The sequence below is a fragment of the uncultured Streptomyces sp. genome (assembly GCF_947488945.1).
GTDB lineage: Bacteria > Actinomycetota > Actinomycetes > Streptomycetales > Streptomycetaceae > Streptomyces.
The window spans coordinates 57,672-115,342 of record NZ_CANLBS010000016.1; the positions used below are offsets into that span (position 1 = coordinate 57,672).

Genomic DNA, 57,671 nt, shown 5'->3' on the forward strand with positions numbered 1-57,671 from the left:
AGATCGGCCACCCCGTGGTCAAGGCCTTCAACGGCACCTTCGCCCAGGACATCCTCGACAAGCCGCGCCCGGCCGGCGACCCCGCGCGGATCGCCCTGCCCCTCTCGGGCGACGACGCCGCGGCCAAGCGGACCGTGACGGAACTGCTCGACGAGATCGGCTTCGACGCGGTCGACAACGGCGGCCAGGACGAGTCCTGGCGCCAGCAGCCCGGCACCCCCGTCTACGGTCTGGCTGCTGACGCGGCCGCGGTCCGCAAGGCCCTGGAAGCGGCGTCCCCCGAGCGCACCGCCGAGTGGCGCGCCTGATCCCTCCGGGCCCGCGGCCGTCCTGCGGCGCCGGCCGGACGCGCGCCGGCGACGGCCGCCGGGTCATGTCCCGGCGCCGTCCGGGCCGACGCCCCGCACCGCCGCCTCGTACGCCTCCCGCACGGTGGGGTGCAGGCCCAGCACCTGATCGACGCCGGTGATGGTCAGGAGCCGCTCCACCTGACGGGAGGCCGCGGCCACCCGCAGGGGGGTGCGCAGGTTGATCCGGAGCAGCACCGTCAGGAACGTCGAGTCGGCGAACGTCACGCCGCTCGCCTCCAGGACGATCGCGTCATGCGCGGCCGCGGCCTCTTCGAGGCGCCGCCGCAACGGCACGGCGTTGTCGAGGTCGTACTCGCCCCGGACGGCGAGCACCGCGACGGTGAGAGGCATGGAAGGCGTCTCCCTCGGCAGGGCGGTCCCGCTCTCCCACCGCGGAACGGGTCTGCTCCGCTCATGCCCGTCCGGGGCCGCCCCGACCCGTCGCCCGCCGCCGGAACTTCTCCGCGTCGTTCAGGCAGCGGGCGGCGGGCGGCGGGTCGGTCGGTCCGTCCTCGCGGGCTCCTCGAACCCGGCCGGCGCGTCGAACGCCGCGCGCCGCGTCGCCCGGCGCAGCGCCCGCAGCAGCGCGGGACCCACGGTGAGCGTGAGCACCACGGTGAGCACGGCCCGGCCCAGGTCCCAGCCGAGGGAGGTGGCGGCGCAGTACGCGAGGAACCGGACCAGGTTCTCGTGCAGCGGGTCGCCCGCCACGAACGAGATCCCGGAGCCGAGCCCCTGGATCAGCGGCCAGCCGTACAGGTTCATCACCGTGCCGTAGGCGAACGCCGCCGCGCACCCGTACACCGCCAGCATCAGCACCTCGCCCCGGCCGCGCAGCCGCCCGGCGGCCGGCAGCAGACCGGCGAACATCGTGAACCAGCCCATCGCCAGCATCTGGAACGGCATCCACGGCCCGACCCCGCCCGTCAGCAGGGCCGACGCGAACATCGTCACCGAGCCGAGCACGAAGCCGAACCCCGGCCCCAGCACCCGGCCGCTCAGCACCATCAGGAAGAACATCGGCTCCAGCCCCGCCGTGCCCGCCCCCAGCGGCCGCAGCGCCGCGCCGACGGCGGCCAGCACCCCCAGCATCGCCACCGCTTTCGCGTCCAGCCCCGCGTCGCCGATGGCCGCGACCACCACCCCCACGAGCAGCACCAGCAGGACGGCGAAGAGCCATGGCGCGTCCTCGGCATGCGCCAGCCCCGAATCCGCCCCGGCCAGCAGCGGCCAGCCGAACGCCACCAGCCCGACCCCGCCGACCAGCACCAGCGCGACGACCGCCCGCGGCCCCAGCCGGACCGCGCGCACCGGCCGGGCCGTCATGCGCAACCCCCGAGGGCGTCGCGCACCTGGGCCACGGTCAGCCACCGCTGCGGCGCGAGGATCTTCGCGGTCTGCGGCGCGAAGGCGGGGGAGGAGACCACGACCTCCTCGGCCGGCCCGTCGGCGACCACCTCCCCGTCGGCGAGGATCACCACCCGGTGCGCCATGTCCGAGGCCAGCTCCACGTCGTGGGTGGCCAGCACGATGGCGTGCCCCTCCGCGGCCAGCCGCCGCAACACCCCCACCAGTCGTGCCTTGGCGGCGTAGTCGAGACCGCGCGTCGGCTCGTCCAGCAGGAGCAGCGGGGGCCGGGCCGTCAGCACCAGCGCGAGGGCCAGCGCCAGCCGCTGCCCCTCGGAGAGATCACGCGGATGCACGTCGTCCGGCACCCCCGGCAGCAGCTCGTGGACCAGTGCCCGGCAACTGCCCCCGGCCGCGCCCGCGTCCACGTCCGCCGCCGCGCACTCGGCCGCGACCGTGTCCGCGTACAGCAGGTCGCGCGGCTCCTGCGGCACCAGACCCACCCGGCGCACCATGGCGCGCGGGGCGGTGGACGACGGCCGCAGGCCGCCCACCAGGACCGAGCCCGACGTCGGCACGGTCATGCCGACCAGCGTGGTCAGCAGTGTCGACTTCCCGGCGCCGTTGCGGCCCATCAGGGCGACGGCCTCGCCCGGCGCGACCGTCAGGTTGACCCCGCGCAGCGCCTCGATCCGGCCGCGCCGCACGCCGAGCCCTTCGGCGCGGACCACGGGACCGTCCGCCGCGGGCGGGGCCAGCGGCTCCTCCGCCCGTCGCCCCAGCAGGCGGGCGAACAGGCCCGGCCGCGCGGGCTCGCGGGCGGCGAGCGGCGGCACGCGGACGCCCACCGGGATCGCCCTCGCCGGCGGTTCCACCCCGGCCAGCCGCTCCCGCAGGCCCGCCGCCCGGCGTCGCGCGTCACGGACCGACAGCGGCAGCGGGTCCCAGCCCGCGAGCCGGCCGAGGTCCACCACCGGCGGCCGGACGGGGGAGTGCGCCATGACGTCTGCGGGCGGGCCGAGCACCGGGGCGGCGCCGGGCGACGGCAGCAGCAGGACCTGGTCGGCGTACTGCACCACCCGTTCCAGCCGGTGTTCCGCCATCAGCACCGTAGTGCCCAGGTCGTGGACGAGACGTTGCAGCACCGCCAGGACGTCCTCCGCGGCGGCCGGGTCCAGGGCGGACGTCGGCTCGTCCAGCACCAGGACGCGCGGATGCGGGGTGAGGACCGAGCCGATCGCGACCCGCTGGCGCTGCCCCCCGGACAGCGTGGTGATCGGCCGGTCCCGGAACTCGGCGAGCCCCAGCAGGTCCAGCGTCTCCTCGACCCGCCGGCGCATCACGTCCGGGGCCAGCCCCAGCGACTCCATGCCGTAGGCCAGTTCGTCCTCGACCGTGTCCGTGACGAAGTGCGCGAGCGGATCCTGTCCCACCGTGCCGACCAGATCGGCCAGCTCACGCGGCTTGTGGGTCCGGGTGTCCCGGCCGCCGACCGTCACCCGGCCGGACAGCACGCCGCCCGTGAAATGCGGAACCAGACCCGACACCGCGCCCAGCAAGGTCGACTTGCCGACACCGGACGGGCCGACGACCAGCACCAGCTCGCCCTCGGGTACGTCGAGGTCGACCCCGGACAGGGTGGGACGCGCGGCGCCCTCGTACCGTACCGAGACCTGCTCGAACCGGATCATGTGCGCTCCTCGGAGTCCGACGGGGAAGGGGGCAGCGGGGCCACCGCGGCAGGCAACAGCCCGACCAGGACGGCCGCCGCCGGCCACAGCGGCAGTACGGGGGCGGTGAGCGGGACGACTCCCGGATGCAGCGCCTCCGGGGAGAGGGCCGCCGCCCAGAGCATCGCCGCCGCGACCGCCGCGCCCGACCCCGCGACGAGACACGCCCGCGCGCCCCACCGGTCGGGCCGGTAGCGGGTGCGGACCGTCCGGCGGCCGCCGAGCCTGAGCCCGGCCAGCGCCGCGACCAGCCCGGCGAGCAGCAGCGGCAGCCCGTAGACGGCGCCCTCCGCGGCGAGCAGCCCGTACGTCCCCGCGCACACGCCCAGCAGCCCGCCCAGGGTGAGCACCCGGGTGGTGCGGCGCACACCGCGCGGGACCCGCGCGGAACGCCCGTACCCGCGCGCGTCCATCGACGCCGCCACCGCCACCGACCGCTCCAGGGCGCCCTCCAGCACCGGCAGCCCGATCTGGAGCACCGCCCCGACGCCGCCGGTCGGCCGGCCGCGCAGCCGACGGGCCGTCCGCAGCCGCGCCACGTCCGCGACCAGGTTCGGCGCGAACGTCATCGCGACGACCGCCGCCACCCCCACCTCGTACAGCGCCCCCGGCAGCGACTTCAGCAACCGGGCCGGGCTGGCCAGCGAGTTCGCCGCGCCCACGCAGATCAGCAGGGCCGCCAGCTGCGCCCCGCCGTACAGCGCGAAGACCACCTGCTCGGCGGTGACCCGGCCGCCGACCCGGATGCCCTGCGCCCAGCCGGGCAACGGCACCTCGGGCAGGTCCGCCAAGGTGTGCGCGCCGGGGACGGGCGACCCGAGGACCACGGAGAAGACCAGCCGCACGGCCAGCACGAACAGCCCGAGCCGCAGGAACGTGCCGTACGACCGGGCCCACGGCGCGTCCGTGCGGCGGGCCGCCACGACGTACCCCGCGACCGCCACCAGCAGCCCCAGCAGCAGGGGATTGGAGGTGCGGGACGCGGCGACCGCAAGCCCCAGGGCCCACAGCCACCAGGCCCCGGCGGGCACGGCGTTGCTCCGCGTCGCACGCGGGGCGCGCAGGACGAGCGGGGCGGGGCGGGACCGGACGGAGCCGGGGGAGCCGGTCATCGGCGGCGGCGCGTCCGCGCCCGCAGCACCGCGGCGCCGCCCAGCACGACCACCAGCCCGACGCCGGTGAGCACACCGGCCGACGGCCCGCCGGAGCCCCCGCCGCCCGCCGGACCGCCCTCGGCCGTGCCCGTGGCCTCCTGGTCCGTACCCTCCTCGGTCGCACCGGGCGCCACCTGCTCGCCGCAGCCCGCCCGCGGGTAACCCGAGATCGCGCAGAGGATCGCCGCGCTGTCGTACCGCAGGGGCCTGGCCACCGACGCCAGCGCCTCCGCGGTGCTCGCGTCCGGGGACACCCGTGCGCAGGCGGTGCGCGCAGCGGGCGGACGTTCGCCCTCCGGCGCGTCCGCGGCGGTGCCGGGATCGATCACCAGGGCGACCCGCTTGCTGCCGTCCGCCGCGGGGGTGTCCGCGCACACCGCGGCGAAGTCCGGCGCGCGGCGCGGCTGCGCGGAGTCCTGCGAGTCCTCGCTCACCGAGAAGCGGAAACCCTGCACCGCCCCGTCCTGCGGCCGGACCGTCGACGGCCCCTGTGCGGCGTACGTCCAGCCCTTGCCGCCGTCGCCCTCCCAGAACGACCAGTAGCGGTACCCCGTCGCCGAGGCGCTGCCCGCGCCCAGCAGGCCGACCACCACGACGGACAGCACCAGCAGCACCGCCCCGCGCAGCGGCCTCACAGCTGCCGGCTCTTGCGGCCGCTGATCAGGAAGCCGATCCCGGCGCCGACCGCCAGCCCCACGCCGATGATCCACCACACGCCCGGCCCCGCACCGTCGTCATCGCCCGCTCCGGCCTGCGGATCGGCGGAGGGGGACGCGGTGGCCGCGTCGGCGGCGGGCGCCGGACCGGTCGCGTTGAGCTGCTTCACCAGATCGGTCCCGCCGAAGTCGCGGGGGTCGGTCCCGGTGGCGTGGGCCGCGAGCACCAACTGGGCGGTCGCGGCGGGGCCGCCCTCGCGGGCCCAGTCCAGGGCGTTCTTCTCCAGATGGGCGACCGCCTTCGTCGCCTCGGCGGTGTGACCGGAGGACGCCAGCGCCACGACCGCGTCGGCGGTGTTGCCGAAGTCGGGCTGCGGCGCCGAGTCTTCCGCACCCGGCATGGGCGGCAGGTCCAGATGGCCCGACCCGGCGAGCGCGGTGGCGAGGTAGTGGGCCCCGTTCTGCGCCGACTGCTCCGGGCTGAGACCGGAGCCGTCCGTGCAGGTCGTGGTCTTCACGGTCCGGGAGGGGCCGGCGGCCATGCCCTTGCCCATCGAGCCGATCACCGCGGCCGCCGTGGCGTCCGCGTTGGCGGTAAGGGCACCGTCCTTGTCCGGCTGGTAGGCGAACGCGCCGCCGTCCTCGCCCCCGCAGGGGAGCGCGAAGCTCTGCAGCGCGGTGTACGGGGTCTTCCCGCCGGTGGTCACCTCGGCGACCGGCACGCCCGCGCCGGCCAGCGCCCCGACGACCACGGCGGTGGAGTTGGCGTCACTGGGGCTGCCGGGGTCGTACCCCCAGCCGCCGTCGTCGTTCTGGACCGTTTTCAGCCAGCCGACGCCCTTGTCCACGACCGCGCGGTGCCCGCCCAGCTCGACCAGGGCCTGGACGGCGGCGGCCGTGGCGTTGGTGTCCGTCACGGTCTTCGCGTCACAGGGCCGGGAGGCGTCCCGGTAGGCGGGGAAGGCACCGGTGCCGCACTGCTGGCCCACCAGCCAGTCCACCGCCTTCGCGGCCGGCGTGACGCGCTCGGTCTTCTGGGCGATGAAGGCCAGCGACTGCCGCCACACGCCGTCGTACGTAGGGTCCCCGGTTCCGTAGAGACCGGCGGGGAGAGCCGGCCCGGAGGGGGAGGCGGACGGGCTCGGCGCGGCGAGCGCCGCCGGAGCGGTCGCTCCGCAGAGCAGGCCGGCTATGGCGAACACGGTTGCGTGACGGCGAACGGACATGACGGTCGGGCCTCTCGAACGGGGCGTCCCTGCTCGAGCGGAACCGGGCGAGCGCGGACGGGCGGCGCCGGCTGTGCACCGGCGCCCCCGTCACCTGCGGGAAGACGGGCCTTCCACTCTACCGGGGCGGCCGGCGCGCCCTCCGTCCGGTGGGCCGGACGCGGGCGTCGGGGCGGGGGCGGCCGCCCTCCGCCTCGACGCCCGCGTGTTCAGAAGGTGAGCTGCCAGCCGTTGATGTAGCCGGTGTCCTGGGCGGCCACGTCCTGCACCTTCAGCTTCCAGGTGCCGTTGGCGAGCTCGCTCGCGGCGTTGACCGTGTAGGTGGCGATGACGTTGTCGGCCGAGTCGCTGGAGCTGGAGTTCTTCAGCCGGTAGGCCGTGCCGTCGGGCGCCACGAGGTCCACGACCAGGTCGCCGCGGTAGGTGTGCTTGATGTCGACCCCGACCTGGAGGGCGGACGGCGCGTTGCCGGTGCGGCCGGAGACCGCGATCGACGAGGTCACCGCGGCTCCGTTGTCCGGCACGTTGACATCGGTGGTGCTGCTGAAGACGGTGCCCGTGGGCGGGGTGACCGTCCCGGCCGACAGCGTCCACACCGCGTACGCGACGGCGTCGCTGTTGCGGTCGAGCGCCGTGTCGTTGATGTTCGTCGTGGTGTCGCACGAGGAGTGGTAGCAGCGGTCGAACGCCTGCCCGGAGGTGCCGCCCCACTTCTGTGCCTGGGCGGCGGTCTTGACGTAGTCGGCGCCGGAGAACAACCCGCCGACCGGGACGCCCACGTTCTTGAAGGGGGCGTGGTCCGAGCGGCCGTCCCCCTCGGTCTCGATCTCCGTCGGCACGGAGAGACCCGCGTAGTAGTCCTTGAAGGTCTGCTCGATCACCGGGTCGTCGTCGTAGACGAAGTAGCCGGGGTTGGGCGAGCCGATCATGTCGAAGTTGAGGTAGCCCGCGATCTTCGCGCGTTCCGTCGTCGGCAGGTTGTTCACGTAGTACTTCGAGCCGACCAGCCCGAGCTCCTCGGCGCCCCACCAGGCGAAGCGGAGGTGCTTGGCCGGCTGCAACTGGGCCCGGGAGACGGCCAGCGCGGTCTCCAGCACGGCGGCGGAGCCGGACCCGTTGTCGTTGATGCCGGGTCCCGCGGTGACGGAGTCCAGGTGGGAGCCGGCCATCAGGACCTGGTTGGCGTCGCCGCCCGGCCAGTCGGCGATCAGGTTGTAGCCGGTGGCGCCGCCGGAGGTGAACTGCTGCAGGGAGGTGGTGAAGCCGGCCGCGTCGAGCTTCGCCTTCACGTAGTCGACGGAGGCCTTGTAACCGGTCCTGCCGTGCGCCCGGTTGCCGCCGTTGGCGGTGGCGATCGACTGGAGCTGGGTCAGGTGCGCCTTGACGTTGGCGAGCGGGATGTCGGGGGCCGCGGCCGCCGCCGGCAGGGCGGCCTGCGCGCTCGGAGCCACGGTCGCCAGGACGGCGGCGGCCGCCAGGGCCGTCGCCGTCGCGGCCGCCGCGAGGCGGGAGCGGCGCGCACGGCGCGGGGGAGTGGTCGGGGGTCTGCGTCGGGTGAGGCTCATCGAATGGCTCCGGATTCCGTTGGGGTCTGACGGAACGTGCGGGGGGTACCCGGCCGGGACCGTGCCCGGCGGGTCCTGGAGCTGCTGGTGCGATGTGCGTGACTGATGCTGAGCGATTGACCGAATACCGTCAAGGACGAATTCCGGACAGGGGTGTCCGTTCACCGGACGGGTGGTGACGATGTGTCCTGCGGGGCCCGGCGCGGGCCGCCGTCGAGCGGGTCGTCGCGCACCGCTTCCCGGGCCCCGGCCCCGGTCCCGGTGGCCGCCGGCCGGGCGAGGACCGGAACGTCGACGGCCGCGCGGAGCGGGTGGACCGCCGGACCCGCAGCCGGCGCGCTGCTCGCCTCGCGCACCCGCGTGCCGCACCCCGTCCCGCGTCGTGGCGGCGGGAGCTCCGTGCCCGCCGGTCCCGCCTCCACCGCCGCACCGGTGGCCCGCCACCCGGCCCGCCCGCGCCCGGTGGCGCGCCCCCCGACCAGGTGAAAGGTGCGGACGCAAGGTGACGAACCGGCCCTGGAGCGTGCCCCGGAGGGGCGGCGGGCGTTGTACGGATCATGAACGTACTTCGCACCCTCACGGCCGCCGCGGCCGGTTCCTTCCTGCTCGCCGCCGCAGCCTCCGCCGCCCAGGCCGACGAACTCGGCCCGGCCCTCACCCAGACCGCCGCGACCGCCGTCGACGCCGGACAGCAGGCCGGCGCCGTCACCCACGAGGTGGTGGAGCAGACCGGCGTCGGGGACAGGGTCGGCGCCGTCAGCGACCTGGCCCGGGCCGGCGCCGACGCGGTGAGCGCCGGCAACCGGCTCGTCAACGGCTGACTCCGAGGCCCCGCCACCCGGCGGGGACACGACGACGGCACCCGAGGGGCGCCCCGCACCGGGGCGCCCCTCCTTGCACCCGCCGCAGGCCGCGCATGCCACCCGCGCCCGCCACGGGAAGCGCGTCCGTGCGGACGCGGCCCGTACGAATGGGCCCGCGCGGCCGGGGCCGGCGCGGCCGGGGCGCACGGGGCGGCCCACCCGGACGGGGCCGTACGGCGTGGGCAGCGCACTCGGGGGCGTGAAGATACGGATCAACGCTCCCTGCGACTCCGCCCGCGCCCTGCCGCCGGTCGCACCGGTCCGCCGATGATGAAGAGGCATCGAAGGACCAGGGCGACTCCGCTCCTCCGCCCCTGCGGGCGGACCCGCGGTGGAAGGATTTCACCTTGCTGCTTCTCATCTCCCCGGACGGTGTCGAGGAAGCTCTCGACTGCGCGAAGGCGGCCGAACACCTCGACATCGTCGACGTCAAGAAGCCCGACGAGGGCTCGCTCGGCGCGAACTACCCTTGGGTCATCCGGGAGATCCGGGAGGCGGTGCCGGCCGACAAACCGGTCTCGGCCACCGTGGGAGACGTACCGTACAAGCCCGGAACGGTGGCCCAGGCGGCGCTCGGGGCCGCGGTCTCCGGAGCCAGCTACATCAAGGTCGGCCTCTACGGATGCACCACCCCCGAGCAGGCCGTGGAGGTCATGACCGGGGTCGTGCGGGCGGTGAAGGACTACCGGCCGGACGCCTTGGTCGTCGCCTCCGGATATGCCGACGCGCACCGCATCGGCTGCGTCAACCCGCTCGCCCTGCCGGACATCGCCCGCCGCTCCGGCTCGGACGGCGCCATGCTGGACACCGCGGTCAAGGACGGCAGCCGGCTGTTCGACCACGTGCCCCCGGACGCCTGCGCGGAGTTCGTGCGGCGTGCCCACGAGGCCGGCCTGCTCGCCGCCCTCGCGGGCAGCGTGAAGGCGGCCGACCTCGGCGTGCTGACCCGTATCGGCACCGACATCGTGGGGGTGCGCGGGGCGGTGTGCGAGGGCGGCGACCGCAATACCGGCCGGATCAAGCCGCTGCTGGTGGCCGCCTTCCGCGCGGAGATGGACCGGCACGCCCGCGAGAACGCGACCGTCGCCGCCCCCGCCGGCTGACGGCGGCGTGGAGACCCGACCGCCGGCCACCTCCCCCGTACCCGTCGGCGCGCGGTTCGGCGTCGTCGATCCGGCGACCGGCGAGGTGTTCGACGAGGCCCCCGAGCAGCACCCGGACGAACTGGACGCCGTCGTCGGCCGGGCCCACCACGCCTGGTTGAGCTGGCGCGCCGACCCGCCCGCCCGAGCCGCCGCGATGCTCGCCGCGGCCGACGCCGTGGAGGCGGCCGGGGACACCCTCGCACCGTTGCTCACCCGCGAACAGGGCAAACCCCTGGCCGAGTCGTACGCCGAGGTCGCCCGCACCGCGGCCCGGCTCCGCCACTTCGCCGACGCGTTCCCCGCTGCGGAGCCGCTCCGGGACGGCCGTCCGGTGCGCAGCGAGATCCGCTGGCGGCCGCTCGGGCCCGTCGCCGCGATCGTCCCGTGGAACTTCCCGCTCCAACTCGCGTCGGCCAAGTTCGCGCCCGCGCTCGCCGCGGGCAACACCGTGGTGCTCAAACCGTCCCCGTACACCCCCCTCGCCACCCGTCTCCTGGCGTCCGTCATGGCCGCCGCGCTCCCCGAAGGCGTCCTGACGGTGGTCACCGGGCGGGAACCGCTCGGCGCGCGCCTGGCCGCACATCCGGGGATCCGGCACGTCACCTTCACCGGCTCCCCGGCCACCGGGCGGGCCGTCGCACGGGGCGCTGCCACCTCACTCGCCCGGGTCACCCTGGAACTGGGCGGCAACGACGCGGCGATCCTGCTGGACGACGTGGACGTGGAACGGGTCGCCGAACGGCTGTTCTGGGCGGCCTTCCGCAACTGCGGGCAGGTCTGCATGGCGGTCAAACGCGTCTACGTCCCCGCCCGCCTCCACCACGACGTGGTCGAGGCGCTCGCCCACCGCGCCAGGACCACCGTCGTCGGCCCCGGGCTCGACCCCGGCACGGAACTCGGGCCGCTGAACAACGCGGCCCAGCTCGCCCGGATCGAACGCCGCACCGCCGATGCCCTGGCGGCCGGTGCGCGGGCCGCCGCCGGCGGCCGGCGGATCGACCGGCCCGGCTACTTCCACGCCCCGACGATCCTGACCGGTGTACCCGCCGACAGCGCCCTGGTGACGGAGGAACAGTTCGGGCCGGTGCTGCCGGTGCTGGCGTACGGGCACCTCGACGAGGCCGTCGAAGCGGCCAACGCCACCGGCTACGGGCTGGGCGGATCGGTCTGGGGAACCGATCCCGACCGGGCCGGGGCGGTGGCCGACCGGCTGGAGTGCGGCACCGCGTGGATCAACCACCACGCCGAACTCTCCCTCGCCCAGCCCTTCTCGGGCGTCAAGGAGAGCGGCGTCGGTGTGGCGGGCGGCCGTTGGGGCCTCTACGGCAACCTCCGGCCCTTCGTCGTGCACTGCCCCGAGGAGGAGGTGTGATCCGGCGCTTCGACGCGGCGGTACTCCGCTCGTACGACGGCCCGTTCGCGCTGGAGGAGGTGGTCCTGAACGCGGGCCCGGCACCCGGCGAGATCCTGGTCCGGATCGCCGGCTGCGGGATGTGCCGCACCGATCTCGCCGTCCGCCGCTCGGCCGGCCGGTCACCGCTCCCCGCGGTCCTCGGCCACGAGGGGGCCGGAGTGGTGGTGGAGACCGGCAGCCCCGGCACCGGCGGTCCCGACACCGGCCCGCGACCCGGCGACCACGTCGTCCTCAGCTACGACTCCTGCGCGCACTGCGCCGCCTGCCTGCGCGGAGCGCCCGCCTACTGCGACTCCTTCGCCGCGCTCAACCTCTTCGGCGGGCGCCCGGAGAACGCGGCCCGGTTCACCGACGCGGCCGGGGGCGCGCTGGCCCCGCGGTGGTTCGGCCAGTCCGCCTTCGCCGCCTACGCCGTCGTCCCAGCGCGCAACGCCGTCCGGGTCGACCCCGCGTTCCCCCTCGAACTGCTCGGACCGCTCGGCTGCGGCTTCCTCACCGGCGCCGGAGCCGTCCTCCATTCCTTCGGCGCCGGCCCCGGTGACACCGTCGCCGTCTTCGGGGCGGGGGCGGTGGGCCTCGCCGCCGTCATGGCCGCGACCGCCGCGGGCGCGGTCACGGTCGCCGTCGACCGGCACCCCGCACGTCTCGACCTCGCCGAGCGCTTCGGCGCCGTTCCCGTGCACGCGGACGCCGCCGGCCTGCCCGCCCTCGTGCGGCGCCGCACCGGCGGCGGCGCCCACTACGCCCTGGACACCACGGGTTCGGCGCCGGTCGTCAACGACGCGCTCCGGTCGCTGCGTCCGACCGGCAGACTCGGCCTGGTGGCACGGTTCCGCACCGCACTGCCCCTGGAGCCCGGGACGCTCGACCGGGGCCGGAGCATCGTCCACATCTGCGAGGGGGACGCCGTCCCCGGCCTGCTCGTCCCGAGGCTCCTCGGGCTCTGGCAGGCCGGCCGCTTCCCCTTCGACCAGCTCATCCGCACCTACCCCCTCGCCGCCGTCAACGAGGCCGAAGCGGACTGCGAGGTCGGCCGCGTGGTCAAACCCGTGCTGGTGCCCGACGGCGTCCTATGAGTGCGGCGCCTGCTGCGGGCGCGGCAGCGGCACCGGCTTCGTCGCGAACACCCACCGGTTCCCGCCCAGTCCGTCGTCCGGCACGGGCAGCGGACCGCGTCCGTGGTGGCGGGTGAACTCGAACGCGGTGTGCACCGCCGTGGTCCAGCCCCGGCCCGTCAGATCGCCCACGGAGTCGGGGCGCGGCTCCCGGTCGAACAGGCCGAGCAGGTCGATGCCCATCTGCGTGGTCGCCGAGGTGTAGAGCGGGTGCTCCCCGGCGTCCAGCAGCGCCTGGTCCAGCTTGATCTCGAAGGCCATGGCGCTGCCCGCCGTGCTCAACCGGTCCACCTGGCCGACGAGACGGCTCTCGGCCGCACTCGGCAGGTAGAACAGCAGCCCCTCGGCCAGCCAGACGCTCGGCTGCGCCGCGTCGAAGCCGGCGTCGGCGAGGGCTCCGGCCCAGTCGTCGCGCAGGTCGACCGGGACGGGCACCCGCACAGCCGTCGGGACCGCCGACAGCGAGCCGAGCACCTCCTGCTTGAACCCCAGCACCCCCTCCCGGTCGATCTCGAAGACCACGCAGCCGGCGGGCCAGTCGAGCCGGAACGCCCGCGCGTCCAGTCCCGCGCCGAGAATCACCACCTGCCGGGGACCCGAACGCACCGCGCCGAGCAGGAAGTCGTCGAGCACCCTGGTGCGCAGTCCGAAGTAGCGTGCCATGCGCCCCCACAGCGGGTTCGCGTCCCCGTCCGGGACCTCCTCCGCCCGGACCGGCCAACCCGCCGACGCCGGCGCCGCGCGCACGAAGTGCTCCGCGTAGACGTCACGGGCCAGGGCGTCGGGCCGGTGCGTCTCGATCGCCCGTGCCGCGGCGACCATCAGGGCGGTCCCCCCGACACCTCCCTCCACGCCGGTGTTCTCCGCTGCTGTGCTCACCACGTACTGCCTCCCTGGAACGAGCCGGGCCCCCGGATCGACGCGCGACGGCCGACCGCGACGGCCGACGCGGGGGAGCCCGGAATGACGGGTGCCGGCGTTCCCGGCCAGGACGAACCGGGGCGGACGCGGCCCGCCCACTGTCCGGCGTCTCTTGCGCGCCGCGCCCGGGAACGCCCGGAGGATGCCCCGACCGGATGAATCGGGACGTTCGGCCCCCGCCGCCCGACGGTATGTGCCGTCCCGGAGCCGGGCGGCTGCCGGGGCGGGCACGGATGTCCCTGTCGGGGCGGGCGGGGCGTGCCGACCGTGCGGTCGTGGCCTTCCCTGACGAGGGGGGCGCCCCGGCCGGGCCGTGCGGTGCGCGGACCGGTGGGCGCCTCCGCGTACCCCGTCCGCGCACAAGCGGAATCGCTGGAGCGCGCTCAGGGGGCGGGAAGCCCGGCGGACCGCGGGCCTCGCCGCCTCTCCACCGGGCCCGGTCGGTGGGGAGGTGGTGAGGCGGACCCGGGACGTCGGAGCCCCTCTCCTGCGGACTCCCGTACTCCCGCCCGGTACGCGCGACGGTGGCCGCCTCTGACCAGCGCCGTCGCACTCATGGGCGGCTGATGGAGGGCTGCGGCGGATCATGTGTGGAGTCGCACCGTGCGACCCGGGTCCCCGCATACAGCGGTGTCCTCCGGGAAGGTGCCGCCTCGGTCTGCGCCGCCCGAGGTGGCACCGGCCCTGTCGAGACATGGACGATTCGGGCGCGATGTCGGCCCGGCCGCACCAGAAAGTGGAATCAGCCGTGAGTGAAAACGCCGTCGATACGGCACAGGCCGAGGCTCCAGGGCGACATGCGGGCGGGACCCCCGCGGACGCGGGTGACGCCGACTACAGCAAGGGCCTCAAGGCCCGCCATGTGAACATGATCGCGATCGGCGGGGCGATCGGAACGGGGCTCTTCCTGGGCGCCGGCGGGCGCCTGCGTGACGCCGGCCCGGCCCTCGCGGTCGCCTACCTCGTCTGCGGCGTCTTCGCCTTCTTCGTCGTACGGGCGCTCGGCGAGCTCGTGCTCCACCGTCCCTCTTCCGGCTCGTTCGTGTCGTACGCGCGCGAGTTCCTCGGGGAGAAGGGGGCGTACGTCGCGGGGTGGATGTACTTCCTCAACTGGTCCACCACCGGGATCGCCGACATCACCGCGATCGCGCTGTACACGCATTACTGGAGCATGTTCACCAGCATCCCGCAGTGGGTGCTGGCCCTGGTCGCCCTCGCGGTGGTGCTGGTCGTGAACCTCATCTCGGTGAAGGTGTTCGGCGAGATGGAGTTCTGGTTCTCGATCGTCAAGGTCGCCACCCTGGTCGGGTTCATGCTGATCGGCGTCTTCCTGCTGGTCACCCGGCACGACGTCGGCGGCCACACGCCGGGTCCGGGCATGATCACCGAGCACGGCGGTGTGCTTCCGCACGGCGTGATGCCCGTGGTGCTCGTCATGCAGGGCGTGATCTTCGCCTACGCGGCCCTGGAACTGGTCGGCGTCGCCGCCGGCGAGACCGCCGAGCCGGAGAAGGTCGTGCCGCGCGCGGTGAACTCCATCATGTGGCGGGTGGCGCTCTTCTACGTCGGCTCCGTCGTACTGCTGGCCCTGCTGCTGCCCGGTTCGCTCTACTCGGGGGACCAGAGCCCCTTCGTCACCGTCTTGTCCAAGGTCGGCGTCCCGGCCGCCGACGACGTGATGAACCTCGTGGTGCTGACCGCGGCGATGTCGTCGCTGAACTCCGGCCTGTACTCCACCGGGCGCATCCTGCGCTCCATGGCGATGGCGGGCTCCGCGCCCCGCTTCACCCGCGTGATGAGCCGCAGCCAGGTCCCGTACGGCGGCATCCTGCTGACCTGTGCCGTCTGCGTGCTGGGCGTCGGCCTGAACTACGTGGTGCCCGGCAAGGCCTTCGAGATCGTGCTGAACGTGGCCTCCCTCGGCGTGATCAGCACCTGGGTGATCATCATGCTCTGCCACCTGGTCTTCGTCCGTCGCAGCCGCGCGGGTCTGGCCCCGCGCCCGGAGTTCCGCCTGCCGTGGAGCCCGGTCACCGAGATCGTCACGATCGCGTTCCTGCTGGGCGTGCTCGTCATGATGGGCAACGACCCCGACATCGGGCGCAAGACCCTGCTGCTGGTGCCGGTGATCGCGGTCATGCTGGTGGCCGGCTGGTTCGCCGTCCGCCGCAGGGTGGCGGAGAACGCGGAGCGGGAGCTGGCGGGGCTCACGAAGTAGCGGCAGGGGCCCGATGCGCGCCCACCCGGCCCGCACTGCCGCTGCTCTACCGAGGTCCCCGGCCGGACACGATCGGTGACCACCCGACGACCGGTCCGTGACCGTGTCGCGACGGCCGGGAGGAACCGCGCGGAAGTCGTGGAAGTCGCGTGCGTGAACACCGGTTCGAGGGGCACAAGGATGGAGCGCGACAGGGACCGGGGGCCGGACGGCCGGCGGAAACCGTTCGCGCGACAAGAGAGGCCGTCGCGCAGCACCCGCTGGCACGCGCCCTGAAGACTTCGGAGATCGGACCCGTAATGATTCTGCTCGGCGCCATTCTGCTCATCATCGGCCTGCTCGTCGGCGTCTCGCTGCTGACGACCATCGGCGGCGTACTCGTCGTGGTCGGCGCCGTCCTGTGGATCCTCGGTGCCAGCGGCCGCAAGGTCGGTGGCCGTAAGCACTGGTTCTAGCAGTACCGCTCCACCGGGCGCCCCGCGGACGGCGGGGCACCCGCAGGCGGGTCGAGGGACCCGCACCGGACTCCGGTGCGGGTCCCTCGGCGCGTCCGGGGGCGTTCGGGCGTGTGCGTCGGACGGCGCGCGGCGCTCCGTCCGCGCCCCGCCCCGTGCCGCCGCCGGGGGGAGCGCACGAGACCGGCGACCCGATCCGCCCGCTTTCCGCCGCGCGTCGTCTTACGTCTGACCGGCAGGCGCGGGTCCGAGCATCGGGACGAGGCACTGCCGGGCCACCTCGCGCAGGCGCGCGTCGTCGTCGAGATCGATGACGCGGCTGGGAATGGTGAGGAAGGACGCGGAGATCCGGACCATCATCTCCGCCGCGACGCCCACGTCCACCCGGGCCGCGACGTGCCCGGCCTCCTGTTCCCGGCGCAGCCGCTCCGCCACGAACTGCTGCACCATGTGCAGGGTGCGACCTCCGTCGCCGGTCATGGACGGCACGACGACGTCCGGTTCGACAGCCATGAGACCTCCGATGAGGCGACTGCCCCGGACGGTGCGCAGCGAGCTGACGAACCCGAGGACCACCCGGTCGGCTACGGTCTCGGCGGCCAGGATCTCGACGACGAACTGGTCGAAGTAGCGCCGGAACTCACGTCGCACGACGTGCTCGACCAGCGCCTCCTTCGTCGGGAACCGGCGGTAGACCGTGATCCGGGACACCCCCGCGAGCCGGGCCACGTCGGTCATCGTGGTGCGTCGGACGCCGAGCAGACAGAACTGCTCGTACGCCGCGTCGAGCAGGCGCACGGACACCTTGTCGTCCGAACCGGCCCCCTCGACGGCGTCGCTGAAGGCCAGTTCGAGCACGGACGGGGGGTCCGAAGGCCCCGCGAGGTCCGGCGGAGCAGGTGCCACGAGCGCCTCCCGATTTTTGAAATCTCTCTGGCGTTTCCCGCCCGCCTGTGCTCCTCTGATGACACACAGAATCCCAATGTGTTTCATTGTATCAAGCGCAGCGCTGCAAGCCGAAGGACTCACGGAGGAGTTCAGAGAGCCATGGACGGACTCAGTAGGCGCAAGATGTTAGCCGCGGGCGGGGCCCTGGGCGCCTTGGGCGCCATGGGTGCCGGTCCGCCGGCCGGTGCCCGGGAGGCATGGACCTGGGCCCCCAGCGGGTCGGTCGCGGGCAGCGGCGAGGGCCTGGATCCGGAATGGGTCTGGGACGACGAGGCCGACACCCTGCTGGCGTCGGTGATCGAACGCGGTGACGTGGCGAAGGTCAACGACGCGCTGCGGACCTGGACCCGGAACGACCAGGCGCTGCCGGCCGGACTGCCCCAGGACGTGAGGGCGTTCATGGAGAAGGCACGGCAACTGCCGTCCTGGGCGGACCGCACCGCGCTGGAGACCGCGGCGGCGTTCAACAAGTCCCGCGGGTTCTACCTCAACCTCCTCAACGGGGTCGGCGGCGGCATGCTCAGCACCGCGATCCCCAGGGAGGCGCGCTCGGTCTACTACTCCAAGGGCGGCGCCGACATGGAGGACCGTGTCGCCAAGACGAGCATGCTCGGGTTCGCCATCGGAGACCTGAACGCCTTCCGCCCCGACGGGGACGTGATCGTCCACGCGGTCAAGACCCGCATGGTGCACGCGGCGGTGCGCCACCTGCTGCCGCAGTCCCCGGACTGGTCCCGGACCGGTGAGGGGCAAGCCATCCCGATCAGCCAGGCGGACATCATGGTCACCTGGCACAGCCTCGCCACCTACACCATGCGCAAGCTGGTGGAATGGAAGGTGCCGATCAGCTCCGCCGACGCGGCGGCGTACCTGCACGTGTGGCAGGTGACCGCCCACATGCTCGGCGTGCGCGACGAGTACATCCCGGTCTCGTGGGACGCCGCACACGCCCAGGCCGCGCAGGTGCTGGACCCGGTCCTGCGGTCCACACGGGAGGGCATCGAACTGACGGACATCCTGCTGGGCCAGCTCGCCGAGCAGACGAGTCCCGGCGGCATCGACCGCCCGCTCGTCGACGCGCTCGCCCGCTTCCTCGTCGGCGACCGGGTCGCGGACATGGACGGCATCCCCGAGCAGCCCTTCTGGGAGAAGACCATCGCGGCTCTCTGGCCGAAGCTGGTCGCCTTCCGCGAGAAGCTGATCCCCCTGCCGCTGGTGCCGGCACTCGCCTGGACGATCGACGAGGCCGTTCGCAGGTACATCCTCTTCTTCCTCACCAAGGGGCAGGGCACCCGGATCGAGATCCCGGACACCAACCGGCCCGCTTCCTGACGCACCGCGCCCATGAGGTGCGGGTCCGTCATCCGGCGACCGGCGTGTGCGCACACCTCGCCCCGGCGGCTGCCGAACCGCGGCGGCGTCCCGGCCCCCGGTCCGGCCGGTCGCTCCCCGGCTGTTCCCCGGCCGGTCCCGACGGTGCGGACGCGGATCCGAACCCCGCACCCCGCAATCGCAACCCGCAACCCGTACGGCCCGTGTCCGTACGGCGTTTCCCGTGCGGCTGTTCCCCGCACGGCTCGATTCCCGCGGCGTCCCCTCCCGTGACGCCCGCCGACCATCACATGAAGGAGTACGGAACCATGGACGGATTCAGCAGGCGCAAGATGCTGGCAACGGGCGGAGCCCTCGGGGCGGTGGGGGCGCTGGCGGCGGCGACCCCGGCCTCCGCCCGGTCCCTGTGGACCTGGTCGCCCACCGGCTCGGTGGCGGGCGCGGGGGCGGGCGTCAACCCCGAGTGGGTCTGGGACGAGGAGGCCGACCCCGTGCTGGCCGCCCTCATCGACCGGGGCGACGTGGCGCGCGTCAACACGCTGCTGCAACGCTGGACCCGCAACGACCAGCCGCTGCCCGACGGGCTCCCGGCGGACCTCAAGGACTTCATGGAGCACGCCCGGCAGATGCCGTCCTGGGCGGACAAGGCCAAGCTCGACCGCGCCGCGAAGTTCAGCACGACCAAGGGCATCTACGTCGGAGCGCTGTACGGACTCGGCAGTGGCCTGATGAGCACCGCCATCCCCAGGGAGGCGCGGGCCGTCTACTACTCCAAGGGCGGTGCCGACATGAAGGACCGCATCGCCAAGACCGCGCGGCTCGGCTACGACATCGGGGACCTCGACGCGTACCTGCCGCAGGGCTCGATGATCGTGACCGCGGTGAAGACCCGTCTGGTGCACGCGGCGGTGCGTCATCTGCTGCCGCAGTCACCGGGCTGGTCCCAGACGAACGGGGGCCAGACGATCCCCATCAGCCAGGCGGACATCATGGTCACCTGGCACAGTCTGGCCACGTTTGTCATGCGCAGGATGAAAGAATGGGGTGTCCGCGTCAACACCGCCGACTCGGACGCCTATCTGCACGTGTGGCAGGTCAGCGCCCACATGCTCGGCGTCCACGACGAGTACATCCCCGCCTCCTGGGACGCGGCCTACGCGCAGTCCAAGCAGGTCCTCGACCCGATCCTCGCCCACTCGTCCGAGGGCGAGGAGCTGACCAACGTCCTGCTCGGCATCGTGGCCGAACTCGACGCCGGCCTGACTCGGCCGCTGATCAGCGCCTTCACCCGGTACACGCTGGGCGGCGAGATCGGGGACATGATCGGGCTGTCCAGGCAGCCGATCCTGGAGAAGCTCATCGCGACGGCCTGGCCCCTGCTGGTGGCCTTCCGCGAAGGCCTGATCCCGCTGCCCGCCGTCCCGGCGGTGCTCTGGACGCTGGAGGAAGCACTCCGTAGGTTCGTCCTGCTCTTCCTCAACGAGGGCCGACCCATCGCCATCAACATTCCGGACGCCAACCGCCCTTCCTGAACAGCCGGACCCGCCCCGTGCGGAGTCCGTCCGAGGCGGCCGGGGGCGCCACCACCGGCCCCGGCCGCCGCCCTCCACTTTTCCCGGAGCCGAACCGCGCCATGAACACCACACGAGCGACCCCGCCCACGCGGGACACCAGGACGAGTCCTCCGGCGGACTCGGGACACACGACGCCGACCGGGCGCGGGGGAGAGGAGCCCGTCGGTGAACGATGCTGAGCGAACCCACCGGCCGGAGGACCGAGCCGTGGACCGGCGCAGGTTCCTGGGATTCGTCCTGGCGGCCCCGACCCTGATGACGGCCGCCCCGCTCCTGTCCGCAGCCCCGGCCAGGGCCGACGTCCCCTCGGCGGACATCACGGACGTGGTCGACCTCAACGACCTCATGACCCTGGCCGCGCTGCCGACCTCCGGTCTCATCACCGTCCAGGTCCACACCGACGGCACGGTCTCCCTCGCGCTGCCGCGGGCCGAGGTGGGGCAGGGCATCACCACGTCGACGGCCATGCTGATCGCCGAGGAGATGGACGTCCCGCTGGACCGGGTGCGGGTCACCCTGGCCGACGCGCGCCCGGAACTGCTCTTCAACCAGCTCACCGGCGGCTCCAACACCACCATCGCGACCTACACCCCGGTCCGGGTCGCCGCGGCCGTCGCCCGGGAACGCCTGCTCCAGGCCGGTGCGGTGGCCCTCGGCGCGACGACCGCCGAGGTCCGCATCCGGGCGGGGACGGTCCACGGGCCCGCCGGCCGGAGCATCGGCATCGGGGACCTGGCCGAGCGGGCCGCGGTCCTGAAGCCGCAGCAGGTCACCGCGGAACTGAAAGCGTCCGCGGAGTTCACCGTCATCGGCACCCCCCGCAGCCGCGTCGACGCCCTCGAAGCGGTCACCGGACGCAAGAAGTTCGCCATGGACCTCGCCGTCCCCGGGGCCGCCCCCACCATGGTGTGCCGCCCGCCGACCATCAACGGCAAAGTCGAATCCGTCGCCAACGCCGCAGAGGTCCGGGCGATGCCGGGCGTCACCGACGTCGTGGTGATCGCGAGCGGTGTGGCCGTACGCGCCCGGACCTTCGGACAGTGCGTCGACGCCGTGCGCGCCCTGCGGGTGTCATGGGGCCCCGGTACCGCGAAGGGCAAGAGCGACGCCTCCGTGCTCGCCGGACTCCGGGTCGCGGAGCCCTCCATGGGACTTCCGCCGCTGACCCCGAGCGTGGAGGGCAGATTCACCTTCCACTTCCGCAGCAACAGCGCGCTGGAGACCAACTGCGCCATCGCGGACGTACGCCCGGACCGGGCCGAGATCTGGTCCAGTCTCAAGGCGCCGATCGTCGCCAAGGAGGCCATCGCGGCCAAGCTGGGGCTCCCGCTGAGCGCGGTGACGGTCCATGTCACCGAAGGCGGCGGTTCCTTCGGGCGCAAGCTCTTCTTCGACGCGGCGCTGGAGGCCGTCGAGATCTCGAAGAAGATCGGCAAGCCGGTCAAACTCATGTGGCACCGGGCCGACGACTCCCGCCAGGGACGTACGCACCCCATGGCCACGTCCCGCGTACGCATCGCCTACGCCGGCGGCACCGTGCTCAGCTACAAGCAGCGCCACACCAGTGTCTCCACCGACCTCGGCCACGGCTTCGGTGAGATCGTCACCGCGTTCGCGGCGAAGCTGCCGGTGGCGGACCTCGCCTTCTCCGAGGTCTTCTTCCAGCTCTCCCAGTCGATGCCCTACGACTTCGGAGCCAACAGCAGACTCCTGAACGAGACCGACAAGAGCTTCAACACCGGCAGCATGCGCAACGTCTACTCGCCCGACGTCACCTGCGCCAGGGAACTCGTCGTCGACGCACTGGCCTCCAGGATGGGGAAGGACCCCTATCGGTTCCGGCGGGACTTCCTCGACGACGACCGGTCCCGGGCGGTGCTGGACAAGGTCGCCGAAGCCGGCGACTGGGGCCGCGCGATGCCCGACGGCACGGCCCAGGGCATCGCGCTCCACTCCGAGTACCGCTCCGCGAGCGCCGTCCTGGTCGAGATCGACTGCCGCCCGGAGACGGTCGGCCGCCAGGTCCGGGACGGCGTCACCGGACCGCGCGTCACCAAGGTCGTCCTCGCCGTGGACGCCGGACTCACCGTCAACCCCCGCGGGCTCGACGCGCAGATGATGGGCTGCGCCATGGACGGCATCGCACTGGCCCTCACCTCCAGCCTGCACCTGCGCGACGGGTACTTCCTGGAGGCGAGCTGGGACAACTACTTCTACACCCGCCAGTGGAACACACCCCCCGAACTGAAGATCATCATCATGCCGGACACCACGGGGAAACCCGGCGGGGCGGGTGAACTCGGCGTCGCCGCGACCATGGCCGCGGTCGCCTGCGCCTACGGCCGCGCGACCGGCAGGATGCCGACCTCGTTCCCCATCAACCACGAGACACTCGCCTTCGAGCCCAAGCCGGCCGTCCCGCCGATCCCGCAGTCCCCCACGGACGGCCGGGACCACGCCCACTGACCCGAGGAACCCTTCGTGCCCGAGCAAACATTCCGCCTCAACGGCCGGCAGGTCACCGTGGACATCGAAGACGAGGTGCGGCTCCTGTGGGTGCTCCGCGACGTCCTCGGCGTCACGGGTCCGAAGTACGGATGCGGCATCAACGTCTGCAAGGCCTGCACCAGCCATCTCAACGGCCGGGCGGTCAACCCCTGCGCCATCCCCGTGGGAGAGCTGGAGCCGACCGACGAGGTCACCACCATCGAAGGGCTGCCGGCCACCGTCGGCGCCGAACTGCACCCCATGCAGCAGGCGTGGCTCGACCACGACGTGGCCCAGTGCGGCTACTGCCAGCCGGGCCAGATCATGGCAGCCGTGGCCCTCGTCCGGAGCGTCGCCGAGGAAGGCCGCGACATCACCGAGGCCGATCTCGACGGGATCCGCAACATCTGCCGCTGCGGCACCTACGTCCGCATCCGGGCGGCGATCAAGGACGGCGCCACCAGGATGTGAGACGGCCGCCAGGGGGAAGGCTCCGGTACGCGACGGCGGTTGGAGCCGTCCTCCCTCCGTGCGGAGTGTTCCCGGCCCGGCCGTCGGTGAACTGATGGCCCGTCAACCATTGTCCTGAGTACGCCCGGGGACCGTGCCGCGCCCTCGAAACCGGTTGACATACGGGGAGGGGATGTCCGATGTTCGGCCGTGACGCGTCCATGCGCGACAGGGCCGGAGAGAGGGCACGCAGATGACGACCGGAGACGGGAACCGGAACCCGGCACGCGCTGCGGTGCCGTCCCCGCCGACTGCTCCGGCAGGGACGCGCGCCAGCGGGATCGCGCAGGCGGCCCGGTGAAGAGCGTCCTGGAGCAGGCGCACACCGTCGGGCGGGTCAAGGACCTGGGGGAGACGGTGCAGTTCAGCTGGCCCGGGGTGTACTTCGAGGGTCGCTTCCGCGGGACCGGCCTCGGGGTGGTGCTCGACTGCGCGGCCGCCGACTACGACATCCAGGTCGACGGGGCCACCGTCGCCACTCTCGTCGAACCCGGAGACACCACGCACTGGATCGACGGCCTGCGCGACGGCGACCACACGGTCCGGGTCGTCAAACGCAACGAGACCCCGGGGGACACCAGCACGTTCGGAGGCTTCGTCGCCGCGCCCGGTGGCGCCGTACTGGGCAAGCCGGCGCCCCGGAACCGCCAGATCGAGTTCATCGGGGACTCCCTCACGGTGGGCTACGGCAACGTCTCGGGCACCCGCGACTGCGATCCGGCGCAGCTCAAGCGGGCCACCAACACCGACGTGAGCCACGGCGCCCTCACCGCACGGCACCTGGACGCCGATTACCAGATCAACGGCCTGTCCGGCCTCGGCATGGTGCGCAACGTCGCCGGCATCGTCCCCGACATCACGTACCGGACCTACTACGACCGCGCCCTGCTGAACGTGGACGGCGACGTCTGGCACAACCCCGGGACATGGCGCCCCCAGATCGTGGTGGTCAACCTCGGTGCCAACGACTTCTCCGATCTCACCCCCGGTGAACCGTGGACGCCCGACAGCCTCGCGGCCGCCTACCGCACCGCCTACGACGGGTTCCTCCGGAAGCTGCGGGCGCGTCACGGCCCCGGCACCGCCCTGGTGGCCGTCGGCTTCGACAGGGACGCCGAGCAGGTGCGACGGGTGGTCGAGGCGCGCAACGCCGCCGGCGACAGCGGGGTCCACCACTGGTTCCTCGACCAGTCGGGCCTGGACTTCCTCGGATGCGACGGGCACACCTCGGCCCGCGACGACCGGCTGATCGCCGGCCGGCTCGCCCCGTTCCTCCGCGGTCTGCCGACGGGACGGTGAAGGACGCGACCACCGCGAAGCGGACCGGTGGGCGGCTGCCGCCGGAGCCGGCCGCACGCCCGCGGTCCTGTCGGGCCGGCGGACGGCGGGTCAGGTGAGGGGTCCGTCCGCCCGACGGGCGGCGTGGCGGGCGGCCAGGTAGCCGAAGGTCAGGGCGGCGCCGATCTGGCACCCCGCTCCCGGGTACTGCGACGCCATGGGTGAGTTCGCGTCGCTGCCGCAGGCGTACAGGCCCGGGACCGGCTCGCCGTGTTCGTCGAGCACCCGCCCCTCGGCGTCGATCCTGAGTCCGAGCGAGGTCGCCAGGGGGGTCGGGAACACGGCGACGGCGTAGAACGGCGCCCGATCGATCGGGCCGAGGTTGACGTTCGGCGTGTGCGCCGGGTCTCCGTACTGACGGCCGTACGGGTGCCCGCCCTTGCCGAACTCCTCGTCGACGCCGGTACGGGCGTAGCGGTTGCTGTCGGCGACGGTGCGGGCGAGTCCCTCGGCATCGACCTCGATGGCGGCCGCGAGTTCCCGGACCGTCCGGCCGGCGCGCAGGTACCCGGAGCGGACGTGGCGCCGGAGGAGACGACGGGGAGTGTGCGGACGGATCATGCCGAGTCCGTACGCGGACAGGGCGCGCGCGTCGGTGACGAGCCACGCCGGGATGGCGGGCACGGACGCGTGGGCGTCGTACATGGCACGGACGAAGCGGTGGTAGGAGACGGACTCGTCCACGAACCGCCGCCCTGCGGCGTCGACCGCGACGATCCCCGGCCTCGCCCGGTCCCAGATGTGCGGGAAGACCGCGGTGGAACCGTCCCGGCGGCGGCCGACGGAGCTCGGGAACCACAGGGCGTTGTCGCCGCTGGGCGCCGCCGGCGCACCGCCCACCGTCCGGGCGAGAGCGAGGGAGTCACCGGTGGCGCCGTCCGCCGCGGGGGTGAACCGCGGTGCGGGAGCGGGCAGATGGCGCGCGCGCAGCTCGGGATCGGCGGCGAATCCGCCTGCGGCCAGCACGACACCGGCGCGCGCGGCGATCCGGAACCGACGCCCCCGTACCGATGCCACCGCACCCGTCACCCGTCCCTCGTCGTCGGCGACGAGTCCGGTGGCCGGTGCGTCGAACCACACGTCGCCGCCGCGCCGCAGGAGCTGGTGGTAGAGGCTCGCGACCAGGGCGTTGCCCATGGCGAGCCGGGTTCCCCGGGGATGGCGCAGCATGTCCACCGCCCAGCGTCCGCCGAGGCGCAGCGCGGTGGAGACGCCGCGTACCGATCCGCGGAACACGGCCAGAAGGTCGTTCATCTCCGATCGGCGGACCATCAGGGTGCCACCGAACAGGCCGAATTCCGCTACCGGACGGCGGAGCCGGGCGAAGCCCTCCCTGCCCAGCCTGCGCCCGTCGAAGGTGTGGGGTTCGAGGGCCCGGCCGACGCCGTGGCCCGGAATCTCGGGGTGGTAGTCGACGGCCGTGCGAGAGTGCCAGAAGGCGGTGCCCAGCCGTTCCAGGTGGTCGATCATCTCGGGGCCGTGGGCGAGGTAGCTCTCGCGCAGCTCCTTCGGAGCGCGGTCACCGACGAGGGCGTCGAGGTAGCCGCCCGCCGCCGCGCTGTCCGCCGCGGGGTCCGCCTGGAAGCGGTGCCCGGGTATCCAGGCGGTGCCGGCCGAGTAGGCCGTGGTGCCTCCGAGCCACGCGCTCTTCTCCAGGACGAGCACGTCGAGCCCTTCCTGCGCGGCGACGACGGCGGCCGCGAGCCCTCCCGCCCCGGACCCGACGACGAGCAAGTCGACGTGGTGGTCCCAGTCTGCGGTCATGTGTCCTCCTGTTCGGAACGGGGCGGCGTCCGCACCGCGTCGCCCAAGATCCCTCAGCGCGGCCGGGGGACGGAACGGACACCGGTTCCGCCCGGAGCGGCGGACCGGCGGCCGGTCCGTTCAGAGCCCGAGGTAGATCTGCCGTACGCGTTCGTCGTGCGCGAGTTCCTCGGAGGTCCCCGACATCGCCACGGAACCGTTCTCCATGACGAGGCAGTGACTGGTCACCCCGAAGGTCAGTTTGGCGTTCTGCTCGACCAGGAGGAGTCCGAGCCCCTCTTCCCGGAGGCGGACGAGGATCTCCAGGACGTTCTCGATCAGCTTCGGGGAGAGCCCCATCGAGGGTTCGTCCAGCAGCAGCAGCTTCGGCCGGGACATGAGTGCCCTGCCGATGGCCAGCATCTGCTGCTGGCCGCCCGAAAGGTCGCCCGCCGCCCGGCTGCGGAAGTCCCGCAGGACGGGAAACAGGTCGTACACGTGCGCGAGAGTGTCGCGCGTCTCTCCCTTCCACGACCGGTGGTAGGCGCCGAGCAGCAGGTTCTTCTCCACGGAGAGCCCGGGGAAGACGTGCCGGCCCTCCGGGACGTAACCCACGCCGTGCCGGACCATGTCCCGGGCCCGCACCTTGCTGAGGTCGGCGTCCCCGAGGGTGATCCGGCCACTGCTGCGCGGAACGAGCCCCATCAGGGCCTTGAGGGTGGAGGTCTTGCCCGCACCGTTCGAGCCGATGATGCCCATGGACTCGCCGGGGGCGACGCTCAGCGCCACCGAACGGACGGCGCAGACTCCGCCGTAGTGGACGGTCAGGTCGGTCACGGCGAGGCTGTCGTCGCCGATGTCCGCCCGGGGCGCTCCGGCGGCGGTGGTGGTCATCGGGAAACCTCCGTCTCGTGGGGGACGGACACGCCGTCGGGGGCCGAGTCGCCGAGGTAGGCCTCGATGACCTCGGGGGTGGCCGCTACTTCGGCCGGTGTCCCCTCGGCGATGACCGCTCCGGCCGCGAGGACGGTGATCCGCTCGCACAGGGACATGACCAGCCCCATGTTGTGTTCGATCAGGACGACCGTGACGCCCCGGTCGCGGATGGACCGGACGATGGCCGAGAGCTGCCCGACCTCTTCGCCGTTCAGCCCGGCCGCCGGCTCGTCCAGCAGGAGCAGCTTCGGCCGTCCCGCCATGGCCCGCGCGATCTCGATGCGGCGCTGGATGCCGTACGGGAGCGACTGCGGGTGCGCGTCGGCGAAAGCGGTCAGACCGTACTCGTCGAGGATGCGGTCCGCCTCCTCGTCCAGCCGGCGTTCGTCGGAAAGGACGCCGACGGGCCACACCGCGTACTGCCAGACCGCCGTCGTACGGGAGCGGTCGAGGACGACGAGGATGTTCTCGCGGACGGTCATCTGCGAGAACAGGCGCAGGTTCTGGAAGGTGCGGGCCATTCCCGCCAGCGACAACTGGTACGGCCGCGCCCGGCCGATGTCCCGGCCCACGCCCGTGACCTGCCCCGCGGAGGGCCGGTACAGACCGCTGATCACGTTGAAGAGCGTGGTCTTGCCGGACCCGTTGGGACCGACGATGCCGCGGATCTCCCCCCGTTCGACGGTGAGGGTGACGTCGTCGAGCGCGGTCAGGGCCCCGAACCGCTTGGTGACGTGGCTGATCTCCAGCGCCGGCGTGCTGTCGGACCGGCTCTCGTCCGACTGGTCCCCGGGAAGGGCCTGGGGCAGGTACGGCCCGAGTTCGGCGGCGCGCACGTCGTCGCCCTTTCTGCGGCGGCTGACGGCTTCCCGGACGCGTTGGGGAATCCCTGCCAGACCGGTCGGGGCGAAGACCACCATCAGGACGACGACGATGCCGTACCCGAGCTGGGCGTAGACGGCGAAGTCGACGAGGGCCTCGCGGATCAGCACGAGGCCGACCGCGCCGACCACACAGCCGACGAGGCTGCGCCGGCCGCCGATGATGACCATGGCCAGCAACAGGAACATGTTGCTGAGGCTGAAGGTCTCGGGCGCCACGTACCGGATGAGCCCGGCGTAGAGGATGCCCGCCACCCCGCCGTAGGTGCTGGCGAGGAGGAACGCGGTCATCCGCAGCAGCGGGATCTCCGCGCCCATCGCACCGGCGGCCAGCGCGTCGTCCCGCATCGCGCGCAGCCGGCGCCCGAGGCGGGTCCGCACGACGAAGAGCCCGAAGGCGAGAGCGAGGCCGAAGACCACGATCTCCAGGTAGTAGTACATGTACTCGTCGGCGAGGTCGATCCCGAAGAGCGGCGGAACCGGGATGCCCGAGATGCCGTCCGCCCCGCCGGTGATCTCCGCGTTGGTGATCCAGTTGACGAAGCCCAGCGCGAGTCCGAGGGTGACGATGCCGAGGTAGTGGGACTGCATGCGCAGGGCCGGCAGCCCCACCAGGAGCCCCACCAGTACCGTCGTCACCATGCCGAGGACCGCGGCGGTCCAGAAGCCGTATCCGGAGTGGGTGGTGAGGATGGCGGTGGTGTAGGCCCCGACGCCGAAGAAGGCCACCTGGGCGAGGTTGATCTGGCCCGCGACGCCCATGACCAGACCCATGCCGATGGCGAGCAGCGCGAAGATGATCGCGATGTCCACCACGTGCATGGCATAGCCGTTCAGGCCGTAGGGCAGCACACCGGCCACCACGCAGGCCCCGAGGACGAGCGCAGGCTTCGAGGTGAGGAGCTTCATGCCCGGCTCACCGTCCTCTCGCCGAAGATGCCGGTCGGGCGGATCATGATGGCCGCGGTGAAGACCAGGAAGGTGACCAGGACGCTGTACCCCTGGAAATGGTCCCCCGCGTAGGAGTCCAGGACTCCGATGGCCAGGCCGCCGACGACCGCGCCGGGGATGCTTCCGAAGCCCCCCAGCATGGCCGCCGCGAACCCCTTGACGCCGAGGGCGCCGCCCAGGGTGGCGTCGACGTAGAGCATCGGGCCGGCGAGGCTGCCGGCGAGGGCGGCGATGCCGGCCCCGATGGCGAACGCGAGAGCGTTGCTCCGGCCCACGTGGATGCCGACGGCGGTGGCCGCCTCGTGGTCCATGGCGACGGCCTGCATGGCGGCACCGGGCTTGGTGCGCTGGAGGAACAGCGTGAGCAGGACCACGGATATCGCGGTGATCGCGATGACGAGCAGGTCGTAGGTCCGGAAGCGGATGCCCATGAGTTCCAGGGGCCCGGAGGTGATCGGTGAGGGAACGGCCCGGCCGGTCGTTCCCCAGATCAGCGTGGCCGCCGCCTGGAGGACGGTGCCGAAACCGATCGTACCGATGAGCATCAGATCGAAGTCCTTGTTCTCCAGCGGGCGCAGGACCCGCTCGATGACCAGGCCGATGGCGCCGGTGACCACGATCGAGATGACGATGGCGAGGACGAACGGGACGTGCGTGGTGAGGTAGAAGGTGGAGGCGGCGTACGCCCCGATCATGGCGACGTCCGCGTGGGCGAAGTTGACCAGGCCCATGGTGCGGTAGACGACGGAGAATCCGACGGCGATCAGGGCGTAGATCGCCCCGAGGCTGAGACCTCCGACGAGGGTTTGCAGGGTGACTTGCATGGCGGCTCCCTGTGTCCGGTACGGCGCCCGGCTCTCGGCTCGACGGGTCGACTACTCGGCTGCGGTGAGCTTGCCGTCCTTGATGATGCCGATGGTGGTCTTGAAGATGCCGACCCCGGTCTCGTCGTAGGCGAAGTCACCGAGAAGGCCGTCGTACTTCGTGGCGCGGATCTCGTCGGCGAGCTTCTTGCCGGTGGCCACGCCGCTGTTCTGGAGCGCGGTGAGCACGATGTTGGCGCCGTCGTAGGCCTTGGCACCGTGCAGCTCCGCCTCCTTGCCGTATTCGGCCTTGTAGGCGGTGGCGAAGGCGCGGCTGGCGTCGCTGATCTCGTTGCTCAGATAGGGGGAGCTGACGATGGTGCCCTCGGCGTTCGCGGCGCCGGCCGTCTCGATGAAGACCGGGGTGCCCTGCGGGGCGGCTCCGGCGAACGGGACGGTGATGCCGAGGTCGCGGGCCTGCTTCACGATCAGGCCGGCCTCGACTTCCTCGGAGCCGATGAAGATGGCGTCGGGCTTGGCCTGGCGGATACGCGAGAGGGAGGCACTGAAGTCCTTCTGGTCCGTGGTCACCACCTGGTCGGCGACCGGGGTGATGCCCGCCTTCTTGAGCTCGCCGGAGAAGGCGTCGTGCTCGCCCTTTCCGTAGGACCCGTTGTTGGAGATCAGCGCGATCTTCTTGAATCCCTTGGTGGTGATCAGGTAGTCCGCCAGGGTGGCGTCGTAGGTGGTGCTGGTCGGCCCGTTCAGGAACAGGAAGGGGCTCTTGACGTCGACGAGCGCGGTGGCCTGGCCGGAGGTGATGTTGGGGATCTCCGCCTGCCGGAGGATGGGGGCCATCGCCACGGTGACGGCGCTCTCGGCGGTGCCGATCATGGCGACGTAGTTCCCGCTGTCCAGCTTGCGGGCGATGTTGGTGCCGGTGGTCGGGTCGCCCTGGTCGTCGAAGACGGTCAGTTCGATCTTGCGGCCGTCGATCCCGCCCTTCTTGTTCCACTCCTTGACGGCGAGCTTGGCGCCCTTGGCCTCCCAGTCGCCGAGGGAGGCGAGCTGGCCGCTCTGGGCGTCCACCACCGCGATCTTGATGGGTCCGCTGCCGCCCGCGTCGTCGGAGGAGGAGTCGCCGGGCGCGCTGCACGCGGTCGCGGCGAGCAGGACGCCGAGGGCGGCGGCCGGGACGGCGAGGGTGTGACGGGTTCTTGCGCGCATGGGAATCATCCTTCGTCCGGGAACGTGCCCTGGTAGATGTCGTTGATGTTCCAGTGGCCGGGCGTGGGGACCGGCTCGTTGACCATGGGGATGTCGATGACCGCGGGACGCCGGCGTTCCACTGCCGCGGCGAGCGCCTTGGCCAGGTCCTCGGCGCAGGAGAGCTCGTAGCCGTCGGCGCCGCAGGACCGCCCGTAGGCGGCGAAGTCGGGGCTGTAGGGCTCCCCTTGCCGGTCGGTGAAGTCGCATCCGTAACCCCGGCCGTAGTTGGAGCGCTGGAGGTCGGAGATGGTGCCGTGCGACCGGTTGTTCATGACGGCGAAGATGACCGGCAGGCCCTGTTCGACTGCCATCGGGACGGCCGGCAGCTGGGCGCTCATGCCTCCGTCGCCGATGAGGGCGACCACGGTGCGCCGCGGCTGGGCCATCTGGACGCCGACGGCCGCCGCCGGGCCGAAGCCCATGGTCGACGCGCCGCCGGGGGTGATGAAACGGCCTTCGGGCGGCAGGTCGTAGGACTGGGCGACGCCGTTCTTGTTCCATCCGACGTCGGTGACGAGGATCGCGTCGGCGGGGAGGCTCGCGCGCAGGTCCGCGAGGATGCGCTGGGGACGCAGCGGGAAGTTGTCGCTCGCCCCGTTCTCGTCCGCGAGACCGAAGAGTTCGGCACGGCCGGCCGCGATCGCCTCCCGCAGGCCCGGCCGCCGCAGGGGTTCGGGCCGCAGGGCCCGGACCGCCGCGCCGATGGCGCGCACCGAGTGGCCGACGTCGGCGACCGCTCCGATCTCCACCGGGTAGTTGCGGCCGATCTCGGCCGGGTCGATGTCGATCTGGATGAGCTTGCTCGGCGGGAAGTTCCAGGTGTAGGCGGATTCCCAGGAGCTGGCGTCGGTCTCCGCGAAGCGGGTGGCGAGGGCCAGCACCACGTCGGCGTCCTTGGTGTGGGCGTGGGTGGAGTCCAGGCCCCAGAAGCCGGGCATGCCGAGCAGCAGTGGGTGGCGGTCCGGGACGGTGCCCTTCCCCATCAGGGAGTGGGCGAGCGGGATGTCCAGGTGGTCGGCCAGGGCGAGCAGCGCCTCCTTGGCCTCCGGGGTGCGCAGCCCGCCGCCGAAGTAGATGAGCGGCCGCTCGGCGTCCACCAGGGCCCGCGCGATGCGCTCGGCGGTCTCTTCGGTGAGGCCGGGGAGCGCGCTGTCGGGGATCGCGTGCGTTCCGGGGGTGTACGGCTCGACCTGCCGCGAGAAGAGGTCCATGGGGACGTTGACGAGGACGGCGCCCGGCCGGCCGGAGGTCGCGGTCCAGAAGGCGCGTTCCAGGGTGCGGGGCAGGTCGGCGGTGCGCTGCACCGGCCAGGCGCGCTTGCAGAAGGGCCGGTAGATCGCGGTCTGGTCGGCGTCCGCGTGAAGGTTGACCTCCTGGTGCGGATGGCGGCCGTAGTAGTAGGAGGGGATGTCGCCGGAGATGACGATGAGCGGGACGGAGTCCATGGCGGCCGTGGCGACGCCGGTGACCGCGTTCATCATGCCGGGACCGACGTGGGTGAGCAGGACACCGGGCTTGCCCGAGGCACGGGCGTAGCCGTCGGCGGCGTGCGCCGCCGCCTGCTCGTGGCGCGCGATGACGAAGTGGATGGAGCTGGGGCCGAGAGCGTCGAGCAGCGCGATGTTGGTGTGTCCGCAGGTCCCGAAGACGTACTCGACGCCGTACGACTCCAGTTGGGTGACGAGCGCCTCAGCGGCGGTAACGGTGGTCACTGGTTCTCTTTCGTGAGGTCGTGGCGATCGCCCCAGATGGACAGGTTGCGGAGCATGAGGGTCTTGACGACCGTGAAGTCGTCGATGAGCCAGCGCGGCGACTCGCGTCCGAAGCCGGAGTCCTTCACGCCGCCGAACGGGACGTGGTCGAGGCGGAAGTTCGACGTTCCGTTGACGATGAGTCCGCCCACTTCGAGGCGGCGCCAGGCGGTGAAGATGCGGTGGACGTCGTGGGTGAACAGGCCGGCCTGCAGCCCGTAGCGGCTGTCGTTGCACTCGTCGAGGACGGTGTCGAAGTCGTCGTACGGCATCACGGCGACGAGTGCGCCGAAGACCTCGTGCGTGACGACCGAGGCGTGCGCGGGCGGGCCGGCGATGATGGTGGGTGTCGCGGTGGCGCCGTCGCGCGTGCCGCCCCGGAGCACGGTGGCTCCGAGTTCTGCGGCTTCGGCGGACCAGCGGACCACCCGGTCCGCCGCGTCCTCGTCGACCATGGAGCCGATGTCGGTGGCCGGGTCCATCGGGTCGCCGACCACCAGGCCGTCGACCGCCGCCGCGAAGGACGCCAGGAACGCGTCGTAACGGCTGCGGTGGACGTAGACGCGCTGGACGGAGATGCAGCTCTGACCGGAGTTGCTGTATCCGGTGCGCGCCGCGGCCCCGGCCGCAGCCTCGACGTCGGCGTCCTCGCAGACGATGGTGGCCGCGTTGCCGCCGAGTTCGAGGGCGAGCCGCTTGGCTCCGGCGGCGCGGGCGACGGCGGCTCCGGTGGCGGCACTTCCCGTGAAACTGATGACGTCGACCTCGGTGGCCGCGCAGAGCGCGGCGCCGACCTCGCCGCCGCCGTGCAGCAACTGCACGGCCTGGTAGGGCATTCCGCTATCCAGCAGCAGGGCCACCACGGCTGCCGAGATGGCGGGGGCCTGCGGGGGCGCCTTCACCAGGGTGGTGTTCCCGGCGGCGAAGGAGGCGCCGAGTTTGTGCGCCAGGAGATTGGCCGGCGCGTTGAAGGGGGTGATGGCGAGCGCGACCCCGGCAGGAGCGCGGTAGGTGAACGCGCTGTTGCCGACACCGGTGTTCCAGCCCGCGACAGGCAGGGTCTCCCCGTCGATGCGGCGGGCCTCGGCCGCGCAGACCTCGAAGGTGGAGGCGACCCGCTCGATCTCGACGCGGCTGTCCTTGACGGGCTTGCCCAGCTCCAGGGCGAGGAGTCCGGCCAGCTGATCACGGTGGGCGAGCGCGGAGACGGAGGCCCGCTGCAGGATTTCGGCCCGCGCCGCCGGGGCGAGCGAGGCGACCTGGGGGGCGTACCGGCGGGCGTCGGCGACGGCCCGGCCGATCTCCGCCGGCAGAGCGGTGGGCGCGCGGCTGACGGTCCGTCGCACGTAGGGGCCGATGCGCTCGGACCAGGGGCCGTCGCCCGACCAGGCTCCGGCGAGGAAGGGAAGCGCGTCGACGACTTCCGTGTCGGCTGCGGACTTGAGGATGACTTCCAGCATCACGTCTCCAGATGAGCCATCTAGTGGTTTTCGTAGACCGCCTTGTGGACTGGCGTGTAACGTACGGGCGCCAGTTGGGCTTGGCAAGGGTCCGGACGAAGGAAGTTGAAACCTCAGCTTTCCCGGCCGATCGGCGCGAGAGTTCGTGCTGTTGAGGCGGCCCGGCGCACCCCCGCGAAGACGCGGCCGGCCCACACCCCACGGAGGAGAGACCCATGGATTCGGACCAAGGACAGGGAGGCGTGCGCAGTGTGCGCCGCGCTCTGGACATCCTTTCGCTGCTGACCGAGGATCAGCCCGTCGTCCCGCTGAAAACGATCGTGGAAGCGACCGGACTCGCGAAGACGACCGTGGTCCGGCTGGTGCAGACTCTGGAGCAGGCCGGCCTGCTCTGGTCGACGGATGCCGGATACACGGCGGGCCCCGGCCTGTGGCGGTGGGCTCATCTGGCGCACGGCAGCTGGGAATTGCCGCCGGAGACCGTCAAGCTGCTGCGGGAGCTGGCCGACCGGCGCGGTGAGACGGCGAACGTCATGATCCGGCGGGACATCCACCGGGTGTGCGTCGCCCAGCAGGAGAGCCCGCAGCCCCTGCGGCACGTGGTGCGGGTGGGGGACGAGCTCCCGCTCTGGGCCGGGGCCTCGTCGAAGGTGCTGATCGGCGGCGCGAGCGACGCCCTTCTGACGCGGATCGCGCTGGATTCGCCGCACGGCGTGGACCACGTCGGACGGCTGCGGGAATGGGCCGAGGAAGCGGCCGAACGGGGGTACGCGGTGAGTCAGGGAGAGCGCGACATCGGCCTCACCGCCGTGGCCGTCCCGCTCACCACCTCCTCGGGGGTGGTCGTCGCCTCGCTCTCCCTCAGCGGTCCCAGTGCCCGCATCACCCAGGAATCCGTCACCGAATTCGCCCAGGACCTGATGCAGGTGGCCGGGCAGATCATGTCGCAGGGATTCGACCACCCCCTGGGACCCCGAGGCTGACCACCCTGCCCCGAACAGCGGCGCCGGCCACCCGGCGCCGCCTTGAGGAGACCTCACTCATGGATGTGCGACCGCTCGACGGCACAAGAGTCCTGGACCTGACCAACGTCCTGGCGGGCCCTTACTGCAGTTACCACCTCATGCTTCTCGGTGCCGAGGTGATCAAGATCGAGCGTCCCGGGCAGGGTGACCTGGCCCGTAACCTCGGCCCCGACGCCGACCTCAACCGCGCCGGGATCGGCGCCTCCTTCCTCGCGCAGAACGCGGGCAAGAAGTCCGTGGAACTCGACCTCAAGGACCCCGCCGACCGCGAGGTGTTCGAGGAGATGCTGGCCGGTGCCGACGTCCTCCTGGAGAACTTCCGTGCCGGTGTGCTCTCCCGCATGGGCTACGACCAGGAGCGGCTCGACCGGATCAATCCGCGCCTGGTCTGCTGTTCCATCTCCGGGTTCGGCCAGACCGGGCCCATGAGCGACGCACCCGCCTACGACCAGATCATCCAGGGGCTCTCCGGGATGATGAGCGTCACCGGCACCGTGGACACCGCCCCGCTGCGGGTCGGCTTCCCGGTGTGCGACACCACCGGCGGGCTCTCCGCCGCGCTCGCGATCACCGCCGCCCTGCTGTACCGGGAGCGTACCGGGCAGGGCAGCAGGCTGGACGTCTCCATGCTGGAGACGTCCCTGTCGGCCATGGGCTGGGCCGTTTCGAACTACCTCGTCAGCGGCGTTCCGCCGGAGCCGATGGGGGACCAGAACGCCACCGCCGCCCCCTCGGGGACGTTCCGCACCCAGGACGGTCCCCTCAACATCGCCGCCAACCAGCAGCGTCAGTTCGAGACCCTGTGCCGGCTCGTGGGCACCCCGGAACTCGTCACGGACCCCCGGTTCGCGGAACGCGAGGGCCGCAAGGAGCATCGCGACGCGCTCAACGCGGCTCTGAACGAGGCCCTTTCGCGACGACCCGCGGCCGAGTGGGAACAGGTGCTGACCCGGGCCGGAGTTCCCGCGGCGCGGGTCCTCACCGTTCCGCAGGCACTGGAACAGCCCCAGCTGCGGCACCGGGGCTTCGTCGCCGAGCTGAGCAGGCCCGACGGTTCGGGCACCGCCTTGCCCGTGCTGGGCAGCGGGGTCCTGTTCGACGGGGAGCCGTTCCTGCCCCGTACCCCGCCGCCCCTGCTGGGCGAGCACAACCACCAGCGCGAACAACTCGCCTCGCGCTGGTCCGCGAACGCCGCGAAGGAGACGACAGGCTCATGAACGCATCCGCATCCGCATCCGAACCCGCAGCCGATTCCGGCCGCGAGGAGGCGGCCCAGTGGTGGGCCACCGCCGTCAGCCACATCGAACCCGGCTCCATCGAGCTGCGGGACCGGCCCGTGCAGGAGCTGATCGGCTCGGTGGGCATGGTGGACATGATCTGGCTGCTGCTGCGGGGCGGCCTCCCCTCGCCCCGGCAGTCCGCCCTGCTGGAGGCGGCTCTGGTGGCGGGCGTGGACCACGGTCCGCAGGCGCCCTCGATCGCCGCCGCACGCATGGCCGCGACCTGCGGGATCGGGCTCAACGGCGCGGTCGCCACGGGTGTCAACATGCTCGGTGACGTCCACGGCGGCGCCGGCCAGCAGTGCGTCCAGATGCTGGAGGAGATCCGCGCGCTCCACCGGGCCGGCGCGGACTGGGACGCTGCCGCGAGCGAGGTCATGGCCCTGTGGCAGGCCCGCTCCCGCTATCTCCCCGGTTTCGGGCACCGTTTCCACCCCGTCGACCCGCGCCGCGATCCGCTGCTCCGGCTGACCGAGGAGGCGGTGGCGGCCGGAGTCGTGGCGGGCGACCACCTCCAGGCCGCACTCGCGGTCGAACGCGCCCTGCGGGAGCGCCGCGCCGGCGCCCGGCCCGTACCCATGAACATCGACGGCGCGACGGCCGTCATCTACGCCGAACTCGGCTTCCCCGCCCCGCTGGCCAGAGGCCTGTTCGTGCTGAGCCGGTCGGTGGGCATCCTGGCGCACGCCTGGGAGGAGACGGGCCAGGGCCGCCGGAACAAGGGACCCATCCCCCGCTCGGTCCTTCCCGCGCGGCTGGCGACCGTGGCTCCGAACTCCCCGGAGGAAACCTCGTCATAACCCTTGTCACGCATCTGCGGCGTCCTTAACGTATGGAACCGCCTCTCGGCGACCATCATGCGGGTTCGTCAAACCGCACAGCGGACCACGATCCGCTGCTTCGCTCTCTCAGCCTCCCGCCTCCTCGCGCGGACCACCCCGTGGCCCGGCGCTCGGCAGGGGCACGTCACGAAAGAGGGTTCATGGACAGACGCGGCTTTCTCACCAGTGCGGCCGGCACCACGGCGGCCGCAACCCTGCTGGGCGCTCCACCCGCCCAGGCCGTCGCATCACGCACGGGAACGCCGGCCCTCCCCGTCCCCAAGCAGCCGTTCAGGCCGACGGACGCCGACTTCCCCAAGGCGGGCGGCAACCTGGCCAACCAGAACTACTCGTCCCTCAAGAAGATCACCCCGCGCAACGTGAAACAGCTCGGCGGGGCCTGGCACGTCAACCTGGAGGGCGGCGACACCGGCCGCGCCCAGCAGTGCGCCGTCGTCGCCCAGGACGGCGTGCTCTACGTCGCCACCACCCAGCAGAACATCTTCGCCGTCGACGGGCGGACCGGCGCGGTGAAATGGAAGACGAGCGTCGGCTCCGAGACCACCAACATGCGCGGAGTGGCCCTCGGCCACGGCCTCGCGTTCACCATCTCGGGCGAGAACACGGTCTACGCCCTGGACCAGAGGACCGGTGCGGTCGTCTGGACCAGGGAGATGCTCATCGAGGACCAGGGCGACCCCGGTTGCGACCCGGCCAGCGGCCAGTGCGGCGGCAGCAGGGGCAGTCTGGCCGGGGCGGTCGTCTACTGGGACGGCATGATCTACGTCGGCACCCAGGGCAGCACCGCGGGCGCCCGCGGCCGGGGCTACGGACTGGACGCCGCGACGGGCAAGATCGTCTGGACCTTCTGGGGCACCCCGGGGCCGGGGGAGTTCGGGCACGACACCTGGGAGGGGGACACCTGGAAGACGGGTGGCGCGGTGTGCTGGATCCATCCTGCGGTCGACCCCGAACTCGGTCTCGTCTACTGGACGTTCGGCAATCCCTATCCGCGCACCGACGGCTCCACGCGGGGCGGCGACAACCTCTTCGCCAACTGCCTGGTGGCCATCGACGCGAAGACGGGAAAGCGGCGCTGGCACTTCCAGTCCGTACACCACGACATCTGGGACTACGACGGCGTGATGTCACCGGTCCTCGCGGACATCCAGATCGAGGGCCGCAGGCGCAGGGTCGTCGTGTACGGCAGCAAGACCGGGATGTACTACATCCTGGACCGCGCGACCGGCGATCCGGTGCACGGCATGGAGGAGCGCCCGGTGCCGCAGCACGCGGCCCAGAAGACGTCCCCCACCCAGCCGTTCCCCGGCGGTGAGCCGTTCGTGGAGACCGAGCCGCGGATCGACAAGGCCACCCGCCCGGTCCCGTTCTACGCCACCGGCGGCCTCTTCGAGGTGCACTGGGACCGGCCGACCATCCTCTACCCGGGCGCCGGCGGCGGCGCGGACTGGTCGTCCCCGTCCTTCAGCCACCGCACGGGTCTCGTCTACGTGGGGTACGGACTCATCAACTCCGCCTACTCCAACACCCACGGCGGGCGGGTCAACACCGCGCGCCCGCTCGGCGAGTACTTCGCCGGGGGAGTCGTGGCGGTCGATCCGCGTACCAACACGGTTTCCTGGCGCCAGGAGGGCGACTGGTCGCTGGCCCACGGCAACGGGGTCCTGTCCACGGCGAGCGGCGTGCTCTTCCAGGGCCGCCCGGACGGCGTCCTCACCGCCCTGGACGACGTGAGCGGTGAGGAACTGTGGACCTGGCAGTGCGGCGCTGGGGTGAACACGAGCCCGATGACCTACGAGGCCGACGGCGAGCAGTACATCGCGGTCCTGGCCGGCGGGAACGGCCTGCCCTACCCGGACATCCCCAAGGGCGACCACCTGTGGGCGTTCAAGATCGGCGGCAAGGTGCAGCCCGCAGCCGCGCCCGTGCCCCCGTCCAAGCGCAACCAGATCCGCACGGCCGCGGTCAGCGGCACCACTGCGGGCAACACCGTCACGCTGGGCCGCGTCTGGGACAACGCCAGGAGCGCGCCCGGCGCCACGGAGAACCTGGTGGCGCAGAACGCCATGTCCCCGCAGCACCTCGCCGTCCCGCGGGGCAGCGCGGTCACCTTCACCAACCCCGCCACCAACAAGACCGCCCACGGCGCGGTCGCCTTCTTCGAGGCCGAGTTCGACACCGGTCTGCTGATGCCGGGCGAGTCGTACACGTACACCTTCGACACGCCGGGCGAGTTCTTCTACAACGACCCGGTCTCCCCGCAGAGCACGGGCAAGATCGTCGTTTCCTGACCGCACGCCCGTCACGACGCGCACACATGCTCCGTCCGGGCGCCCCGCGCCGTGCCACGCCCGCGCGCGTCTCCCGGCCGACCTCCCGCGCCGACGCGCCCCGCCGCGGCGCCCCCCTCACCACGCGCGCAGCCGGCCGCCGCTCCGTCCCATCCCTCGGGCACCCGCTCGCCGCGGCGTGCCGTTCCGGCGCATTGCCGACAGAAGAAGAGGACACAACCATGTCAGGAAGAACGCTCCGGGCACGAGCCCGGAGCACGCGCACGGCGGTGCTCACCACCCTGGGGCTGATGGTCGCGATGATCGTCGCACTCATCGCCACCGGCACCCTCAGCGTCGCCCACGGCCGCATCGGCACCGGGGCACAGGAGTTGGGCGACCCGGACTACGGGGTCTGCCGGGGCCTCGACGACGACTGCTACCACGACTGGGGCAACTTCGACCCGGCCGACGGCTACCGCATCCTGCTGTACACCCGCACGGCGGGACCCCGGCACGCCAACCTCGGCCCCGCACTGCCGGCCGGCCTCAACCCGCCGCTGAGCGACGCCAACGTCGTCCAGAAAGCCATGGTCAAGCTGGGCGAGACGGGCGGCTTCCAGGTCGACTACACCGAGGACGTCGCCCAACTCGCCTCCCCGAACACCCTGTTCAAGTACAACGCCGTCGTCTTCTTCTCCACCAGCAGGGACGCGCTGGACGACTCCGCGCAGACCTCGCTGCGCCAGTACATCCGCGGGGGCGGCGGCTTCGTCGGCATCCACAACGCCTTCGGCACCGAGTACAACTGGCCGTGGTACGAAGGCCTGCTGGGGAACGCGAACTTCTACGACCACGGCCCGGCGCAGCCGGGAACCGTCCGGACGGTGGAACGCAAGGACGCCTCCACCCGGGAACTCCCGGCCCGCTGGAACTTCACGGACGAGTGGTACAACCTCGTGCCCTCCCCGACCCGGGTGCGGGTCCTCGCCGAGGTGGACGAGAGCACCCTCGCCAAGGGCGTCGCCGGCAACTACAGCCACCCCGGTCACGGCGACGACCACCCGGTCGCCTGGTGCCAGTACTACGACGGCGGCCGGTCCTGGGTCACCACGCTGGGCCACGACGCCAAGCAGTTCACCACGGACGGCTCCTTCGCCGGCGCGGCCGAGTTCCAGAAGCTGATCGTCGGCGGCATCCAGTCCGCCGCCGGCATGAAGCCCTTCTGCGCGTAGCTCCGGGGCGAACCCGGACGGACCGGCGGCTCCGGCGCGCCGCGCCGCCGGCCCGCCCCGCAGTGAGGGCCGGGGAGCCACGGATCACCTCCGTCCCACCCCTTGTCACCGCCGCGCGCCCTGTCTAGCGTAGGGGCGTACCACTAGGCGGAACGTTGAATCCACGCAGCGGTCCCGCTTCGGTCGACAGGGCCTCTCGGCACCCTCCGTCCGGGCCTCTCCGCCCCACGAACGCCCCACGGGCCGCCAGGACTTCGGCCGCCCGCGGCTCCACTCCCACCCCGCGCACCCCCTTCGGAAGGACACCGACATGCTTGAGCCCACCGCGGACACCACCCCCCGGGCCGACACCACGACCGCCACGCCTGCGGGCTGGAGCACCCCGGACTACACCGTGGTCGACACGGCCATGGAAGTCACCGCCTACTCCCTCAACGCCCTCTAGACAAGGCATCACCGTGCTGCTGCTCACGCTGGGCACGGCGGCCGGTGGAGGGGTTCCCCAGTGGAACTGCGCGTGCCCCGGATGCTCCGGGGCACGCGCCCACCACGACCGCCGGCGCACCCACGACTCCCTGGCCGTGATCGGTGATGAACCCTCCTCCTGGTTCCTCGTCAACGCGGGCCCCGACGTCACGGACCATCTGGAAGCCCACGCGGCACTGCGCCCCGGACCCGGCGACGAACGCACACCGGTCGTCCGGGTCCTGCTCACCGACGCCGAACTCGACCACACCATCGGGCTGCTCAGGCTGCGCGAGGCCCGGCACATCGAGATCCACGCCACCGAACCCGTGCGCCGGGCGCTGCGCGATCGCCTCGGCCTGGACGCCACGCTCACCCCGTACACCACGCTCTCCTGGCACGACCTGCCGCGGACGGGCCAGAACCCGGCGGTCGTCGCGGGGATCGAGACCTCCGCCGTCCACCTGTCCGCCAAACGCCCGCGGTACGCCGCCGACGCACCCGAGGACAGCGGCTGGGTCGCGGCCGTCAGACTGCACGACCCCGTCCGGGGCACCACGGCCCTGTACGCCCCCGCGCTCGCGGAATGGAGCGGGGAGTTCGCCGAAGAGGCCGCCGCGGCCGACTGCGTGTTCGTCGACGGCACGTTCTGGGACGACGAGGAACCGCGTCGGTCGGGCGTCTCCTCTCGCACCTCCACCGGCATGGGCCATCTGCCCGTCCACGGCCCCGGAGGGACCGCTGAACGGCTGGCGAAGCTGCCGGCCCGCTGCCTCTACACCCACCTCAACAACACGAATCCCCTGGTCGACCCCTCCGCACCCCAGCACGGCGTCCTGGCCGGGCGGGGGCTCGAAGTGGCACAGGACGGGATGGTGATCGAGCTATGACGACAGCACCGGTGCGCCCCGGCCCTCCGGCCCCGCACCCCGCGGAACCGCGCGACACCCCCTTGGCCCCCGCCGGGTTCGAGGCCGAACTGAGGGAACTGGCGCGAAGCCGGTACCACGACGCGCACCCGTTCAACGTACGGATGCACCGGGGGGAACTGAGCCCGGACGAACTGCGCGCCTGGGTCGCCAACCGCTTCCACTACCAGACCAGCATCCCCGTGAAGGACGCCCTGATCCTGGCGAAACTCCCCGGTCCGGCCATGCGCCGCTCCTGGCTGCGCAGGATCCAGGACCACGACGGCATCGCCGACGGCGAGGGCGGCATCGAGCGCTGGCTGCGGCTCGGTGAGGCCGTCGGACTGGAACGCGCGGAGATGGAGTCGGGCAGGAACGTCCTGCCCGGAGTGCGGTTCGCCGTCGACGGCTACGTGAACTTCTGCCGGCTCGCCCCCGTCCTGGAGGCCGTCGCCTCCTCGCTCACCGAGCTGTGCGCGCCGGACATCATGACGACCCGGCTGGAGACCTTCCCCGTCCACTACCCGTGGATCGAGGAGTCGGGTCTCGCCTACTTCCGCGGCCGGGTCCCGCAGGGCCGCCGGGACGGCGCCGAGGCGCTGGCCTGGGTGATCGACCGGGCGCGGACCCGCGAGGACCAGCTCAGGGCACTGTCGGCCCTCGCCTTCAAGTGCGACGTCCTGTGGTCCCTGCTCGACGCGGTGGAGCACGGTGGCAGGCCGGGGAGCCCCCGATGACCTCGTCCGCGGCCGACTGGCGCCCGCGCACGTCACCTGCCGTCGTCCTGCGCCGCGACCGCACGCGGGGCAAGGACGTCCTGCTGATGCCGGAACGCGTCGTGGTGCTGGAGGGCGGCGCCCGCTGGATCATCGAACTCTGCGACGGTACGCGCACGGTGGCGGGCATCACCGACGAGCTGCGGGGACGCTTCCCCGGCGCGCCCGTCGAGGCCGAGGTGGGGCCGTTCGTCGAGCGGCTGCGCAAGGAAGGCTGGATCACATGACCACGACACCCCCGCCGCCCCCCTGGGCCCTCCTGGCGGAACTGACGCACGCCTGCCCGCTGCACTGCGGCTACTGCTCCAACCCCCTGGAACTCAACCGTCGTTCGCGTGAGCTCACCGCGCCCGAGTGGGCGGACGTCTTCCGCCAGGCGGCCGGCCTGGGCGTGCTGCAGACCCACCTCTCCGGCGGCGAACCGCTGCTGCGCCAAGACCTGGAGGACATCGTCTCGGCCGCCGAACAGGCGGATATATACACCCAGTTGGTCACCAGCGGATCCGGACTCACCGGAACGCGGCTCGCCGCGCTCGCACGGGCCGGCCTGCGCAGCGTCCAGCTCTCCGTGCAGCACGCGGACGCCGCCGCCTCGGACCGCATCGCGGGCGCCAAGGCGTTCGCCGCGAAGGAGTCCGCAGCGGCCCTGGTCAGGGAAGCGGGCCTGCCGCTCGGGGTCAACGTGGTCCTGCACCGGCACAACCTGGACGCGATCGACGGTCTCGTGGAGCTGGCACTGCGCTGGAAGGCCGACCGCATCGAGCTCGCCAACACCCAGTTCTACGGCTGGGGCCTGCTGAACCGGGAGGCGCTGATGCCCGCACGGGACCAACTGGCCCGCGCCGCGGAGAGCGTGAGCCGGTGGCGCCGCGAACTGGAGGGCCGGCTGGAAATCGTATGGGTCGCTCCGGACTACTTCGACGGCGTGGCGAAGCCCTGCATGGGCGGCTGGGGAGCGGTCTCCCTCACCGTGACACCCGACGGCACGGCACTGCCGTGCCCGGCCGCCGCGACCCTGCCCGGACTCTCCCCGGTCAACGTCCGCGACCACCCGCTGCGCTGGATCTGGGAGGAGTCGACAGCCTTCACCCTCTACCGGGGCGAGGAGTGGATGCCCTCACCGTGCCGCGGCTGCGAACGACGCACCCAGGACTTCGGAGGCTGCCGGTGCCAGGCCTTCGCGCTGACGGGCGACGCCACCCGCACGGACCCGGCGTGCTCGCTCTCCCCCGACCACGCGATGCTCACCGCGCTGACCCGCACACCGCCCGGCGACCTCTCCGACGTGATTCCGCGCCGGCCGACCGCTGGACCGCGGGCCACCACCGCCGTCTGACCGGCCGGTGAGCCGCGCACCGCGCGCGGCGGCGCCACCGGCACGGCCAGGTCAGCGGCCGGTCCGCAGAGCCGGCGCGTCCGCCCAGGGCGGGTCCGCTCCGGGGACGGAACACGTCAGGGCGGCGACGCGGGCGGCGAACGAGCAGGCGTCGGCGACCTCTTCGACGGACAGGCCGTCGAGCCGGCCGCCGAGGTGTCCGAGTCCGTCGAGGCGGTGCAGCAGGCCCGCGGTGAAGGAGTCGCCCGCGCCGACCGTGTCCGCGACCTCGACGTGCGGCGCCGGGACCGTGAGACGTGAACCGTCCAGGGAGGCGAGGGCGCCCCGACCACCGAGGGTGATGACGACGAGACGTGCTCCGGCGGCGTGCCATATGTCGCACGCCTCGTCGAGACCGACGCCCGGAGCGAGGAGGGCGCAGTCGTCCTCGCTGAGGCGGAGGATGTCGGCGACGGCGCACCAGCGCGCCAGCCGTTCGCGATAGGCGGCGGGCGGCACGAGCAGGGGGCGGACATTGGGATCGACGGACACGGTGGCGTGCGCGCGTGCCCGGGTGAGGTAGTCCTCGATGCGGCTGCCGCCGGGCCGGCGGATCAGGGCGAGGGAGCCGGTGTGCACGCAGACCGCGTCGTCGGGTCCCGTCCCGGTGAGTTCGTGGTCGGTCCACTGCCAGTCGGCGGCCCCGTCGGCGTAGAAGGTGTAGGCGGCCTGACCGGTCGGGTCGAGGTCGGCGACGGCGAGCGTGCTCGGCTCGGAGGCGGTCACGCTGCCGGTCAGGTCGACGCCGGACGCGGTGAGGCGGGCCCGGAAGAGGGCGCCGAAGGCGTCGTCGGAGAAGCGCCCGCGAAAGCGCGTCGGGCTGCCGAGCCGGGCGAGGGCGACCGCGGTGTTGGCGGGGCCGCCGCCGGGCAGGGCGCGCAACGCCAGTCCGTCGGCGCCCGGCGCGCCGGGATCCGTGAAGATGTCGGCGACGTTCTCGCCGAGAACGGTGAGGCTGCCGGGGGACCCGGTTCGGGCCATGGTGGCCGTTTCCTTCCAAAGAGGGTGCGGAGTGGTCGCCCCGCACCGGGGAGGGTGCGGGGCGAGATCACATCGTCGGGGACGGGGACGGGGACGGGGACGGGGTCGCACGGCTCGCGGGCGTCGGGGCCGCCGTGCGCCGGCCCGACAGGAGCGTGTCCGGGCGGGCGTTCTCCAGGGCCAGGTTCCATGCCTCGACGGTGAACTCACCGCGTCCGGTCCCCGTCGTACGGGCTTCCAGGCGCCACGGCCCGTCGCCGACCGGATAGAACCGCAGGGTGAGGACCTGCCCGTCCAGGTAGACCTCGGCGATCGACCCGTCCACGACCACCCGCAGCTCGACCGGGGTGCCGGGACGCGCGGCGGCCGGACAGGGAACGGTGTACGCGCCCGTGCGGGCCCGTGGGTCCCGCGACGCGTGGCCGCGGTCGACGACGAGGTGCCCGGCCGCCGGATCGAGGCTGATGTCGAGGAACTCGGAGCCGTCCGCGGAGGTGACCAGGCGCAGCCCGCTCGTGCCGGTGGTGTCGGGTACCAGGGTGGCGGTGAGGTCGAAGGCGCGGCCCACCTCGCCGAGTCCGGCGGGCTCGGACCGGGTGACGTGCCCGGTGCCGTGCAGCACCCGCTCGCCGCGCAGGGCCAGCAGCTCGCGGGCCGGGCACTGGGCCACCGTCCCGTCGGCGGTGAGGGTCACCTCGCGGGGGAGCGTGAGGACGCCGGCCCAGCCGTCTTCGTGCGCCCAGCTGTCGTCGCGGGCCTCCCACGCCCACCCCCACAGCAGCCACCGGTCTTCCCCCGGCGCCTTCAGCAGGGCCGGGGCGTACAGATCGGGTCCGTGGTCCAGGGGGGCGGGGGAGGCGTCCGGGGTGAAGCGGCCCCGCTGTTCGGAGCCGGTGTGGACGGTGGTGTGGCTGGGGCCGCTCAGCGGGGTCCAGTCGCTGACGACCAGAACGCTCCGGCCGCCGAAGGTCGCGTACTGGGGGCACTCCCAGCCGACCGGGCCCGAGCCCTTCGCGACGTCGCTGGTGTGGAAGGGGCCGAGGTAGGCCCAGGTCTCCAGGTCGTTCGACTCGTACAGCAGCGCCGCGGCGCGGCCGTCGTCGAGGGCCGCGCCGACGAGCAGCCGCCAGCGTCCGTCCTGCCGCCAGACGTAGGGGTCCCGGAACATGGTGGTGCCCGCGGGGGGTTCGGCGATCAGCAGCTCCGGACGCTTGGTCCAGGTGCGGCCGTCGTCGTGCGACCGTGCGGTGGTGACCGGCTGCCACCAGCGGTCCTTGCGGTGGGCGGAGTAGAAGGCCAGCAGGCTGCCGTCGACGGAGACGGCGTTGCCCGAGTAGCAGCCGTCGGCGTCGTAGCCGCCCGGGGTGGGGGTGAGCGCGACGGGGAAGGGCTCCCAGTGGATCAGGTCCGGGCTGCGGAAGTGCCCCCAGTGCACGTTCGAGTGCTGCGGTCCGTGCGGGTTGTACTGGAAGAACACGTGGTAGTGGCCGTCGTGGAAGACGAGCCCGTTGGGATCGTTGATCCAGTTGCGGGGCGGCCGCAGGTGGACGGCCGGGAGGTGGGGGTCGGCGGGCGACGTGGACACGCGGGGCCTTTCTCAGGATGCGCGGAGCGCAGGGGCGTCACGGGGGCGACGGGCGGCGGCGGTGCCGCCGCGCGGGTCAGCCCTTGACGCCGCTGGAGGCGATGCTGTTGACGAAGGAGCGCTGGAACGCCACGAAGAGGGTCAGGATCGGCACGGTGATCATGGAGGAGTACGCCATGATCTGGCCCCAGCCGACGTTCAGCTGGAAGAAGTAGGAGATGCCGACCATCACCGGCCGCAGGTTCTCGCTCTGCACGACCATCAGCGGCCACAGGTAGGAGTTCCAGGCCGGCAGGAAGGTCAGGATCGCCACGGTGGCGACGGCCGGCCCGGACAGGGGCATGACGATGCGGCGGTAGATGGTGAACCAGCCGGCGCCGTCCACGATGGCGGCCTCGTCCAGCTCCTTGGGGATGCTCCGGAAGTACTGGTGGAAGAAGAAGACCGAGAAGGCGTTGGCGACGAACGGCAGGATCTGCACCTGGTAGGTGTCCATCCAGCCGGTGCTCCACTGCAGGTGGAAGCCGTGGACGCTCAGCAGCGGGAGTTGGTTGACCCACCACACCAGCGGCAGGGCGAAGGTCTCGAACGGCACGATGAGGGTGGCGATGACGGCGGTCAGGACGAGCTTGCGGCCCGGCCACCGCATCCGGGACAGCGCGAAGGCGGCCAGGCTGTTGACGAGGAGGCCGAGCACCACGGTGACCGAGGAGATCAGTACGGAGTTCAGCAGGAACCGTGCGGCCGGGACACGGTCGAACACCGCTGCGTAGTTGTCCAACGAGAGGGCGCCGACCGGCAGGAAGGCGCTCGGGGAGTCCAGGTCGCCGAAGATCTGGTCGTCCGGCTTGAACGACGAGACGAGCATGAAGACGAGCGGGAGCGCGAAGACCAGCGCCAGGACGATGCGGCCGGCGTGGCCGCCGAGGTGCTTGAGGAAGGAAGTCATGTCAGTCCTTCTCCCGGGTCAGGAAGCGCTGGAGGAGGGAGACGCTCAGTACGAGCACGAAGAAGATCAGCGAGATGGCCGCCGCGTAGGCGGTCTGCTGCTGGTCGTAGCCGGTGTGCACCGCCTGGTGGACGACGGTGGTGGTGGAGTCGAGGGGGCCTCCCTGCGTCATCACCCGGATCTGGGTGAACAGGCTGAAGGCCGCGATGGTGATCGTGACGAGCACGAAGGTGCGGGTGGCGCGCAGGCCCGGCCAGGTGACGTGGCGGAAGCGGTCCCAGCGGGTCGCCCCGTCGAGGTCCGCGGCCTCGTACAGCTCGGCGGGGATGGTCTGGAGCCCGGCCAGCCAGATGATCATGTGGAAGCCGACGCCCTGCCACACCGACATCAGGATGATGGCGGGCATCGCGGTGGCCGGGTCGCCCAGCCAGTCCGGCCCGTCGACACGGCCGAGGGTGAGCGTGGACAGGACGTGGTTGACGAGGCCGTCCTCCCGGTAGAGGAAGGTCCACAGGAGGGACACCACGACCATCGAGGTGACGACCGGCAGGAAGTAGACGGTCCTGAAGAAGTTGACGCCGCGTACCTTGGCGTTGACCAGCAGGGCCAGCACCAGGGCGAGGCCGGCCTGGAGCGGCACGACCACGACGGCGAAGTAGGCCGTGTTGCGCAGGGACTTGTAGAAGGCCGGGTCCTGGAACAGCAGAGTGAAGTTCCTCAGACCCACGAAGCGGGCGGGAGTGGGCGAGACGAGCCTCGCGTCGGTGAACGCCAGGGTGAAGGCCAGAGCGACCGGTATGACGAGGAAGACGATCAGGAGCACGACGGCCGGGGTGGCCATGCCGAGGGCGACGAGGCTCTCACGGCGACGGGCGTTGGTCGTTCGGGTTCGCCGGACCGGACGCAGCCGTTCCCGGGCTGCGATCATGGTGGGCACGGAGATCTCCAGGGGATCGGTCCGGTTCGGGCGGCGGCATCGCGTCCGAACCGGACCGGGCGGGTCAGTCGGAGTAGTAGTTGTTCGTCTTCAGGTTGCTGTCGATGTCCTTCGCGGCCTGCCCGAGCGCCTTCTTCGGGTCCGCGCCGGCCAGGATGTCCTTGGCGGCCTTCTCGAACTCGGTGGAGATGTAGGGGTAGGCCGGGGTGGCGGGGCGCACCTGCGCGTACTCACGCGCGAAGTCGACGAGCACGTCGAACGTGCCGCCCGGCTCGTAGTCCGCTATCTCCCGCGCGGCGGCGTCGGTGGCCGGGATGGTGCTGGTGGCCTTGGCGTAGTCGACGAAGTACTTGTTCTGCCGGGAGAACTTCAGCCACTCCTGCGCGCCGGCCTTGTTGGAGCAGGTGGAGCTCATGGCCCACTGCCAGGAGGCGCCGCCGATCTTGGGCCCGTTGCCGAAGTCCACCGGAGGGATGATCGCCAGGTCGTCGCCGAACTTCTCGGCGTTCTTCGCCGCGTTCCAGCTGCCGTCCCACTGGATGGCGCTCTTGCCGGCCAGGAAGTCCTTGTTGGGGTCGGCTCCGGACTTCTTCGCGATGTACTTCTTGGCCACCAGCGACTGGAACCAGGTGGCCCATTCGACGGCCTTCTCGCCGTCGAGGGCGCCCGAGGCCTTCTTGTAGTCGCGGCGGTCGACCAGGTCCCCGCCGAAGCTCTGCAGCTGCGGGGAGTAGCCGTAGGACCACCATTCACCCGTGCCGCCGGTGCCCATCTCCAGCGGGTAGTCGAACTCGCCGCTCTTCTTCAGCTTGGCCAGCGCGCCGTCGAACTCGTCCTTCGTCCACGGCTTCTCCATGGTGGCGACACGGATTCCGTTCGCCTCCAGCACGGACTTGCGGGCGAAGAAGGCCAGCGAGACGTCGTAGAAGCCGAACGCGTACAGCTTGTCGCGGTACTTGCCCACGGTGCTGGGCAACTGGCCGAGGACGGGCACCTCGCTGCCGGAGACGTCGATCGGGTCCAGGTACCCTCCCCACGCCCAGTTCGCCACGTTCGGGCCGTCCACGTCCAGCAGGCAGGGCAGCTTGTGGGCGGAGGCGGCCGCCACGACCGAGTTGTTGTAGTCGCTCTGCGGGAACGCCTGCAGCTTGACCTCGTACTTCTCCTGGGAGCCGTTGAAGTCCTTGATGATCTTCTTGACGACGTCGAGTTCCACCGAGTTGCCGGCGTTGTGCGTCCACAGCGTCAGCGTGTTGCCGCTGGCACCGGACGTGCTCCCGCCTCCTGAGGTGCACCCGGCGACCAGCGCGGTCGCCGCGGTGACGGCTACACTCGCAGCAGCGAGGCGTCGTGTTCTGAACAGCATGAGGTTCCTCCATCTCACTGAGACGGGTCTTGCAGGACCCGCCCTCGGCGACCGGTTGCGACGGTCGCTGTTCTTGGTGGCCGTCCCGCCGCCCGCCCGGAGTCATCGGCGCGGGCGGCGGGACGGCTGTCTTCGGTGTCGGCGTCAGCCCCGGGCGGGAGCGCCGAGGGACGCGCGGCTTCGCAGCGGCATGGGCACGCGGTGGACGACGGCTTCGAGCGGCCCCGGGCGGAGGATCAGCTCCACCGCGAGATGCCCGAGCTGGTAGTGCGGCAGCCGCAGCGTGCTGAGCGCCGGACGCAGGACGGACGCGATGTCCTGGTCGTCGAACGAGATGACCGACACGTCCCCGGGCACCGACAGGCCTGCCTCACCGAGCGCCTGGTAGGCGCCGAAGGACACCCGGTCGGCCAGGCACACCAGCGCGCGGGGCCGGTGTCCCGCCGCCAGCAGGGCGGACACCTCCCGGTAGCCGTCGACCGTGTCCCAGTCGCACTCGACGACACCCTCCAGACGCGCTCCGCCCTCCCGGAGGATCTCCTCCAGACCGCGCATGCGCTCGTTGCCGGCGATGATCCCCTCCGGGGTCGCCGGCACGGCCTGATGACCGCCGATCGCCCAGATCCCCCCGGTGTGCCCGGCCGCCAGCAGGGCGCGGGCCGCGTCCCGTCCGGCCTCCAGCTCGTCCGGGACGACGGAAGGCGCGTCGAAGCCGGGAGCCAGGCAGTTCAGCAGAACCACCCGGCGCCCGAAGAGCTCCCGGGGCGGCGTCACGTACCGGGTGAACATGGACGCGTAGATCACCGCGTCGACCTGACGGTCCAGCAACGCGTGGACCAGCGACGACTCCGCGGCGCGGTCGCCACCCGCTTCGGTGATGAAGAGCAGGTGGTCCCGCTCGCGGGCGGCCTCCATCGCGCCGCGGATCACGTCACCGGCGAACGGCGTCGTGGTGATCTGGTCCGACACCAGTCCGATCGTCTGGGTGGACTTCGTCCGCAGACTGCGCGCGGTGACGTTCGGACGGTAGCCCAGCTCCCTGGCCGCCTCCAGCACCCGTTCGCGGGAGGCGTCGGAGATGCGCATGTCGGTACGGCCGGACAGGGCGAACGACGCGGTCGTCGGCGAGACGCCCGCCTTGCGGGCCACGTCCGCCATGGTCACGCGACGCTCGGACATCGGTGGATCACCCCGTTCGGCTAAATCGGATTAGCAAGGTGTGACGAGAGTGCGTCACCTGTCATGTGGTGTCAACACCCCGGACATCTCGCCTGCGTAACGGTGCCCGTATGTCGCTGTTCATGGTGATGTGCGGGGCGCGCAGTCGAAATCCGTATGCGTTAGCCCTTGCTTTAGCGGACGCGGCGCGCGAACCATGCCGACCCATCACCTAAAACGATTTGGCAGACCGTCAGGCTGCCATCCACCCAGGAGCTCGCATGAGGAGAAGAACAGCCCTCAGGGTCGTGTCCGCCGCCGTCGGGGGCGCCGCCGTCCCGTTCTCGTCCGCCCCCGCCGCCGCCCGGGGCCGGTCGATGCCGGGCGCCCCCGTCGCCCGCTGGGACTTCGACGAGCGGGCCGGCGCCGTCACCCGGGAAGCGGTCTCCGGGTCGGCGGACGGGGTCGACCACGTCTTCGCCGACGCCCGCTTCAAGCCCGACAGCGATCCGGTACGCCGTCGCGGCGTACAGGGCCGGGCGCTGTACTTCGACGGCTACTCCACCGTCGTCTCCGCCGAGGGCCCCGGCGCACTCGACCTCGCCGACGGCCTGACCATCGACACCTGGATCGCGCCCTACGCCTACGAGCACGGCATCGACGGCAAGCCCCAGGCCCTGGTCAACCAGCACGACCCCGACGCGAGGGCCGGTTTCCTGCTCGGCCTGCGCCGGTTCGGCCAGATCGTCTTCCAACTCGGTTTCGGCACCGCACTCATCGAGGTCAGGGGCGCTGCGGACCAGCCGGCCGCGAAGAACAGATGGACCCACGTCGCGGCCACCTACGACCCGGCCGCCCGGCAACTGCGCCTGTACCGCGACGGCCGCCCGATCGGGATCGCCACCACCCCGGAGCAGGACCCCGTGCCCGCCGCCGGCGAGCCGCTCCTGATCGGCAAGCACAACCGGCCCACCCTGCTCAACGGCGAGTTCCACGCCAACATGTACATGGGGCTGATGGACAGCCTCGTCGTCCGACCCGGCACCCTCGACGACGCGACGGCCCGGGACGAACACGCCGCGAGGGTCGCCGCCCTGCCGGGCCGCCGCGTCCCCCGACCGGACCTGACCCCCGACCGGGCGCGCTACGACGGCGACCGGCACCGCCCCCAGTTCCACCTGCTGCCGCCCTGGCACTGGATGAACGAGCCGCACGCGCCCGTGTACTTCCGGGGCAAGTACCACCTCTTCTACCAGCACGATCCGCTCGGCCCCCTCTGGGGCCAGATCCACTGGGGGCACGCGGTCAGCACCGACATGGTGCACTGGCGCGACCTCCCCCTCGCCCTCGCCCCCGCCGCGGACTCCGTCGGTCCGGACGGCTGCTGGTCGGGCTCCGCCTGGGTCGACGGGGACCGGGGACCGGTCCTGTTCTTCACCGGCGGCGACGACCGGCTGCCCCACCGCCAGCGCACCGGGCTCGCCGTCTCCACCTACCAGGCCGACCGGGACACCGACCTGCCCACCTGGACGATGAGACCCGAACCGGTCACCGAAGCCCCGGCGGCGCTGCCCGCCGGCCCCGGAACCGCATGGGCGGAGAACTTCCGCGACCCGTTCGTGTGGGAGGAGGACGGCACCTGGTACCAACTGGTCGGCAGCGGGATCGTCGACTACGACGGCACACGGGTCACCCGCAAGTACGGCGGGACCGCCCTCCTCCACACCGCCCGACGCCCCGAAGGGCCCTGGACGTACCGAGGCCCGTTGTACCGGAACGACCTCGCCACGGTCCCCGAGCCCGGAGAAGTGTGGGAACTACCGGTCCTCCTGCCGCTTCCCGGCCCCCGGGGCAGGAGCACGGGGAAGCACATCCTGCTGATCTGCCCGTGGTGGGAAGGCTTCCACCCGGACGCCGTCAAGCACACGTACTACTGGATCGGCACCTTCGACAAGCGCGCCCACCGCTTCGTGCCCGACCACGAGCAGCCCCGCGAGTTCGACTTCGGCGAGCACTTCACCGGCCCGTCCGGCTTCGTCACCCCCGACGGCCGTTCCGTGGTCTTCAGCATCACCCAGGACCGCCGCACCGAACAGCAGCACGCCCAGTCCGGGTGGGCGCACAACGCCGGCATGCCCGTCAGCCTGTCGCTGCTCCCGGACGGAAGGCTCGGAGTCGAACCGATCGCCGAGGCGGCCACTCTGCGCGGCGAGAGACTCGTCCGCGTCCGGAACTCCTCGGTGGAGGAAGCCGACCGGCGGCTCACCGGCGTCTTCGGCGACCTGCTCGACATCAGCGCCGTCATCGAGCCGCGCGGCGCACGGACGGTCACACTCGCGGTCCGCGCCTGCGCCGACGACATCGAAGCCACCCTGCTGTCCTACGACACGGCCGAGCACCGCTTCCAGATCGACCGCAGCCGCTCCAGCCTCGATCCGGACGTACGCAAGGGCGTCCACGGCGGGAGCGTGGAACTCGACGGCGGACGGCTGAAGCTGAGGGTCCTGCTCGACCGCTCGATGCTGGAGGCGTACGTCAACGGCGGCAGCAGCCTCACCAGCCGCGTCTACCCCACCCGCGAGGACGCCACCGGTCTGCGTCTGACCGCCGAGGGCGGATCCGCCCACGTGGTGTCCCTCGACGTCTGGCGCATGAACGGCGCCTGGGGCGGGGCGGTCGCCCCCGCCTCGTACGACCCGCCACGTCCCACGGACGTCGACGCGCTCCCCAACCACGACTTCGCCACCGGCGACCTCACGGGCTGGACCGTCGTCTCCGGCACGACCTTCGGCGACGCCAACGTCACCACCCGCTCCGACTGGGGCTGGGGCGGGCCCTTCTACCAGGCCGAGACCGGCGAAGACCCGGGCGGCCACCACCTGTGGGGCTTCAACCCCGACGCAGGCGGAGACGACGCCGCCGGCGTGCTGCGCTCCGCCACCGTGGTGCTCGGCGGAGACGGCGTGGTCGACCTGCTCGTCTCCGGCGGCAACGACCCCGAAAACCTCTACGCGGCCGTCGTCCGCGCCGACGACGGCACGGTCCTCGCCAAGGCCACCGGCCGCGGCGCCGAGCAGTACCGCCGGGTCGTCCTCGACCTCGCCGCCCACATCGGCGAACGGATCTACGTCGAGATCGTCGACCGCGCCGCCGGCGGCTGGGGCCACATCAACGTCGACGACGTCAACGTCCCCGTCCAGCGCCCCTGAGACCCCCACACGCGCTGCCCCTGAACGCACCGGCGTCCAGGGGTGCCGCACCCGCTCCATCCGCCCGCCCCACCCCATGACGGAGGTCCGCATGCGAACGTGCTCACCGGCGAAACACGCCCCGGGAAGCAGGCGCACACTGCTGCGCCTGCTCCTGGCCCTCACGATATGCCTCGGCCTGACCTCGCCCCTGATGGCGAAGACCGCCCGTGCCGCGGTGACCAACCTGTCCAACCCCGGCTTCGAGACCGGCAACCTCAGCGGCTGGTCCACCACCGGCTCCGCCTTCGCCGCATCGGTCAGCGACGATCCTGGATGGGGGTGGGGATGCTGCTTCAACCAGGCGGGCACCTACCACCTGTGGGGGTTCGCCGGAGCCGGCGACGACGCCACCGGAACCGTCACGTCCGAACCGTTCACGCTGACCGGTACGGGGATGGTCAGCGCCCTGGTGTCCGGCGGACGCAATGAGGCCCAGCTGTACGTCGCACTGACCACGTCGGACGGAACCGTCCTGCACAAGGCGACCGGGACGGACGACGAGGCGTACCGCCGCGTCACCTGGGACGCCCGCGACCACCTCGGCGAGCAACTGCGCATCACCGCGGTGGACCGGGCCGCCGGCGGCTGGGGCCACATCAACCTCGACGACGTCCGGGTCGGCGTCGACAAGGCGCCGGACACGGCTCAGCAAGGGCTGGCCGCCTACTGGGACTTCGCCGAAGGCCGGGGCACCACGACCACGGAGCGGATCAGCCAGGCCGCCGATCCCATCAGCTACGTGTTCAACGACGCGGTGTACAAGCCCGACAGCGCACCCCTGTGGCGCACCGGACGCGAGGACGAAGGGGTGCTCTCCGGCGCGCTCCTGTTCGACGGCTACTCCACCTGGGTCACCCGCGCCGCGTCGCAGACGCAGATCCCCACCGACGGCATGACCGTCGAAGGGTGGGTCGCGCCGCGCGCCTTCGAATGGGGAGACGAGGGCAAGCCCTCCGCCATCGTCAACCAGCAGGACAAGGGCGCCCGCCGCGGCTTCTCCCTCGGCGTCGGCCGGCACGGGGTGTGGGAGTTCGGCGTCGGTACCGGGGACGCCTGGTACGAGCTGAAGGTACCCAGGGCCGCGGCCCTGGCCGCGGGGAAGTGGGCTCACCTCGCCGCGGTGTTCGCGCCGGGTGAAGGCGCCATCAGGCTGTTCCTGAACGGCACGCAGGTCGCCCAGACCGCCATCCCCACCACCGCCCGGCTGGCCAAGGCCGACGTTCCGCTGATCATCGGACGCCACAACCAGCCCGCCATCATCAACGGCACCTTCGCCGTCAACATGTTCAACGGTCTGATCGACGAGGTGAAGGTCCACACCGGCCCGCTCACCCCGGCAGCCGTCAGGGCGAGCCACGACAAGGACCTGGCGACGTTCGGCGGCGGCAGCATCCCAGCAGCCCGCATGGCCATGGACCGCGCACGCTACGACGGCGACCGCTACCGTCCCGGATACCACTTCACCGCCCCCAACCACTGGATGAACGAGCCTCACGCCCCCATCCAGGTCAACGGCACCTACCACCTCTTCTACCAGCACAACTCCCACGGGCCCTACTGGCACAACATCGGCTGGGGCCACGCGGTCAGCAAGGACCTGGTCCACTGGCGCGACCTGCCCGACGCCCTCGTGCCGACCGCCGACAGCGTGGCACCCGACGGCGTCTGGTCCGGCGACTCGACGCTCGACGAGAACGGCGTCCCCGTCCTGCTGTTCACGGCGGGGAACGACGCCCAACGCCCCAACCAGGCGACCGGTCTCGCCCGCCCCGTCGACCCGAGCGACCCCGACCTGGTCGAGTGGAAGATGCACCCCACCCTGGTCACCAGCCAGACCGCCGACCTCAACGTCGGCACCGGACGCAAGGTCCGCTTCGGCGACTTCCGCGACCCGTTCGTCTGGAAGGAGGGGGACACCTGGTTCCAGCTGATGGGCTCGGGCGTCCAGACCACCTCGGGCACGGACGTCGGCGGCACCGCTCTCCTCTACACCTCCAAGAACCTGACCGACTGGACCTACTCCGGCCCCCTGATGACCGGTGACGTGGCGGCCCACCCCAAGACCGGCCAGGTCTGGGAACTGCCCACCTTCCTGCCGATCGGCAAGGACGCCCAGGGCCGCCAGCGCAGGGCGCTGCTCGTCAACCCGGCCTTCCCCGCCGGCCCCGGCGAGTACAGCAGCAAGTACGTCTACTACTGGGTCGGCACCTGGGACGCCGGCGCCCGCCGATGGACACCCGACACGACCGAGCCCAAGCTGATGGACTACGGCGACCACTTCACCGGTCCCAGCGGAACGGTCGACGACAAGGGCCGCTCGCTGGTCTTCAGCATCGCCCAGGACCGGCGCACCGAACGCGCCCACTACGACGCCGGCTGGGCCCACAACGCCGGCCTGCCCATCGAACTGTCCATGCGGCCCGACGGAGACCTCGGCTTCCGCCCCGTGGAGGAGGTCTCCCGCCTCCACACCGGCGCACCGCTGGTGGACATCACCGCGCCGACGTCCATCAACGACGTAAATTCGCGCCTGGCCGCCGTCAAGGGCGACATGCTCCACATCAAGCTGACCATGAAGCGAGGCAGCGCCGGCACCTTCGGCCTCGACGTCCTGCGCAGCCCCGGGGACGAGGAACGCACCCGCCTCTTCTACGACGGCCCTGCCGGGCAACTGGGCGTCGACCGCACACGATCCGGGAACAACTCCAGCTCCGAACCGGACCTCGGCATCCAGAAGGGCCCGCTCACCCTCTCCGACGGCACGCTGACCCTCGATGTCTTCCTGGACCGCTCGATGGTCGAGGCGTACGCCAACGGCCACAAGTCCCTGACCACCCGCGCCTATCCCTTCCGCCAGGACTCCCTCGGCCTGCGGCTGTTCGGGGACGGCAGCACCGTCACGTCCATGACCGTCTGGAGGATGGGCGGTCTGACCGACTGAACCACCGGGTGCGGATCCGCGTCGTCCCGCACGCACGTGCCGCGTCCACCGGAGTTCACCGGTGGGCGCGGCACCGCGCGCCGGACCGGACACGTCCCGGCCCCGTCCGTGCTCCGCCGCTCCCGCGCACCGCCTGGGCAGGGAGGATGCCATGCCCATCATCGGCCCGTTCACCGGCTGGGATT

47 protein-coding genes (2 of these 47 cut by a window edge) are annotated in these 57,671 nt (G+C 72.2%); 24 read left to right on the forward strand and 23 right to left on the reverse strand.

Translation table 11 applies throughout. From position 1 onward, the window contains the following. Positions 1-308, forward strand: the final stretch of a protein-coding gene (locus Q0994_RS23415; protein ID WP_299538034.1) for an NADPH-dependent F420 reductase. Its footprint begins 619 nt before the window's first position; 308 of the gene's 927 nt are visible here — the last part of the coding sequence; the start codon falls outside the window, past its left edge; the stop codon is at positions 306-308. Positions 309-371: 63 nt separating this feature from the next. Here the strand turns inward: Q0994_RS23415 and Q0994_RS23420 are convergent, their stop codons facing one another. The 7 genes from Q0994_RS23420 to Q0994_RS23450 all read right to left on the reverse strand — a co-directional run bounded on the left by Q0994_RS23420 (position 372) and on the right by Q0994_RS23450 (position 8,028). Beyond that, on the reverse strand, positions 372-701 hold the full coding sequence (locus Q0994_RS23420) for an STAS domain-containing protein (RefSeq protein WP_299538035.1): 330 nt from the start codon (positions 699-701) through the stop codon (positions 372-374). 120 nt (positions 702-821) lie between these two features. Further along, on the reverse strand, positions 822-1,676 hold the full coding sequence (locus Q0994_RS23425) for an ECF transporter S component (RefSeq protein ID WP_299538037.1): 855 nt from the start codon (positions 1,674-1,676) through the stop codon (positions 822-824). Beyond that, a complete protein-coding gene (locus tag Q0994_RS23430; protein WP_299538039.1) occupies positions 1,673-3,388 on the reverse strand; it encodes an ABC transporter ATP-binding protein in 1,716 nt (571 codons plus the stop codon). The genes Q0994_RS23425 and Q0994_RS23430 overlap by 4 nt, the downstream gene beginning before the upstream one ends. Further along, on the reverse strand, positions 3,385-4,539 hold the full coding sequence (locus tag Q0994_RS23435; RefSeq protein WP_299538040.1) for a CbiQ family ECF transporter T component: 1,155 nt from the start codon (positions 4,537-4,539) through the stop codon (positions 3,385-3,387). The genes Q0994_RS23430 and Q0994_RS23435 overlap by 4 nt, the downstream gene beginning before the upstream one ends. Continuing rightward, positions 4,536-5,216, reverse strand: a complete 681-nt coding sequence (locus Q0994_RS23440) for an SCO2322 family protein (RefSeq protein ID WP_299538041.1) — start codon at positions 5,214-5,216, stop codon at positions 4,536-4,538. The genes Q0994_RS23435 and Q0994_RS23440 overlap by 4 nt, the downstream gene beginning before the upstream one ends. After that, complete coding sequence (locus Q0994_RS23445) at positions 5,213-6,463, reverse strand: prenyltransferase/squalene oxidase repeat-containing protein (RefSeq protein WP_299538042.1); 1,251 nt, start codon at positions 6,461-6,463, stop codon at positions 5,213-5,215. Before Q0994_RS23445 ends, Q0994_RS23440 begins: the two co-directional genes overlap by 4 nt. A gap of 209 nt (positions 6,464-6,672) precedes the next feature. Then, positions 6,673-8,028 (reverse strand): M28 family metallopeptidase, encoded by a 1,356-nt coding sequence (locus Q0994_RS23450; protein ID WP_299538043.1) that lies wholly within the window; start codon positions 8,026-8,028, stop codon positions 6,673-6,675. A 557-nt stretch (positions 8,029-8,585) separates the two neighbouring features. On the opposite strand from Q0994_RS23450, the gene Q0994_RS23455 reads away from it, so the two are divergent. The 4 genes from Q0994_RS23455 to Q0994_RS23470 all read left to right on the forward strand — a co-directional run bounded on the left by Q0994_RS23455 (position 8,586) and on the right by Q0994_RS23470 (position 12,526). Continuing rightward, a complete protein-coding gene (locus tag Q0994_RS23455) occupies positions 8,586-8,849 on the forward strand; it encodes a hypothetical protein (protein ID WP_299538044.1) in 264 nt (87 codons plus the stop codon). Between the two features lie 389 nt (positions 8,850-9,238). Continuing rightward, positions 9,239-9,994 (forward strand): (5-formylfuran-3-yl)methyl phosphate synthase, encoded by a 756-nt coding sequence (locus Q0994_RS23460; protein ID WP_299538045.1) that lies wholly within the window; start codon positions 9,239-9,241, stop codon positions 9,992-9,994. Between the two features lie 7 nt (positions 9,995-10,001). Further along, a complete protein-coding gene (locus Q0994_RS23465) occupies positions 10,002-11,408 on the forward strand; it encodes an aldehyde dehydrogenase family protein (protein WP_299538046.1) in 1,407 nt (468 codons plus the stop codon). Next, a complete protein-coding gene (locus Q0994_RS23470; RefSeq protein ID WP_299538048.1) occupies positions 11,405-12,526 on the forward strand; it encodes an NAD(P)-dependent alcohol dehydrogenase in 1,122 nt (373 codons plus the stop codon). The genes Q0994_RS23465 and Q0994_RS23470 overlap by 4 nt, the downstream gene beginning before the upstream one ends. On the opposite strand, the gene Q0994_RS23475 is transcribed toward Q0994_RS23470, so the two are convergent. Then, positions 12,521-13,387 carry a class I SAM-dependent methyltransferase gene (locus tag Q0994_RS23475; RefSeq protein WP_299538184.1) on the reverse strand — a complete coding sequence of 289 codons (867 nt, stop codon included), beginning with the start codon at positions 13,385-13,387 and terminating at the stop codon, positions 12,521-12,523. The genes Q0994_RS23470 and Q0994_RS23475 overlap by 6 nt on opposite strands. Positions 13,388-14,234: 847 nt before the next feature. On the opposite strand from Q0994_RS23475, the gene Q0994_RS23480 reads away from it, so the two are divergent. Both Q0994_RS23480 and Q0994_RS23485 read left to right on the forward strand, forming a co-directional pair. Next, positions 14,235-15,704, forward strand: a complete 1,470-nt coding sequence (locus Q0994_RS23480; protein ID WP_299538049.1) for an amino acid permease — start codon at positions 14,235-14,237, stop codon at positions 15,702-15,704. Positions 15,705-16,003: 299 nt separating this feature from the next. Next, entirely contained in the window at positions 16,004-16,159 is a 156-nt protein-coding gene (locus tag Q0994_RS23485) for a hypothetical protein (protein WP_299538051.1), read from the forward strand. A 222-nt stretch (positions 16,160-16,381) separates the two neighbouring features. Here Q0994_RS23485 and Q0994_RS23490 read toward each other — a convergent pair whose 3' ends face one another. After that, complete coding sequence (locus tag Q0994_RS23490) at positions 16,382-17,065, reverse strand: TetR/AcrR family transcriptional regulator (protein WP_299538052.1); 684 nt, start codon at positions 17,063-17,065, stop codon at positions 16,382-16,384. Between the two features lie 141 nt (positions 17,066-17,206). Here Q0994_RS23490 and Q0994_RS23495 point away from each other — a divergent pair, with 141 nt between their 5' ends. The 5 genes from Q0994_RS23495 to Q0994_RS23515 all read left to right on the forward strand — a co-directional run bounded on the left by Q0994_RS23495 (position 17,207) and on the right by Q0994_RS23515 (position 24,309). Further along, a complete protein-coding gene (locus Q0994_RS23495; protein WP_299538053.1) occupies positions 17,207-18,439 on the forward strand; it encodes an oxygenase MpaB family protein in 1,233 nt (410 codons plus the stop codon). A 308-nt stretch (positions 18,440-18,747) separates the two neighbouring features. Further along, positions 18,748-19,971, forward strand: coding sequence for an oxygenase MpaB family protein (locus Q0994_RS23500; RefSeq protein WP_299538055.1), 1,224 nt, complete (start codon positions 18,748-18,750; stop codon positions 19,969-19,971). Positions 19,972-20,268: 297 nt separating this feature from the next. Further along, positions 20,269-22,479: a molybdopterin cofactor-binding domain-containing protein gene (locus tag Q0994_RS23505; RefSeq protein ID WP_299538185.1), complete on the forward strand. Its 2,211-nt coding sequence runs from the start codon at positions 20,269-20,271 to the stop codon at positions 22,477-22,479. A gap of 15 nt (positions 22,480-22,494) precedes the next feature. Further along, the gene (locus Q0994_RS23510; protein WP_299538056.1) at positions 22,495-22,971 is read left to right on the forward strand and encodes a (2Fe-2S)-binding protein; all 477 of its coding nucleotides are present in this window, start codon (positions 22,495-22,497) and stop codon (positions 22,969-22,971) included. A 336-nt stretch (positions 22,972-23,307) separates the two neighbouring features. Further along, positions 23,308-24,309: an SGNH/GDSL hydrolase family protein gene (locus tag Q0994_RS23515; RefSeq protein WP_299538057.1), complete on the forward strand. Its 1,002-nt coding sequence runs from the start codon at positions 23,308-23,310 to the stop codon at positions 24,307-24,309. Between the two features lie 90 nt (positions 24,310-24,399). Here the strand turns inward: Q0994_RS23515 and Q0994_RS23520 are convergent, their stop codons facing one another. The 7 genes from Q0994_RS23520 to Q0994_RS23550 all read right to left on the reverse strand — a co-directional run bounded on the left by Q0994_RS23520 (position 24,400) and on the right by Q0994_RS23550 (position 34,142). Then, the gene (locus Q0994_RS23520) at positions 24,400-26,112 is read right to left on the reverse strand and encodes an FAD-dependent oxidoreductase (RefSeq protein WP_299538059.1); all 1,713 of its coding nucleotides are present in this window, start codon (positions 26,110-26,112) and stop codon (positions 24,400-24,402) included. A 120-nt stretch (positions 26,113-26,232) separates the two neighbouring features. Beyond that, on the reverse strand, positions 26,233-26,985 hold the full coding sequence (locus Q0994_RS23525; protein WP_299538060.1) for an ABC transporter ATP-binding protein: 753 nt from the start codon (positions 26,983-26,985) through the stop codon (positions 26,233-26,235). Beyond that, on the reverse strand, positions 26,982-28,817 hold the full coding sequence (locus Q0994_RS23530; RefSeq protein ID WP_299538062.1) for an ABC transporter permease subunit: 1,836 nt from the start codon (positions 28,815-28,817) through the stop codon (positions 26,982-26,984). The genes Q0994_RS23525 and Q0994_RS23530 overlap by 4 nt, the downstream gene beginning before the upstream one ends. Next, positions 28,814-29,683 (reverse strand): branched-chain amino acid ABC transporter permease, encoded by an 870-nt coding sequence (locus tag Q0994_RS23535; protein ID WP_299538063.1) that lies wholly within the window; start codon positions 29,681-29,683, stop codon positions 28,814-28,816. The genes Q0994_RS23530 and Q0994_RS23535 overlap by 4 nt, the downstream gene beginning before the upstream one ends. A gap of 51 nt (positions 29,684-29,734) precedes the next feature. Further along, the gene (locus Q0994_RS23540) at positions 29,735-30,889 is read right to left on the reverse strand and encodes an ABC transporter substrate-binding protein (RefSeq protein ID WP_299538064.1); all 1,155 of its coding nucleotides are present in this window, start codon (positions 30,887-30,889) and stop codon (positions 29,735-29,737) included. A 5-nt stretch (positions 30,890-30,894) separates the two neighbouring features. Beyond that, on the reverse strand, positions 30,895-32,643 hold the full coding sequence (locus Q0994_RS23545; RefSeq protein ID WP_299538065.1) for a thiamine pyrophosphate-binding protein: 1,749 nt from the start codon (positions 32,641-32,643) through the stop codon (positions 30,895-30,897). Then, a complete protein-coding gene (locus Q0994_RS23550) occupies positions 32,640-34,142 on the reverse strand; it encodes an aldehyde dehydrogenase family protein (protein ID WP_299538066.1) in 1,503 nt (500 codons plus the stop codon). The genes Q0994_RS23545 and Q0994_RS23550 overlap by 4 nt, the downstream gene beginning before the upstream one ends. 215 nt (positions 34,143-34,357) lie before the next feature. On the opposite strand from Q0994_RS23550, the gene Q0994_RS23555 reads away from it, so the two are divergent. From Q0994_RS23555 to pqqE, 10 genes are all read left to right on the forward strand, one after another. Further along, positions 34,358-35,125, forward strand: coding sequence for an IclR family transcriptional regulator (locus Q0994_RS23555; RefSeq protein WP_299538068.1), 768 nt, complete (start codon positions 34,358-34,360; stop codon positions 35,123-35,125). Between the two features lie 59 nt (positions 35,126-35,184). Further along, positions 35,185-36,384: a CaiB/BaiF CoA-transferase family protein gene (locus tag Q0994_RS23560; protein ID WP_299538070.1), complete on the forward strand. Its 1,200-nt coding sequence runs from the start codon at positions 35,185-35,187 to the stop codon at positions 36,382-36,384. Further along, the gene (locus Q0994_RS23565; RefSeq protein WP_299538072.1) at positions 36,381-37,247 is read left to right on the forward strand and encodes a citryl-CoA lyase; all 867 of its coding nucleotides are present in this window, start codon (positions 36,381-36,383) and stop codon (positions 37,245-37,247) included. Before Q0994_RS23560 ends, Q0994_RS23565 begins: the two co-directional genes overlap by 4 nt. A 182-nt stretch (positions 37,248-37,429) precedes the next feature. Next, the gene (locus Q0994_RS23570) at positions 37,430-39,580 is read left to right on the forward strand and encodes a PQQ-binding-like beta-propeller repeat protein (protein WP_299538074.1); all 2,151 of its coding nucleotides are present in this window, start codon (positions 37,430-37,432) and stop codon (positions 39,578-39,580) included. Positions 39,581-39,801: 221 nt separating this feature from the next. Beyond that, complete coding sequence (locus tag Q0994_RS23575; RefSeq protein ID WP_299538075.1) at positions 39,802-40,794, forward strand: ThuA domain-containing protein; 993 nt, start codon at positions 39,802-39,804, stop codon at positions 40,792-40,794. Between the two features lie 310 nt (positions 40,795-41,104). Next, on the forward strand, positions 41,105-41,239 hold the full coding sequence (pqqA, locus tag Q0994_RS23580) for a pyrroloquinoline quinone precursor peptide PqqA (protein ID WP_299538077.1): 135 nt from the start codon (positions 41,105-41,107) through the stop codon (positions 41,237-41,239). A 13-nt stretch (positions 41,240-41,252) separates the two neighbouring features. Beyond that, the gene (locus Q0994_RS23585; RefSeq protein ID WP_299538078.1) at positions 41,253-42,149 is read left to right on the forward strand and encodes a pyrroloquinoline quinone biosynthesis protein PqqB; all 897 of its coding nucleotides are present in this window, start codon (positions 41,253-41,255) and stop codon (positions 42,147-42,149) included. Further along, positions 42,146-42,904: a pyrroloquinoline-quinone synthase PqqC gene (pqqC, locus tag Q0994_RS23590; RefSeq protein WP_299538079.1), complete on the forward strand. Its 759-nt coding sequence runs from the start codon at positions 42,146-42,148 to the stop codon at positions 42,902-42,904. The genes Q0994_RS23585 and pqqC overlap by 4 nt, the downstream gene beginning before the upstream one ends. After that, positions 42,901-43,170 (forward strand): pyrroloquinoline quinone biosynthesis peptide chaperone PqqD, encoded by a 270-nt coding sequence (pqqD, locus tag Q0994_RS23595; RefSeq protein ID WP_299538080.1) that lies wholly within the window; start codon positions 42,901-42,903, stop codon positions 43,168-43,170. The genes pqqC and pqqD overlap by 4 nt, the downstream gene beginning before the upstream one ends. Continuing rightward, positions 43,167-44,279, forward strand: a complete 1,113-nt coding sequence (pqqE, locus tag Q0994_RS23600; RefSeq protein WP_299538082.1) for a pyrroloquinoline quinone biosynthesis protein PqqE — start codon at positions 43,167-43,169, stop codon at positions 44,277-44,279. Before pqqD ends, pqqE begins: the two co-directional genes overlap by 4 nt. Before the next feature lie 51 nt (positions 44,280-44,330). Here pqqE and Q0994_RS23605 read toward each other — a convergent pair whose 3' ends face one another. The 6 genes from Q0994_RS23605 to Q0994_RS23630 all read right to left on the reverse strand — a co-directional run bounded on the left by Q0994_RS23605 (position 44,331) and on the right by Q0994_RS23630 (position 51,315). Continuing rightward, positions 44,331-45,299: a carbohydrate kinase gene (locus Q0994_RS23605; RefSeq protein ID WP_299538083.1), complete on the reverse strand. Its 969-nt coding sequence runs from the start codon at positions 45,297-45,299 to the stop codon at positions 44,331-44,333. A gap of 67 nt (positions 45,300-45,366) precedes the next feature. Beyond that, positions 45,367-46,884, reverse strand: coding sequence for a glycoside hydrolase family 32 protein (locus tag Q0994_RS23610; RefSeq protein WP_299538084.1), 1,518 nt, complete (start codon positions 46,882-46,884; stop codon positions 45,367-45,369). A gap of 76 nt (positions 46,885-46,960) precedes the next feature. Then, complete coding sequence (locus tag Q0994_RS23615) at positions 46,961-47,833, reverse strand: carbohydrate ABC transporter permease (protein WP_299538086.1); 873 nt, start codon at positions 47,831-47,833, stop codon at positions 46,961-46,963. Position 47,834: 1 nt separating this feature from the next. Then, positions 47,835-48,761, reverse strand: coding sequence for a carbohydrate ABC transporter permease (locus Q0994_RS23620; RefSeq protein WP_299538187.1), 927 nt, complete (start codon positions 48,759-48,761; stop codon positions 47,835-47,837). Between the two features lie 73 nt (positions 48,762-48,834). Beyond that, positions 48,835-50,136: an extracellular solute-binding protein gene (locus tag Q0994_RS23625; RefSeq protein ID WP_299538087.1), complete on the reverse strand. Its 1,302-nt coding sequence runs from the start codon at positions 50,134-50,136 to the stop codon at positions 48,835-48,837. A gap of 144 nt (positions 50,137-50,280) precedes the next feature. Further along, entirely contained in the window at positions 50,281-51,315 is a 1,035-nt protein-coding gene (locus tag Q0994_RS23630) for a LacI family DNA-binding transcriptional regulator (RefSeq protein WP_299538088.1), read from the reverse strand. A 260-nt stretch (positions 51,316-51,575) separates the two neighbouring features. Between Q0994_RS23630 and Q0994_RS23635 the strand changes: the two genes are divergently transcribed. Together Q0994_RS23635 and Q0994_RS23640 are read left to right on the forward strand one after the other, a co-directional pair. Next, positions 51,576-54,503: a GH32 C-terminal domain-containing protein gene (locus Q0994_RS23635; protein ID WP_299538089.1), complete on the forward strand. Its 2,928-nt coding sequence runs from the start codon at positions 51,576-51,578 to the stop codon at positions 54,501-54,503. A 91-nt stretch (positions 54,504-54,594) separates the two neighbouring features. After that, complete coding sequence (locus Q0994_RS23640) at positions 54,595-57,486, forward strand: GH32 C-terminal domain-containing protein (RefSeq protein ID WP_299538090.1); 2,892 nt, start codon at positions 54,595-54,597, stop codon at positions 57,484-57,486. Between the two features lie 170 nt (positions 57,487-57,656). On the opposite strand, the gene Q0994_RS23645 is transcribed toward Q0994_RS23640, so the two are convergent. After that, positions 57,657-57,671, reverse strand: partial view of a hypothetical protein gene (locus Q0994_RS23645; protein ID WP_299538091.1) — the final stretch only. The gene runs 141 nt beyond the window's last position; only the last 15 of its 156 coding nucleotides appear in the window; the start codon falls outside the window, past its right edge — the gene reads right to left on this strand; its stop codon occupies positions 57,657-57,659.

What these genes read in the sequence shown, in the direction of transcription:
- Q0994_RS23420 (WP_299538035.1), bottom strand. Translation starts at nt 701, where the DNA reads ATGCCTCTCACCGTCGCGGTGCTCGCCGTCCGGGGCGAGTACGACCTC.
- Q0994_RS23425 (WP_299538037.1), bottom strand. Translation starts at nt 1,676, where the DNA reads ATGACGGCCCGGCCGGTGCGCGCGGTCCGGCTGGGGCCGCGGGCGGTC.
- Q0994_RS23430 (WP_299538039.1), bottom strand. Translation starts at nt 3,388, where the DNA reads ATGATCCGGTTCGAGCAGGTCTCGGTACGGTACGAGGGCGCCGCGCGT.
- Q0994_RS23435 (WP_299538040.1), bottom strand. Translation starts at nt 4,539, where the DNA reads ATGACCGGCTCCCCCGGCTCCGTCCGGTCCCGCCCCGCCCCGCTCGTC.
- Q0994_RS23445 (WP_299538042.1), bottom strand. Translation starts at nt 6,463, where the DNA reads ATGTCCGTTCGCCGTCACGCAACCGTGTTCGCCATAGCCGGCCTGCTC.
- Q0994_RS23450 (WP_299538043.1), bottom strand. Translation starts at nt 8,028, where the DNA reads ATGAGCCTCACCCGACGCAGACCCCCGACCACTCCCCCGCGCCGTGCG.
- Q0994_RS23455 (WP_299538044.1), top strand. Translation starts at nt 8,586, where the DNA reads ATGAACGTACTTCGCACCCTCACGGCCGCCGCGGCCGGTTCCTTCCTG.
- Q0994_RS23475 (WP_299538184.1), bottom strand. Translation starts at nt 13,387, where the DNA reads ATGGTCGCCGCGGCACGGGCGATCGAGACGCACCGGCCCGACGCCCTG.
- Q0994_RS23485 (WP_299538051.1), top strand. Translation starts at nt 16,004, where the DNA reads ATGATTCTGCTCGGCGCCATTCTGCTCATCATCGGCCTGCTCGTCGGC.
- Q0994_RS23495 (WP_299538053.1), top strand. Translation starts at nt 17,207, where the DNA reads ATGGACGGACTCAGTAGGCGCAAGATGTTAGCCGCGGGCGGGGCCCTG.
- Q0994_RS23500 (WP_299538055.1), top strand. Translation starts at nt 18,748, where the DNA reads ATGGACGGATTCAGCAGGCGCAAGATGCTGGCAACGGGCGGAGCCCTC.
- Q0994_RS23505 (WP_299538185.1), top strand. Translation starts at nt 20,269, where the DNA reads ATGACGGCCGCCCCGCTCCTGTCCGCAGCCCCGGCCAGGGCCGACGTC.
- Q0994_RS23520 (WP_299538059.1), bottom strand. Translation starts at nt 26,112, where the DNA reads ATGACCGCAGACTGGGACCACCACGTCGACTTGCTCGTCGTCGGGTCC.
- Q0994_RS23525 (WP_299538060.1), bottom strand. Translation starts at nt 26,985, where the DNA reads ATGACCACCACCGCCGCCGGAGCGCCCCGGGCGGACATCGGCGACGAC.
- Q0994_RS23530 (WP_299538062.1), bottom strand. Translation starts at nt 28,817, where the DNA reads ATGAAGCTCCTCACCTCGAAGCCTGCGCTCGTCCTCGGGGCCTGCGTG.
- Q0994_RS23535 (WP_299538063.1), bottom strand. Translation starts at nt 29,683, where the DNA reads ATGCAAGTCACCCTGCAAACCCTCGTCGGAGGTCTCAGCCTCGGGGCG.
- Q0994_RS23540 (WP_299538064.1), bottom strand. Translation starts at nt 30,889, where the DNA reads ATGCGCGCAAGAACCCGTCACACCCTCGCCGTCCCGGCCGCCGCCCTC.
- Q0994_RS23550 (WP_299538066.1), bottom strand. Translation starts at nt 34,142, where the DNA reads ATGCTGGAAGTCATCCTCAAGTCCGCAGCCGACACGGAAGTCGTCGAC.
- Q0994_RS23555 (WP_299538068.1), top strand. Translation starts at nt 34,358, where the DNA reads ATGGATTCGGACCAAGGACAGGGAGGCGTGCGCAGTGTGCGCCGCGCT.
- Q0994_RS23560 (WP_299538070.1), top strand. Translation starts at nt 35,185, where the DNA reads ATGGATGTGCGACCGCTCGACGGCACAAGAGTCCTGGACCTGACCAAC.
- Q0994_RS23565 (WP_299538072.1), top strand. Translation starts at nt 36,381, where the DNA reads ATGAACGCATCCGCATCCGCATCCGAACCCGCAGCCGATTCCGGCCGC.
- Q0994_RS23570 (WP_299538074.1), top strand. Translation starts at nt 37,430, where the DNA reads ATGGACAGACGCGGCTTTCTCACCAGTGCGGCCGGCACCACGGCGGCC.
- Q0994_RS23575 (WP_299538075.1), top strand. Translation starts at nt 39,802, where the DNA reads ATGTCAGGAAGAACGCTCCGGGCACGAGCCCGGAGCACGCGCACGGCG.
- pqqA (WP_299538077.1), top strand. Translation starts at nt 41,105, where the DNA reads ATGCTTGAGCCCACCGCGGACACCACCCCCCGGGCCGACACCACGACC.
- pqqC (WP_299538079.1), top strand. Translation starts at nt 42,146, where the DNA reads ATGACGACAGCACCGGTGCGCCCCGGCCCTCCGGCCCCGCACCCCGCG.
- pqqD (WP_299538080.1), top strand. Translation starts at nt 42,901, where the DNA reads ATGACCTCGTCCGCGGCCGACTGGCGCCCGCGCACGTCACCTGCCGTC.
- pqqE (WP_299538082.1), top strand. Translation starts at nt 43,167, where the DNA reads ATGACCACGACACCCCCGCCGCCCCCCTGGGCCCTCCTGGCGGAACTG.
- Q0994_RS23605 (WP_299538083.1), bottom strand. Translation starts at nt 45,299, where the DNA reads ATGGCCCGAACCGGGTCCCCCGGCAGCCTCACCGTTCTCGGCGAGAAC.
- Q0994_RS23615 (WP_299538086.1), bottom strand. Translation starts at nt 47,833, where the DNA reads ATGACTTCCTTCCTCAAGCACCTCGGCGGCCACGCCGGCCGCATCGTC.
- Q0994_RS23620 (WP_299538187.1), bottom strand. Translation starts at nt 48,761, where the DNA reads ATGATCGCAGCCCGGGAACGGCTGCGTCCGGTCCGGCGAACCCGAACG.
- Q0994_RS23625 (WP_299538087.1), bottom strand. Translation starts at nt 50,136, where the DNA reads ATGCTGTTCAGAACACGACGCCTCGCTGCTGCGAGTGTAGCCGTCACC.
- Q0994_RS23630 (WP_299538088.1), bottom strand. Translation starts at nt 51,315, where the DNA reads ATGTCCGAGCGTCGCGTGACCATGGCGGACGTGGCCCGCAAGGCGGGC.
- Q0994_RS23635 (WP_299538089.1), top strand. Translation starts at nt 51,576, where the DNA reads ATGAGGAGAAGAACAGCCCTCAGGGTCGTGTCCGCCGCCGTCGGGGGC.
- Q0994_RS23640 (WP_299538090.1), top strand. Translation starts at nt 54,595, where the DNA reads ATGCGAACGTGCTCACCGGCGAAACACGCCCCGGGAAGCAGGCGCACA.